The organism is Pseudomonas sp. 18173, assembly GCF_050432945.1.
Lineage (GTDB): Bacteria > Pseudomonadota > Gammaproteobacteria > Pseudomonadales > Pseudomonadaceae > Aquipseudomonas.
Genome location: NZ_JBKFTN010000014.1, coordinates 89,357 through 147,027, shown reverse-complemented (window position 1 = coordinate 147,027; position 57,671 = coordinate 89,357). Strand labels below are relative to the sequence as shown.

Genomic DNA, 57,671 nt, shown 5'->3' with positions numbered 1-57,671 from the left:
ACTCCTCCAAGTACGTGTCGGACCTGGCCAACGGCGACATCTGCGTGGCGTTCGGTTACTCGGGTGACGTGTTCCAGGCCGCCAACCGCGCCAAGGAAGCCAAGAACGGCGTGAACATCGCCTACGCCATTCCCAAGGAAGGCGCCAACCTGTGGTTCGACCTGCTGGCCATCCCCGCCGACGCCAGCAATCCGAAAGAAGCCCACGCCTTCATCAACTACCTGCTGGACCCGCAAGTGATCGCCAAGGTCAGCGCGTCGGTCGGTTATGCCAACCCGAATCCGGCCGCCAAGCAGTACATGGACCCTGAGCTGGTCAGCAATCCCGAGGTTTATCCGTCCCAGGCAGTCCTCGACAAACTCTACATCTCCACCACGCCGCCGCAGTCGATCATGCGCCTGATGACCCGCTCGTGGAGCAAAGTGAAGTCCAACAAATGAATCAGTACACCAAGGAACACACCCTCTCCTATTACGCAGCATCCGCCAAGGGCATGAGGCAGCGTCCCGCGCTGGCCTCGGACCTAGTGGCCGATGTCTGCGTGGTCGGCGCGGGTTTCACCGGTATCAACACCGCCATCGAACTGGCCCAGCGCGGGCTCTCGGTGGTCCTGCTGGAGGCCCGGCGGATTGGCTGGGGCGCCAGCGGGCGCAACGGCGGCCAGTTGATTCGCGGCATCGGTCATGACGTCAGCGGCTTTGCCCGGCATGTGGGCACCGAAGGGGTGCAGTACCTGGAACAGTCCGGGGTCGAATCGGTGCAGGTCGTGGCCAATCGCATCCGCGAGCACGGCATTGATTGCGACCTGCGCTGGGGCTTCTGCGAACTGGCCAACACCCCGGCGCACTTTGCCGGGTTGAAGGCCGAGCACGCCGAACTGCTGGAGTCCGGTTACGCCCATGAAACCCGCTTGATCGAACCCGGCCAGATCCGCGAGCACGTGGTGAACTCCAGCGTTTACGCCGGCGGCCTGGTGGACATGGGCTCGGGCCACCTGCATCCGCTGAACCTGGCTCTCGGCGAAGCGCAGGTCGCCGAGTCCCTTGGCGTGCAGATCTTCGAACAGAGCCCGGTGCTGGAGCTGATCCACGGCAGCACCGTGCAAGTGCGCTGCAAAGGCGGCACTGTGCGTGCGGGGACGCTGGTGCTGGCCTGCAATGCCCATCTGGAAGAGCTTGAACCGAAGCTCAGTGGCAAAGTGCTCCCGGCGGGCAGCTACATCATCGCCACCGAACCCCTGTCAGAAGACGCCGCCAGGCAACTGATCCCTCACAACGTCGCCTTGTGCGACCAGAAAGTCGGCCTGGACTACTACCGGCTCTCGGCTGACCGGCGTTTGTTGTTCGGCGGTGCCTGCCATTACTCCGGGCGCGACCCTTCGGACATCGCTGCCTACATGCGCCCGCACATGCTCAAGGTCTTCCCGCAGCTGGCCAATGTGCGCATCGATTATCAGTGGGGCGGCATGATTGGCATCTCGGCCAACCGCTTCCCGCAGGTCGGGCGCTTGAGCCAGCACCCCAACGTGTACTACGCCCAGGGTTACTCCGGCCATGGCCTGAACGTGACTCACTGGTGCGCCAGGCTGTTGGGCGAAGCGATCCATGCCGGCCACAGCAAAGGCTTCGACGTGTTCAGCGCCGTGCCGCACATGACCTTCCCCGGCGGCCGCGCCCTGCGCTCGCCACTGCTGGCCCTGGGCATGTTCTGGTATCGGATGCGGGAAATGCTTGGCTGACCACCGAACGCCTGAGGTGAGGAAAGGCCCTCGCCTCAGGCATCCCGGCAACGTCAAGAGACCGCAGCGACGCACCTATTGAGGCATCGGAATGGTAATGCCCTCTTTCTGCAAATCCTCCCGGACCGACTGGAACTTCTGATACTTGGACAATTCGATCGGCCCGTCATAGGTCATGCTTTGCATCTTGCGGGGCGGGTATTTGATGTAGGTCTGCATGAGCTTGTTGATTGCCTGACTGATCGGCACCATCGTCCAGGTACGCTCGGTGACGTTACTCATGAAGATGTCATAGCGTTCCTGTGGGTCTTGATACAAATCGAAGACCTGAGGCACCGTCGCCACGTACTTGGTGGCACCTTTCCAGCCCTGGTTGGTGTCCACGGCCAAGCCACCGGTTTGGGCACCATCGTCGCCACGCAGGTTGAACACGGCCTTGTAGTTGCCCACACGGACCGCCCCCGGCGACAACTCGTTTTCGGTGAAGTAGAACCACTCTTTTCGTGGGTCGGGACCCGTGCCGGTGATCACGGGGGTCATGTCGTAGCTGTCGAAGAGGATCGGCTGGCCTTCGCGATCCTTCTCCGGCAACTTGATACCCGCTACCGAAGCGAATGTCGCCATCAAGTCGAGGCCGCCGAGAATGTCGTGGTTCTTGGCGTTCGGCTTGATCTTTCCGGGCCAGGCCATGATCGCAGGGACCCGGTTACCACCTTCGCGTACGGTGCCCTTGGTGCCACGGAAAGGCGTGTAGCCGGCATCCGGGTAAACGTCCTGCCAGGCGCCATTGTCGGTGGTGTAGACCACCAGTGTGTTCTTATCCAGGCCCAGTGCCTTGAGCTTGTCCATGATATGACCGATTCGCGTATCCAGCTCCACCACCGAGTCGGCGTACTTGGACTTGGATATCGACTTGTGCACGAACTCCGGTGCCGGCAGGTTCGGTTGGTGCACCTTCATGAAGTTGACGTTGATGAAGAACGGCTTGTCTGATTTGGCGGCGGTGTCGAGGAACTCCAGCGCGGCTTTCTCGACATAGCTGTCGAAGAACGGAATCCCGACCACGCCAGGTTTGCCGTCGACAACGGGTGTATCGACATACTGGCCATTGATCTTGAACTCTTCGACCGCCTTCTCCCCGGCCTTGCCCGAGAGTGCACCCTTGGTGACCTGGGTAAACATCGCACGGGTTTCCGGGTCCATGTCGGGGAACCACGTCGGGTCTGCGTAGGTGTAGGCATTGAGGTGATAGAGGCCAACGTACTTCATCACGTCATAACCCTGGGCATTGGGCAGTGCATAGTCGGCTTCACCCAGATGCCACTTGCCGGTGAAGTAGGTCTCGTAACCACCGGTCTTGAGCACCGAAGCCAGTGTCCATTCCGCGGCTGGCAAACCGCCGCCCTGGCCCTGGAAGGCCACGGTGGTCATGCCGCTGCGATTCGGGATACGCCCGGTTTGCATGGCGGCGCGACCGGGCGTGCAACTCGGTTGCGCGTAGAACGAATAAAAGGTTGTGCCTTCAGCGGCCAGTTGGTCGATGCTGGGTGTCGGCATGCCACGGCCAACACCGCCACCATACGGGCCCAGATCACCGTAGCCGGTGTCATCGGACACGATGAACAGGATATTGGGCTTTTCTGATTGAGCAGCCTGGGCAAAACCGTTAAGCGCTATCAGCAATGAACAAGCAATGTAGAGCCTTGAGCGATGAGAAAATCGTTTCATGGCGACCATCCTTTTTCGGGACGGGTCCTTATGGCCGGCTACTTATTGCAAAGTAATCCACGACCGGACCTTGGTGAGTTGCCCCCAAAACCATGCCCCTTGCTTAGTTTCAGGAGTTCAACTGACCAGACAACAGCACTCCCGTCGCTACTCAAGGCACCCGAGACAGCCTAGTACGGTTATTTTCATTGCGCACAACGCAGGCGTGGAATTCAAAGTCGTTCGTCGCTTACTTCGCTTCATGAAGTACCGTGGATCGAATCACCCGCAAGGCTGCTGGTAGCGTCTGCGTTTCGACTTTCGATTTGCTCAATTGCAAGGCACTTCTATATTGAGGGGGTGCTCTGAATTTCCCGCCTTCTGTTGAGCCTGGCCCATGGCAACTACTGATCAACTGATCATCTGCGAGCACTGCGACAGCGTGTACCAGAAAGTAACGCTCGCAAAACATCAGAAAACCCTGTGTACGCGCTGCGGCGGCGTGCTTCAACGCTATAACGGCCTTACGGTCGAACAGCGTCTTGCGCTGACCTTCGCGGCATTGATGCTATGGCTGTTCACCAATTTCTATCCGGTGATGAGCATCAGCCTCAAAGGCATGAAAAACAGTGCAACCCTGTGGGACTCGGTGCTGGCCCTGAGCCTGGGGCCCATCACGTTCATCGCCATGGTGGCGGCGATCGCCATGATCATCGCGCCGATCTTCCAGTTGATGCTGCTGATCTGGGTGCTGGGCTTCGCCCTCGCCCGGCAACGCTCGCCCGGGTTCAAATTCTGCATGCGCTGGCTGGAAGCCTTGCGGCCCTGGAGCATGCTCGAAGTCTGCCTGCTGGGGGCCATGGTCGCCGTGATCAAACTCGCCGGACTGCTTGATGTGCTGCCGGGTATAGGGCTGTTTGCCCTGGCAGTGCTGAGCCTGATGATGATCCGCATCGCCGGGCGCGATATCCGCGACCTATGGGACATTGTATGAGCACGCCTCCGTACGCCGACGAACTCAACCTGTGCCTGTGCCACAGCTGTGGGCTGGCTTGTGACATGACTGGCGAGCCTCACGAATGCGAACGCTGCGGCGCACCTTTGCACCGACGCAAAACCAACTCGCTGGCCAGGACCTGGGCCTACATGATCGCCGCCCTGGTGTTTTACATCCCGGCCAATCTGCTGCCGGTGATGAACACCGAAATGGTCGGCAACGGGGCCGACAGCACAATCATGAGCGGCGTGCTGGAATTCTGGGAAGCCGGGGCCTGGGACATTGCCCTGATCATTTTCATTGCCAGTATCGCGGTGCCCGGCGTCAAGTTCGTCGCCATCACCTTGCTGCTGGTTACCGTACACCGCGACAGTGAGTGGGCACGTGTAGAGCGCTCGAAGCTGTACCGCTTCGTCGAAGTCATCGGCTACTGGTCGATGCTCGACGTGATCGTGGTCGCCCTGGTGGCCTCGCTGGTTAAATTCCAGGCCCTGGCCGACATCGAACCGCGGCCGGGCATTCTGTTTTTCGGGCTGGTCGTGGTGTTCACCATGCTCTCGGCCATGAGTTTCGATCCACGCATGATCTGGGATAAAGAACGGGAAAATCCACACAATGAGGAGGTCACGGATGAAGTCACAAGCCACTGACGGGCCGCACGCCCCCGGGCCGGCGCCGATCAAGACCCGCCGCTTCAGTGTTTCGCTGGTCTGGATCGTCCCGATCGTCGCGGTGCTGGTGGGTATTTCGCTGGTGGTACACAGCATGCTGCAGGAAGGCCCGACCATCGTTGTCACGTTCAAGACCGGGGACGGCCTGACCGCGAATAAAACCGAGGTCAAGTACCGTAACGTGGTGATCGGTCATGTCTCCGATGTGGAATTGAGCAATGACCAGAAGAGTGTCAACGCCACCATCAAACTGGCCAAGCAAGCCGAAAGCTTTACCCGCGAGGACTCACAGTTCTGGGTCGTGCGCCCGCGCATTGGCGCAGGCGGTGTATCGGGTATCGATACGCTGCTGTCGGGCGATTACATCGGTGCCGATATCGGCCAGGCCAACGGCCGCGCGAAAAACTTCAAGGGGCTGGAAAACCCGCCGCCCATCACTTACGGCGAGCCGGGCAAGCGTTTCACCCTGTTCACGCAGGACCTGGGGTCGCTGGATATCGGTTCTCCGGTTTACTACCGCAAGATCCCGGTGGGTCAGGTGGTGGCCTACGCCCTGGACCCGGACGGCAAGGGTGTGAACATCGAACTGTTCATCCATGCCCCCAATGACAAGTACGTCACCGAGAACACCCGCTTCTGGAACGCCAGCGGCATTGACGTGAACGTCGGTGCCAACGGATTCGCGGTCAAGACCGAATCGCTGTCGTCCTTGCTGGTGGGCGGCATTGCCTTCCGCGCGCCAGACTACAGCCCCAACGATAAACCGGCTGCGGCGGAATATGCCTACGAGCTGTTCGACGACCAACAGACCGCCCTCGCCCCGCCAAACGGCAAGCCGCAGTACCTGAGCATGCGATTCGACCAGGCACTGCGCGGACTCAAGGTCGATGCTCCGGTGGAGTTCCTCGGCGTGGAAATCGGCAAGGTGGTGGCGGTCAATCTGGATTACGACGAGAAAAAACGTTCCTTTCCGGTCAACGTCGGCATCGTGATCTACCCGCAACGCCTGGGCCAGGCCCACGTCAAGATGATCAAGGCGCTCAATCATGATCCCAATGACGAAGCCGGGGGGATACGCCTGATGGGCACCTTTATCGACAACGGCCTGCGGGCCCAGGCCCGCACCGGTAACTTCCTGACTGGCCAGTTGTACATCTCCCTGGATTTCTACCCCAAGGCAGAAAAAGTCGCTTTCGATGCAAACGCACGCCCGGTCGTCATCCCGACCATTCCGGGCAGCCTCGAGCAATTGCAGGAAAAACTCGAATCCATGGTCGACAAGATCAACAAACTGCCGATCGAGCGTATCGCCGGCAACCTCGATGGCAATCTCGTTGAACTGCGCAAAGGCATGATGCAATTCAACGGCAAAGTCTTGCCTGGCGTGCAAACGACCTTGTCGGACGTCAGCAAGACCCTGCAAACGGCCAATTCGACCCTGCAATCGGCCAGTTCGACCCTGGCCGAGGACTCGCCACAACGGGAAAAACTGGGGCAGACCCTGGATGAACTGGGACGCACGTCGAGATCCTTGCGTGATCTTGCCGATTACTTGGGACGGCATCCGGAATCGCTGGTCCGCGGCCGTCCGAACAATGCCGCACCCGTTGACCTGCAAGGGCCACCGCGCAATTGAACACAGGAGCATCACCCATGGCTTTTCCGCTGAAGTTAACCCTGGTCGCTGCGATGTTGCTGCTCGTCGCCTGCCGCAGTGACCCGATTCAGTTCCACACCCTGACCCCGGCCCAGTCAGGCGATCATTCGAGGACCAGCGTCGGGGTGATTCAGATCGAGACGCTCAGCGTGCCGCCCCAGGTCGATCGTGCGCAGATCGTCATCCGCCAGGGCAACAGTGGCCTGGCGATCCTGGAAACCCAATGGTGGGGCGCGAACCTCGTAGACGAATTGCGCAGTGCGCTGGCCGATCAATTGAGCAACAGTCCGGTACAAGGCAAGTATTCAGTGCGGGTCGATGTGCAGCGTTTTGACTCGGTTCCCGGTCAATACGCGTTGATGGACGTGAAATGGCGCCTGCGCAGCGCCGGCACAGGCGACACTGAACGGGTGATTTGCCGCAGCACCTTGCAAACGCCGTCTGGCGCGAGCATCGACGAGCTGGTGCTTGCCCAGCAAAACAACGTCAAACGCCTGGCCGCGCTGATCAGCCAGGCGGCCACCCGACCCCAGGCGAACTGCCCTTCGCCCTGATCGGCTTTCCCGCCTCCCGGACTAACGGCGACAGGTTCGCCGTTAGTTCCATCCCATACGTCCTCGCTGTTTCCCACTTTCATTCCACGCCAAAGCAATAGATAACAATTCCCAGTAACAAACTAATTGGCTGCTGGAATCCCCTCTGCAAATTTTTCACATTCCTTTCACCGTTTTGACAGCTGTGCAGCTTTAACGTGGGCTGCAGTTAATTCGCTGAACCTGGTCTCGGCGGTCATTTTTCGCGCTGTTTCAGGTTTTGTTTAACAGCACTTCCACGGCGCTCCAACTGGTGGACAAACTTGGTCAACTCCGTTTCGCGTAAAACAACTTCGCGCCTGTCCAAATCGGTCGTGGCCATGGGGGCACTGACCGTTGCCGTACTGGTTGCCGGTTTTGTCCTGTGGCCCAAGACACCGGCCAACCTGGCTCAGGAAGGCGCGCAAGCCCGGGCCCAATTGCAGCAACAATGGAACGCCGGCGAGATTGCGGTGCTGGTGCGTCATGCCGAGCGCTGCGACCGTTCCAGCAACCCTTGCCTGGGCCCGGCTGACGGCATTACCCGTATCGGCAGTGAAGCGGCCGCCGGAGTCGGCCAGGGCCTGGCGCACCTGGGCCTGGCGCAGACCGACATCCTGACCAGCCCGGTCACGCGCACCGTGCAGACCGCTCATTACATGTTCAACAGCGACCCACGGACCCAGGAGTGGCTCGCCACCTGCGGTACGACCCTGCGCAACGATGTCGTGGCGCACAAGGTGGCCCATCGCAATCTGGTGCTGGTGACCCACAGCGGTTGCATCGCCGACTTTGAAAAACAGACAGGCATGAGACATGCGGCGAAGGACGCCGAGTACACCAGTTCGTTGTTTGTCCATATCGATGGCACTGGCCAACTGCAAGTGCTCGGCATTGTGAATGCCGAGGACTGGAAGACCCTGCTGCAAGAAAAAAATTGAATCATCAGGTATCGAAAACTTTAGTAACAAGTTGATTCAATATGGACTGAATAAAACCTGAACAGAATAGCGAGAAGTGTGATTGAACTTCTCGCCGTTCAATATCATTCCGATTTTCTCTCTTGCAAGTTGCACATCACACTTCAAACAGCCATCTCAGCGCCAAGGTCGAGACATGACGTCAAATCAGCCATTGCCAGATTTCGCTGGCCATTCTTCCCGCCTGCACACTCCAACGGCGCCTGCCAATGAACGCTGGATGCTCCTCGCGCTGCTGTTGGCGTTCATTGCGTTCTACTTGCTGCCGCTGATGAGCCACAGCCTGTGGATTCCCGATGAAACCCGTTACGCCCAGGTCAGCCAGGAAATGCTGCAGGGCGGGAACTGGATCTCGCCGCACTTCATGGGCCTGCGTTATTTCGAGAAGCCGATTGCCGGGTACTGGATGATCGCCATCGGTCAGGCCGTGTTTGGCGACAACCTGTTCGGGGTGCGCATCGCTTCAGCGCTGAGTACCGGGCTGAGCGTGTGGCTGACCTGGTTGATTGCCCGCCGCTTCTGGGGCGATCCGCGCAAAAGCTTTGCCTGCGCACTGTTGTACATGAGCTTCGGGCTGATTGCCGGCCAGGCCGGGTACGCCAACCTCGACCCGCAGTTCACTCTCTGGGTCAACCTGAGCCTGGTTTCTCTGTGGTTTGCCATCGACAGCCGCACCCCTCGCGCCCGCCTGGGATCCTGGGCGGTGCTGGGTATCGCCTGCGGCATGGGCTTCATGACCAAGGGTTTCCTGGCCTGGCTGCTGCCGGCGGTGATCGCCCTGCCCTACATGCTCTGGCAGCGCCGCATCGGCGAGCTGTTGCGTTACGGGCCACTGGCTGTCGTGATCGCCGCGGCCGTCTGCTTGCCCTGGGCATTGGCCATTCACCATCAGGAACCGGATTTCTGGAATTTCTTCTTCTGGAACGAGCACGTACGCCGCTTCGCCGCCGACAATGCGCAGCACGCCCGTCCATGGTGGTTCTACCTGCCGATGCTGGTCGTGTCCGCCCTGCCCTGGGCCGCGCTGTTGCCGACAACGTTCATCCAGGCCTGGAACGACAAGCGTCAGCCGGTCAGCGGTTTTCTCCTGCTGTGGCTGTTGTTGCCACTGGCGATTTTCAGCATGAGCAGCGGCAAGTTGCCGACCTACATCATGCCGTGCCTGTTGCCGCTGGCGCTGCTGATGGGCCATGCGCTGACCGGCCTGCTGCAACAGGCACGGGGACGGACGATTCGCGTCAACGGCTGGCTCAACGTCGTCATCGCCACGGTGGCCCTGGTTGCCTTGCTGTACCTGCAACTGAGAAAAGAGATTTTCGAAAACACCGAGATGTTCAGCCTGTCCCTGGGGTTCATCGTACTGCTGGGCTGGATCATCGCCAACGCCTTGCAAATCCTGCGGCCATTGACCTTATGGGCGATGCCGGCCCTCGGCATCTGGCTGCTGGTGGCGCTGCTGCCTGCCGCCATGCCGGGCCGGATTGTCGACAGCAAGATGCCTGACCGGTTTATCGCCGAACACCTGGACAGCCTGAACCAGACCACCTCGCTGCTGAGCAACGACCTGGGTGCGGCCTCGGCCTTGTCGTGGCTGACCCGGCGACCGGAGGTGGCGCTCTACAATGTCGTCGGCGAGCTCAAGTACGGCCTCTCGGATCCGGCCGCAGCCTCGCGCAAAGTGACCAGCGAAGATGTCGGGCGATGGATGACCGAGGCACGTAAAAAAGGCTCGGTCGGGGTGGTGATGAGGGTCAACAGCGTCGATGAGATCCAGGAAGTCGAGGCGTTGCCCACCGACGGCAAGCGTTATCAGCGCGGCAACCTGCAGGTCCTGATCTTCCCGCAAACCCAGCCCTGATAGCCGAGACGAAAAAACCCGAGTGGCCAAACCGGCCTCTCGGGTTTTTTCGTTTGTGCCGGGTGCCCTCGAAGCGATTGACAATCGTGATCAGCGCCAACCATGACCTGAATCAGGCGCTACGCTTTGCCGATCAGGTATTGATCATCGCCAAAGGCACGACAAAATGCGGCCGGGAGCAGCGTCATATCCTGATCGACGACATCGTTTGATCGACGAGTCGAGCCACAGTGGGCCCAGTGCTGCTAATCTGAATGAAAATTACATGTATTAACGGTTTTTTTGACGTTATTTTCTCATTTGGATCTCTAGATTCCCTGCAACTCAAAATATGCAAATGATTCGCATTGGTTTACAGGCGATTCAATACCCATGATTTTTTCAAAAAATGCACCAGGAGCAGCCCGCAGAATGATTCCCAACATCCCTTCGTTCTTGAAAAAGGCCCTGCTGGCCACCGCTTTGTTGAGCGCCGGCCAGGTTTATGCAGCTGACTCCGTCGGCATCGTGGTGTACAACGCGCAACACGAAGGCCTGACCAAGGCCTGGGTCGAGGGTTTTACCCAAGAGACCGGTATTCCCGTCACCTTGCGCAACGGCGACGACACCGAGATGGGCAACCAGATCGTGCAGGAAGGCGCGGCCTCTCCGGCGGACGTGTTCCTGACCGAAAACTCCCCGGCCATGGTCCTGGTCGACAACGCCGGGCTGTTTACGCCGGTCGACAAAGGCACGCTGGAGCAGGTTGACTCCGCCTACCGTCCAGCCCACGGCAAATGGGTCGGGATTGCCGCGCGCTCCACGGTGTTTGTGTACAACCCGAGCAAACTGCCTGCAGCCAATCTGCCGAAATCGATCATGGACCTGGCCGATCCAAGCTGGAAAGGTCGCTGGGCCGCCTCGCCAGGCGGTGCCGACTTCCAGGCCATCGTCGCCGCCATCCTCGAACAAAAGGGTGAAGCCGCCACGCTGGACTGGCTCAAAGCGATGAAAACCAACTACGCCAACTACCGTGGCAACAGCTCCGTGCTCAAGGCGGTGAATGCCGGGCAGATCGACAGCGGCGTGATCTACCACTATTACAGCCTCGTGGATCAGTCCAAGACTGGCGAAAACAGCAAAAACACCGCCCTGCACTATTTCAAGCACAAAGATCCCGGCGCTTTTGTTAGCATCTCCGGCGGCGGCGTCCTCGCTTCCAGCAAACACAAAGAACAAGCCCAGGCGTTTCTCAAATACATTACCGGCAAGGATGGCCAGGCCGTGCTGAAAAACGGCAAGTCGTTCGAGTACGCCGTGGGCAAGAATGCTGAATCCAACCCTAAACTGGTGCCTTTGCAGCAACTCGATGCGCCGACTGTCGATGCTTCGAAACTCGACAGTAAAAAAGCCGTGGAGCTGATGACACAGGCCGGACTGCTCTAATTGATGCCTGAAACCCTGCCTGTGGGTGTCGCCGAGGCGACACCCACACCATTGCGTCGACGATCCCGCGGAGTCTTTGCGGGACGTGGCGGTGTATGGGTGATCGGTTTGTCGGTGCTGGTTTCCTTACTGGCACTGCTACCGATCGCTTACGTTATTGGCGTGTCCCTGCAGACAGGCTGGTCAACCGTGGTGACCCTGGTGTTCCGCCCCCGGGTGGGTGAACTGCTGGTCAACACCGTGTTGCTGGTGCTGCTGACGATTCCCTTGTGCGTGGCGCTGGGGGTGACACTGGCGTGGCTCACGGAGCGCACGAATTTGCCGGGACGGCGTTGGTGGTCGTTGCTGGCCACCGCACCGCTGGCGGTGCCTGCGTTCGTTCACAGCTATGCCTGGGTCAGCCTGGTGCCACCGATTCACGGCTTGTTTGCCGGTGTCCTGGTCTCGGTCATCGCCTACTTCCCGTTCCTGTATTTGCCGGTGGCGGCCACCTTGCGCCGACTGGATCCGGCCATCGAAGACGTCGCCGAGTCCATGGGGCTCAAACCCTGGAAAGTGTTTTTCCGCGTGGTGTTGCCGCAACTGCGCCTGGCCATCTGCGGCGGTGCCTTGCTGGTCGGTCTGCACCTGCTGGCCGAATATGGCCTGTATGCCATGATCCGCTTCGACACCTTTACCACCGCGATCTTCGATCAGTTCAAGTCGACCTTCAACGGCGCAGCGGCGCACATGCTGGCCAGCGTGCTGGCGCTGTGCTGCCTGGCAATGTTGACGGCCGAATCCGCCGCCCGGGGTTCCGCACGTTACGCGCGCGTCGGTTCGGGAAGCGCCCGGGAACAACGGGTAGTCGCCCTGAAACCGACTTCAACACTGCTGTCGTTGGCCCTGCAAATCGTCACCTGCGCCCTGGCCCTGGGTGTCCCACTGATCACCCTCGGCAAATGGCTCATCGCCGGCGGTGTGGAAGTCTGGGACATGGCCGAGTTGTTGCCCGCACTCGAGCAGACCCTGCTACTGGGCGTCGCCGGCGCGGCGCTGACCACCTGCGCGGCGATCCCGATTGCCTGGCTGTCGATCCGTTACCCGGGCCGAATGCAACGGGTACTGGAAAGCTGCAACTACATCACCAGTTCCTTGCCCGGAATTATCGTGGCGCTGGCGCTGGTGACGGTCACCATCCATTTTGCCCGGCCGATTTACCAGACCACCTTCACTGTGCTGCTGGCGTACCTGCTGATGTTCTTGCCCCGCGCCCTGGTGAGCCTGCGCGCAGGCATTGCCCAGGCCCCGGTGGAACTGGAAAACATCGCCCGCAGCCTTGGCCGCTCGCCGGCCCGGGCCCTGTGGCTGATCACCTTGCGCCTGGCCGCGCCGGGAGCCGCCGCCGGTGCGGCACTGGTATTCCTGGCCATCACCAACGAACTGACCGCCACCCTGCTGCTGGCCCCTAACGGCACGCGCACGCTGGCAACCGGATTCTGGGCCATGACCAGCGAAATCGATTATGCCGCTGCTGCGCCCTACGCCTTATTGATGGTTGTGCTGTCGCTTCCGCTGACCGGACTTCTTTATCACCAATCGAAAAAAACGGCTGGCCGATGAACACTCTTGAATTGAATGCCCTCTACAAGTCCTATGGCGCCCATTGCGCGCTGGACAACGTCAGCCTGTCGGTGCCCAGCGGCAGCCGTACGGTCATCGTCGGCCCCTCCGGCTCCGGCAAAACCACGTTGCTGCGCATGATTGCCGGCTTCGAATTCCCCGATTCCGGGCGTCTTTCGCTCAATGGCCAGACTCTGGTCGACGGTACTCACGAAGTGCCCGCCCATCAGCGCCTGATCGGCTACGTGCCGCAGGACGGCGCACTGTTCCCGCACATGACCGTGGCGGCGAACATCGGCTTCGGCTTGTCCACCAAGGGTACTGAAAAACACCAGCGAGTCGCTGAACTGATGGACAGCGTGGCGCTGGACGCGAAAATGGCCCAGCGCTGGCCTCACGAATTGTCCGGCGGCCAGCAACAGCGAGTGGCCCTGGCCCGGGCGTTGGCGCAGCAGCCGCGGCTGATGCTGCTGGACGAACCGTTCTCGGCGCTCGACACCGGATTGCGCGCAGCAATGCGCAAGATGGTTGCCAGGCTGCTGGAAGACGCGGGCGTCACCACCATTCTGGTCACCCATGACCAGAGCGAAGCCCTGTCGTTCGCCGACCAGTTGGCGGTGATGCGCCATGGCCGGCTGGTCCAGTCAGGCCATCCGCTGGACCTGTACCGCTATCCCGAAGACGAACAGACCGCCCTGTTCCTTGGCGATGCCGTGGTCATGCCCGCGCGCATCGAGGCCGGTTGGGCCCATTGCGACCTGGGGCGGATCCCGGTCAACAACCACCGCAACAACAAGTCCGCGCAAATCATGCTGCGCCCCGAACAACTGCAACTGGCCAGTATCCTTCCCAGTGACCCGGAAGCCGGTGGTTGCCGGGCCGTGGTCACCGATCGGGACTTCAGCGGCAACACCTGCACACTGACGGTGGAGCTCCAACCGTTGAGCAGCCGCGAGCAATCGGGTCGATCGCTGCTGGTGCGCAGCTCAGGCATGTATGCGCCACCCGCAGGCAGTTCGGTTCAGGTCTCGACCATTGGCCACGCCCATGTGCTGAGCGAGATGTGATCGATCACAGATCGAATCGGTCCACCGCCCGACGCCGCTCGTTGTCGTCGCGCACATCGTAGTTGGCCGTGGTCTGGATGTTGCTGTGGTGCGCCAGTTTCTGCGCGATCGACAGGTCATGCTCTTCGATCACCCGGGTGATGAACGAACGCCGGAAGTCGTGGGGCATGATTTTCACCCCGACTTGCGCGCCCCTTTGCCGGGCGATGTAGTAGATCGCATGCTTGGTGATGCGCTCACGGGTGATATGGCTGCCGCGGCGTATGCGGTTGAACAGGAACGGGTCGTCCGGCTCACCTTGCTTGAGCAACGAACGGCGCAGCTCAAGCCACGCCTCCAGCTTGGCGAAAGCCCAGGCCGGGGCGTACTTGATCAACTGCTTGTTGCCCTTGGCCGTCACCCGCAGGCTGCGCTCGGTGAAATCGACCTGGTCGAGCTCAAGGTTCACCGATTCGGACTTGCGCATCCCCGAACCGTAAAGAATCCCGATGATCGCGGCATCCCGCAGGCCCTGCGGCCGCGGATCGGCGGCGCAGACCGCCATCAGTTCCTGAATCAGCGTCCGCCTGAGGTTGCGCCCCTGGGACAGCCGGGTACCGGCCATGCCCTTCACCGTACGCATTTTCAACAGATGCTCCTGAGAGATCAGGCTCATGCGCCAGGCTTCATTCATCACCCCGCGCACCGCATTGACATACAGCGAGGACGTATTGGGCGCATAACCGTCGGCACGCAATGTGGCCACCAGTGCGATAACATCTTCGGGCTGCAAGTTGTACCAGGGTATCTCCTCGATATCGTGGTCTTCGAAGCCCAGGCGATCGGCGGCATCCTGCAGCACATAACGCATGGTCAGTTGGCTGGACGGCGCCAGGCGCGCCAGATAGAGGGTCAGCGGGTTGGTAAGGGGTTTGCGTGAATCAGGTACAGGTAAGTCAATCAAACGAAACGGCCTTGAATGAAAACAGTTCAATGAAACAACTAAGAAATGAAATAACGATGATGTAAAAGACTTTACTGCTGTAGGACTTTTCCAAAAAAACGCCATAAACGCTGAAAGTCTGAACAGTGGCTTAATAGCTTTCAGATAAACGATTCCCCAACCGTTTTTTCATGTTCCTTTCACAAAATCGGGCATAACCTTCCATAAAGTCGGCGCACCCCGGATGGATGTCCAACCTGCCGGCCACGACAGAAAAAGTCAACCGATGCAATTTTTTACCTCCATCCAGTAACTAGTTGATTTGATGCAGATTCTGATTTAGCGTCTATGCTGATTTCTGGATCCCTTTTAGCCTCAAAGGCTATTTACGTTTTCAGCCCCAGAGGTGCCCATGAGTCAGGCGTTTCTCCCTTTCTCTCGTCCCAGTATCGGCGACGAAGAAATCGCTGCCGTAGAGCAAGTATTACGCTCCGGGTGGATCACTACCGGGCCGAAGAACCAGGCACTGGAAGAACACTTCGCCAACTACGTCGGTTGTCGACATGCCGTGGCACTTTCCTCGGCCACTGGCGGGATGCATATCACCCTGCTGGCTCTGGGCGTCGGTCCGGGCGACGAAGTCATTACACCGTCGCAGACCTGGGTTTCCACCGCCAACATGATCACCCTGCTGGGTGCCACGCCGGTGTTCGTCGACGTCGACCGCGACACGCTGATGACCGACGTGGCCAGCATTGAAGCCGCGATCACGCCGCGCACCAAAGCCATCATCCCGGTGCATTACGCCGGCGCGGCATTCGATCTCGATCCGCTCTACGCCCTGGCCGACAAACACGGCATTGCCGTGATCGAAGACGCCGCCCACGCCGCCGGCACTCGCTACAAAGGCCGTCACGTCGGCGCCAAAGGCACGGCGATCTTCTCGTTCCACGCGATCAAGAACATGACCTGCGCCGAGGGCGCGATGTTCGTCAGCGACGATGAAGCCCTGGCCTCCCGGGTCCGCATGCTCAAGTTTCACGGGCTGGGGGTTGATGCCTATGACCGCCTGACCCACGGCCGCAAGCCCCAGGCCCAGGTGGTCGAACCCGGCTTCAAGTACAACCTGGCCGACATCAACGCGGCCATCGCCCTGGTGCAACTGGAGCGCCTGGACGAGATCAACGCCAAGCGCACTCAACTGGCCCAGGCCTATTTGCAGCGCCTGGAAGGTCTGCCGGTGCAACCGCTGAGCGCCCCCACCCATTCGCAACAACACGCCTGGCACCTGTTCATCCTGCGTATCGACGCCGAGCGTTGCGGGCTCGATCGCGAAGCGTTCATGAAGGCCCTCCAGGAACAGAATATCGGTACCGGTATTCACTTCATTGCAACTCACCTGCACACTTACTACCGACAACGATATCCCAACCTGTATTTGCCCAACACCGAATGGAATTCGGCGCGGCTGTGTTCGATCCCGTTGTTCCCCGACATGACCACCGATGATGTCGAGCGCGTCGTCGGTGCCATCGAAAACTGTATGGACAGAAGCCTTTGAGACCTTACCCAATCAATTTCGTTTCGATCGTCATTCCGGTCTACAACGAACAGGAAAGCCTGCCTGAGCTGCTTCGGCGCACCGAAGCGGCTTGCGAGCAGTTGCACCATGCCTATGAAATCGTGCTGGTCGACGACGGCAGCCGCGATGACTCCGCGCAGATCCTGGAAGACGCCGCCTCCCGCGAAGGCAGCCCGGTGGTGGCGGTGATCCTCAACCGCAACTACGGCCAGCACGCGGCGATCATGGCCGGTTTCGAACAGTGCAAGGGCGATGTCGTCATCACCCTCGATGCCGACCTGCAAAACCCGCCCGAAGAAATCCCGCGGCTGGTAGCACAGGCCGAGCTCGGCTATGACGTCGTCGCGACGGTGCGCAACAATCGCCAGGACTCGGCCTTGCGCCGCTGGCCATCGAAGCTGATCAACCTCGCCGTGCAACGTTCCACCGGCGTGGCCATGAGCGACTACGGCTGCATGCTGCGCGCCTACCGCCGCACCATTGTCGACGCCATGCTCGCCTGCCGTGAACGCAGCACCTTCATTCCGATCCTCGCCAACAGCTTCGCCCGCCACACCACGGAAATCCTCGTGACCCACGCCGAGCGTGAACACGGCGACTCCAAGTACAGCCCGATGCGCCTGATCAACCTGATGTTCGACCTGGTCACCTGCATGACCACCACGCCGCTGCGACTGTTGAGCATCGTCGGCGTCGGCATGGCGGCCCTGGGCGTGCTGTTCGCCATGGTGCTGATCCTGTTGCGCCTGGTGTTCGGCGCCGGCTGGGCCGGTGGCGGCACCTTCGTACTGTTCGCCGTGCTGTTCGTCTTCACCGGTGGTCAATTCATCGGCATGGGCCTGTTGGGTGAATACCTGGGCCGCATGTACAGCGACGTGCGCGCACGTCCGCGCTTCTTCATTGAAAAGGTGCTGCGTAGCCAGCCCGAATCCCCTGCTTCCGTTGTTACCGTCGACGGCCTTACTTCCACTTCTTCAGATCAGGTTCCTTCATGAGTGCAAAAGCTGTTGTCTTCGCCTATCACGATATTGGCTGTGCCGGCATCGAATCCCTGCTCTCCTCCGGTTTCGAGATCGCTGCGGTGTTCACTCACGCCGACGATCCGAAGGAGAACGCGTTCTACGGCTCCGTCGCACAGCTGTGCGCCCGCCACGGCATCGCCGTGCATGCACCGGAAGACGCCAACCATCCATTGTGGATCGAGCGTATCGCCAAGCTCGACCCCGACTACATTTTCTCCTTCTACTACCGCAACCTGCTGAGCGAAGCGCTGCTGGCCACGGCCCGTAAAGGCGCGTTCAACCTGCACGGCTCCCTGCTGCCACTCTACCGTGGTCGTGCACCGGCCAACTGGGTGCTGGTCAACGGCGAAACGGAAACCGGCGTGACCCTGCACCGCATGGTCAAGCGTGCCGATGCTGGCGCCATCGTTGCCCAGCAAAAGGTTGCGATCGAGCGCAGCGACACTGCGCTGAGCCTGCACGGCAAACTGCGCGCAGCCGCCTCCGACCTGCTGCGTGACACCTTGCCGGCGCTGCTGCAGGGCAAGGCCAGTGAAACACCGCAGGACGAATCCAAAGCCACGGTGTTCGGCCGTCGCACCCCGGCTGACGGCAAACTGGTCTGGGCCAAACCGGCCGAAGAGCTGTTCAACCTGGTCCGCGCCGTGACCCAGCCGTACCCGGGCGCCTTCTGCGCGGTGGGCGAGCACAAGCTGATTGTCTGGAGCGCCGAAGTCGCCAAGGGCAACGATGGCCTGGCGCCAGGCCGCGTCATCAGCGTAGACCCGCTGCGTATTGCCTGCGGTGAAGACTCGCTGATCATCAACGCCGGCCAGCGCAACGACAACGGCCTGTACCTGAGCGGCCCGCAACTGGCCAACGAGCTGGGCCTGGTGGACGGTTCCGTGCTGCGCGGTGCCGAATCCGGTCGTGCCCCGCGTCGCACCCGCGTGCTGATCCTCGGCGTCAACGGCTTCATCGGCAACCACTTGTCCGAGCGCCTGCTGCGCGACGACCGTTACGAAGTCTACGGCCTGGATATCGGTTCGGACGCCATCGAGCGCCTGCGCAGCCACCCGAACTTCCACTTCGTCGAAGGTGACATCAGCATCCACTCCGAATGGATCGAGTACCACATCAAGAAGTGCGACGTGGTACTGCCGCTGGTGGCCATCGCGACGCCAATCGAATACACCCGTAACCCGCTGCGCGTATTCGAACTCGACTTCGAAGAGAACCTGAAACTGGTTCGCTACTGCGTCAAGTACAACAAGCGCGTGATCTTCCCGTCGACGTCGGAAGTCTATGGCATGTGCCAGGACCCGAACTTCGACGAAGACAGCTCCAACCTGGTGGTCGGTCCGATCAACAAACAGCGCTGGATCTACTCGGTCTCCAAGCAGCTGCTGGACCGCGTGATCTGGGCTTATGGCCAGAAGGGCCTGAACTTCACCCTGTTCCGTCCGTTCAACTGGATGGGCCCACGCCTGGACCGCCTGGACTCTGCCCGTATCGGCAGCTCCCGCGCGATTACCCAGTTGATCCTGAACCTGGTGGAAGGTACGCCGATTCGCCTGTTCGACGGTGGCGAGCAAAAACGTTGCTTCACCGACATCGCCGACGGCGTGGAAGCTCTGGCACGGATCATCGACAACGACAACGACGTCTGCAACGGCCAGATCATCAACATCGGCAACCCGGAGAACGAGGCCAGCATCCGTCAGCTGGGCGAAGAGCTGCTGCGTCAGTTCGAAGCTCACCCGCTGCGCGCCAACTTCCCTCCGTTCGCCGGTTTCCGCGACATCGAAAGCAAGGCGTTCTACGGTACCGGTTACCAGGACGTGTCGCACCGCAAGCCAAGCATCGCCAACGCCAAGCGCCTGCTGGACTGGACACCAACCGTAGAGATGAGCGAAACCATCGGCAACACCCTGGATTTCTTCCTGCGTGAAGCCATGCTCGAAATCGCGGACAAGCGTTGATGCAGGCGGGACTGCGGATTGATGTCGACACCTACCGAGGCACCCGTGAAGGGGTGCCCCGGCTACTGGAAATCCTTGATGAAGCTCAGGTCAAGGCGACGTTCTTCTTCAGTGTCGGGCCGGACAACATGGGGCGCCACTTGTGGCGCCTCATCCGTCCACAGTTTCTCTGGAAAATGCTTCGCTCCAACGCAGCCGGCCTGTATGGCTGGGACATTCTGCTGGCCGGCACCGCATGGCCCGGAAAACCGATCGGCCGCGACCTGGGGCACTTGATGCGCCAGGCCCGGGATGCCGGGCATGAGGTTGGCCTGCACGCCTGGGATCACCATGGCTGGCAAGCCAATGCCGGACGCTGGAGCGACGCCCAACTGGTGGAACAGATACGCCGTGGCGTGGACACCCTCAGCGACATCCTCGGGGAAAAGATCACCTGCTCGGCATCCGCCGGCTGGCGTGCCGACGAGCGCGTGATCGAAGCCAAGCAGGGTTTCGGCTTTCGCTACAACAGCGATTGTCGCGGCCTGGGCCTGTTCCAGCCGCGATTGGCCGATGGTCGCCTGGGTGCTCCGCAAATCCCGGTCGACCTGCCGACCTTCGACGAAGTGGTCGGGCCGACCGTTGCCGCCAAGGATTTCAACACGTTCATCCTGGACCGGTTCACCCCGGAAAAACTCAATGTCTACACGATCCATGCCGAGGTAGAAGGGATTCTGATGGCCAATGATTTCCGTCAACTGCTGAGCGATGCACATCAGCGGGACATCCGTTTTCAACCCTTGGGCGACTTGTTGCCCGAGGCCCCTGACAGTTTGCCGATCGGCCGCGTGGTACGCGGAGCGCTCGAAGGTCGCGAAGGCTGGCTGGGAGTGCAAGGCGCATGAGCAAACGCTGGGCTTTGCCGATATTGCTGGTCATGGTGGCGCTGGCCTACCTGCTGCCACTGGGCAGTCATGGCCTATGGATACCTGACGAAACCCGCTACGCCCAGATCAGCCAGGGCATGCTCCTGAGCGGCAACTGGGTGTCGCCGCATTTCATGGACGTGCGCTATTTCGAAAAACCCGCGGCCGGCTACTGGATGATTGCCATCGGCCAGGCGCTGTTCGGCCAGAACCTCTTCGGGGTGCGTTTCGCTTCGGCGCTGAGCACCGGCTTGAGCGTGTTGCTGTGCTACCTGGTCGCCCGCCGGATGTGGAACGAACCGCGCAAGAGCTTCGCCTGCGCGCTGCTGTACATGAGCTTCTCGGTCATTGCCGCTTCAGCGGGATATGCCAACCTCGATCCGCAATTCACCTTCTGGGTCAACCTGAGCCTGGTGGCCTTGTGGTTTGCACTGGACAGCGCCGGCCGCAGCCAACGCCTGATCGCGTGGGCGGTGCTGGGCCTGGCCTGCGGCATGGGCTTCCTGACCAAGGGCTTCCTGGCCTGGTTGCTGCCGGTATTGATCGCCCTGCCCTGGATGATCTGGCAAAAGCGCTGGCGTGAACTGCTGGTCTACGGACCGGTGGCGGTCGTGGTCGCCATCGCCGTCAGCCTGCCATGGGCGCTGGCGGTGCATGCCCAGGAGCCTGACTACTGGCGGTTTTTCTTCTGGCACGAACATATCCGCCGTTTTGCCGGGGACGATGCCCAGCATGACGCGCCATGGTGGTACTACCTGCCGCTGCTGGTGGCTTTCAGCATGCCGTGGGTCGCATTGCTGCCGCCAGCGCTGAAGCAAGCCTGGCAGACCCGACGCCAGTCCGATATCGCGTTCCTGCTGCTGTGGCTGTGGATGCCGTTGTTCTTCTTCAGCCTGAGCAAGGGCAAACTGCCTGCCTACATCCTGCCGTGCCTGTTGCCCCTGGCATTGTTGCTCGGCCATACACTGGCTGACCGGTTGAAGCTGGAGCAAGGTCGCGTGCTGGGCATCAACGGTCTGTTGAACCTGGTGGTGGGTGTGGTCACTCTGCTGGCCCTGGTTTATCTGCAACTGAAAAAGCCGATTTACGATCACGAACTGCACAACCTGGTGTTGGTGTTCATCGGCTTGATCGGCTGGATCATGGCCAACCTGCTGCAGGCCTTCCGGCCATTGCAATGCTGGGCAGCCCCGGCGTTTGGCAGCCTGGTGCTCATCGGCTTGCTGCCTGCCGGACTGCCCAATTCCGTCGTCGCCAACAAGACGCCTGACCAATTCATCCTCGATCACGCCCAGGAACTCGGCCAGGCCGCGAAGTTGTTGAGCAATGACCTGGGGGCCGCGTCGGCATTGTCCTGGCGGGTGAAACGCCCGGAAGTGGCTTTTTTCAACACGATAGGCGAACTGAAATACGGCCTTGACTATCCTGACTCGCTCGAGCAGCGCGTCGGCCCCGACCAGATACAACAGTGGATGCACGACGCCCGCCAGCAAGGCTCGGTCGGCGTGGTCATGCGGGTCAAGGGCGAGGAAGAGTTGCGCGAACTCGATCAGTTGCCCAAGGAAGGCAAGCGGTATGAGCAAGGCAACCTGGTGATCTTGATCATCCCTCAGGCGACACTATGAGCCTGCTATTGCTACTGGTCGCCTGCCTGTTGACCTGCCTTGGCCAGATCGCCCAGAAATATGCGGTGGAAAGCTGGCGCGGCCAACCTGCCGGGTGGCTGGAAAAACTGCGCTCGCCCTGGCTGTGGCTGGCCCTGGCCTCTTTGGGGCTGGGCCTGCTGGTGTGGCTGCTGGTGCTGCAACGCCTGGAAGTCGGGGTTGCCTACCCGATGCTCAGCCTGAACTTTGTGCTGATCACCCTGGTTGCGCGTTTCGTGTTCCACGAAACCATCGACCGCCGCCACTGGCTCGGTGTGGCGCTGGTGATCGGCGGCGTGGCATTGCTGGGGCAACACGCATGAACCTGAGTCGCGGAATTTCCTTCGCCCTGGGCAGCGTGTTGCTGGTCAGCGCCGCCCAACTGGGCATGCGCTGGAGCATGAGTCACCTGCCACAACCCGAACAGTGGCTTAGCGCTCACATCGACCTGACAGCCATTGCCATTGTGCTCGTGGCCATCTGCGCCTACGCCTTGTCGATGCTCTGCTGGCTCGCCGCCCTGCGGGACCTGCCCCTGGGTCGCGCCTATTCATTGCTGAGTATCAGCTACGCACTGGTGTACCTGCTGGCCGCCAGCCTGCCGCTATTCAACGAAACGTTCAGCCTTACAAAAAGCCTTGGCGTGGCATTGGTCATCCTCGGCGTCATTACCATCAATTCTCGACCTGCTCGTGCGCCTGATTTAAGGAGTGCCCCATGAAAATAAGTGTATTTGGTAGCGGTTATGTTGGCCTGGTTCAGGCTGCGGTACTGGCGGAAGTTGGCCACGACGTGGTCTGCATGGACGTTGACGAGAAAAAAGTCGAACTGCTCAAGCAGGGCCACGTGAGTATTTTCGAACCCGGGCTGGCCAGCCTGGTGCGCGAAGGCCTTGACGGCAAGCGGTTGCAGTTCACCAGCGACGAAAAGTTCGCGGTCCAGCACGGCCAGGTACTGTTCATCGCGGTCGGTACGCCGTCCCGGGAAGACGGTTCAGCGGATCTGCGCTATGTGATGTCGGTGGGCGAAGCCGTGGCGCGTCATCGCGAGCAACCGGCGATCCTGGTGGAAAAATCCACTGTCCCGGTCGGCACCGGCGATGCCTTGCGTGCACACATCGACAAATGCCTGCTCAATGCCGGACGGCAATTGCAGTTCGATATCGTCTCCAACCCGGAATTCCTCAAAGAAGGTTCGGCCGTCAACGACTGCCGACGCCCGGACCGTATCGTCGTCGGCTGTGAACGCGATGAAGTGCGTGACGTGATGCGTGACCTGTACTCGCCTTTCAACCGCAACCATGAACGCATCATGTTCATGGACCTGCGCAGTGCCGAACTGACCAAGTACGCCGCCAACTGCATGCTGGCAACCAAGATCAGCTTCATCAACCAGATCGCCGAACTGGCCGAGCACCTGGGTGCCGACATCGAATCGGTACGCCTGGGCATCGGCGCCGACTCGCGGATCGGCTACCACTTCATCTACCCCGGTTGCGGCTACGGTGGCTCATGCTTCCCCAAGGACATGCGCGCCCTGATCCACAGCGCCGAAGAGGCCCATTGCTCCAGCGACCTGCTGCAAGCGGTGGAAGCCATCAACGAGCGGCAGAAACACAAGCTGTTCGAACGCATCAACGCGTTCTACAAGGGCGACTTGCGTGGCAGGACCTTTGCCTTGTGGGGCCTGGCGTTCAAGCCGAACACCGACGACATGCGCGACGCGCCGAGCCGGGTGTTGCTGGAATCGTTGTGGGCCGCCGGGGCGAATGTCCGTGCGTTCGATCCGGAAGCCATGCAGGAAACCCAGAAGCTGTATCCCGATGAATCGAAACTGATGCTCATGGGTACGCCTGAGTCGGTCCTGTCCGGTGCCGATGCACTGGTCATCTGCACCGAATGGCAACAGTTCAAGGCGCCGGACTTCGAGCTGATCCAGCAGCGGCTCAATGCACCGGTGATCTTCGACGGCCGCAACCTGTACGACGCAGACCGCCTGGCACGCATCGGTTTCACCTACTTCCCGATCGGCCGGGGCGAATCGCGCAAATTGCCGATGCCTTACCAGCAATGGTCAACCGAACCAGTGGTCGCCTGAACCTCATGATCCCACACATCCGCCAACAGTCCCTCGCGCTGGGTCTGTTGGCGCTGTTGTTGTTCTGCGCCGGGATGTATCAGCAGGCCGCCATCGGTTTCGATTCGCGCTTCGTGCTGTTCGCCCAGGAGATGCTGCGCAATGGGCCGTCGTTTTTTCCGACGACCTATGGCCAGCCCTATGCAGACTATTCGGGACTGTCCACGATATTCATCTGGCTGCTTTCGCTGCCGTTCGGTCAGGTCACCAGCCTGACCGCGTGGCTGCCGAGCGCCATCGCCGCAGCGGTCATCGTCACCTTGATGTACCGCCTGCTGGCGCCCTATTCCACGCGCTGGGCATTGTTGAGCATCGCCTTGATGCTGTTGACCAACACCTTCATCACGGAGACCCGCGCCGTTTCCCTCGACCTGATGCTGGCAGCCGTCTCGTTCAGCGTGTTCTACCTGGGCTATGCCGCCGATCACTTCGCAGCGCCGCGGCGCCGGATTCTGATCTTTGCCTTGCTGATGCTCGGCTTCTGGATTCGCGGGCCGATCGGCCTGGTCATTCCGACAGGCATGCTCTGCAGCTATTTCCTGCTCAATCACCAATGGCGACGGCTGATTGTCTTCGGTTTGCTGGCATCGCTAATGCTGGCAGGGTGTGTCGGCTTGTTGCTGTGGCTGGCCGATGTCAGTGGCGGACCGGCGTTCCTGCAAGACGTGATTCGCATGCAGTTCATGGGGCGCATGGACGGCACCGAGGGTTCCAACGACTTGCTGTATTACTTCACCAGTTCGATCGGTAATTACGCATTGGCGTGGCCCCTGGCGGTGCTGGCGCTATTGGCGGTCGCGGGCTCCGGCCGCCGGGAAACCGGCCCGGCATTGCGCCTGTTGCAATACTGCGTCGCCGCCGGACTGATCGTGATGATCGGTCTCTCGATCCCCCAGGCGAAAAAAGCCCGCTACCTGCTACCGATGCTGCCCATGGCGGCAATCGTGGCGGCCTATCCGTTCTACGCCACGCAGGGTCGATTGTTTGCCTGGCTGCGGGGGTTGATGCAGGCGCTGTGGCTGCTGATCCCGGGGTTGCTGATCGTGACCTTGCTGGTGGTACGACAAAAATTTCCCGATGAAGTGGCTCACCTCACGGTGTTGTTCATTATTCTCGGTGTGCTGCAAGCGGTCGCAGTGGCTGCGCTGAAGCAGCCGCGCTGGCGAACGGAGGCACTGGCCCTTTGCGCTGTCCTGGCACTGTGGTCGTTCTACATCCTGCAATTCGAGCCTGTTCAACGACAGCTCTACGATACCCGCACCTTCAGCCACGAGGCGTTTGAACAGGTGCAGGAAGACCCGGCACCGCTGGTGATGCATGGAATGGGCAAGGACGCGAAGGCCATCAAGTTCATGGTCAACATCCCGCAGGAACTGCACCCGGTGTTCACCGACTCACCTGCGGAACTTCAAGCCCTGAAGGGCCCGGCATGGCTGATGATGGACCTGACCGCGTACAAGAATTTGCAAGGCACGGCGGTTGGTGCATTGCCGCCCGTTCTGAGCGGGCGTTTCGACAAGAATGATTTCGTGCTGCTGCACCTCAAGTAGATCCCGTGGCAACAATCGAATCGTCCGGCTGCTAGAGTAGCGCTCAGGATCGGGCTGATGCCGGCCCGATCGAATAAGGACATTCACGCCGTGACCACCTACTCCCCCCTCATCCGCCGCCTGCTGGTCTGCTCGCTGACCATCGTCGTCAGCCGCGCCATCACCAGCCCTTTGCTCACGTTGTTCGTCAGTGACAAGCTTGGCCTCAACCAACAGGACGTTGGCTTGCTGCTCGGCATCGCGGTGTTCGTCGCCACCCTGCTCTCGCTCTACGGCGGCTACATCATCGATCGCTTCGAAAAACGCCGATTGCTTGTGCTCTCGATGGCGTCCAGCGCTATCGGCCTGGTGTTGCTGACCTTTGCTGAAAATCTGTACCTGACGACCATCACCCTGATCGTCACCGAAACCGCCTCATCGCTGTTCCTGATCGGTTCGAAAGCGATCCTCAGCGACAACCTTGAGGTCGGCCAGCGCGCCAAGGCGTTTTCCCTGAGCTATACGCTGACCAACATTGGCTACGCGGTCGGGCCGATGCTCGGTGTGCTGATCGCCGGCGCCTTTGCGAGCGCGCCGTTCCTGGTGGCGGCGGCCATCGCGTTTTTCAGCATGTTCCTGATGACCGGCATTCCCGGGAACCCGCCCGGTGTTTCCCTGACCGGCCAGGCGCAGAGTTTTCTCAAGACCCTGGTCACCCTGAAAAACGACCGCACCCTGATCATGTTCACCGCCGGTTGCCTGCTCAGCACGGTGGTGCACGGGCGATTTACCTTTTACCTGTCGCAATACCTGCTGGTGACCAGCAATCCCCGACACACCATGGAAATCATGGCCGCCCTGCTCGCCTGCAACGCCATCAGCGTGATCCTTCTGCAATACCAGGTCGGGCGTTTTCTCAAGCGCGAGCAACTGCGCGAATGGATCGTTGCCGGCACCGGCCTGTTCATCCTCGGGCTGATCGGCTTCAGCCTGGCAGACAGCCTGGTGAGCTGGTGCGTGGCGATGTTTATCTTCACCCTCGGTGAAATCATCATTTACCCGGCCGAGTTTCTCTTCGTCGATACCCTGGCTCCGGAAGAACTGCGCGGCAGCTATTACGGCGCGCAAAACCTCGCTGCGCTTGGCGGCGCGTTGAGCCCGATGATTTGCGGCTTCATGTTGATGCACACCCCGGCACCGACGATGTTTTATGCCTTGAGCACACTCGCTGCCGTGGGCGGCTTGCTGTGCTATGTAAGCGGCCGACGTCGTAATTTAAATCAAAATTAGTGCACTGAAAGCTCATTAATATGAATTTGTCAGTAGCAGGATAGAACGGCACACTGTGCGCGTTCCTCCCCCAACAGTTGGAACACCTTCAAGGGCTTTCTGGGTTTCCCAGCCAAGCCCTTTTTTTGTCTCGACTTTTTCCTGCCGGAGTTTTTCTCGAAATGCTTGCTCGCTGGTTGCCTGCCGCCATCAACACCCGCCCCACCGAGTGGAGCCGCGCCGCCATCGGCATGGCCCTGGGGACGCTGCTCAGCGTGTGGCTCTGCGCCCAGGTGTTCGGCATTGAGGTGGCCCAGCACCTGATCGGCCCGCTGGGGGCGTCGGCGGTGCTGTTGTTTGCCGTGTCTTCGGGCGCGCTCGCCCAACCCTGGTCGATTCTGGGCGGCTACCTGAGCGCGGGGGTAATGGCGTTGCTGGTGGCCCATGTGCTGGGCCGAACCCTGGGCAGCGCTTGCCTGGCCGCGGGCATGGCGGTGATCCTGATGTGCTGGTTGCGTTGCCTGCACCCACCGGCCGGCGCCTTGGCGCTGACCCTGGTACTGGCCGACCCGGCCACCATTGCCATGGGCTGGAAAGCCATTGAGCCAATAATGCTGAGCGCGGCGACGATGGTGCTCTGCGCCCTGGCCTACAACAACCTGACCCGTATTCGTTACCCCAAGGGCGCCAGCGAACCGGTGGTCATGATCCCCGCCGATCACCTGCCGGTCGACGGTCAGGCCATCAACGCCGAAGACCTGAAACTGGCGTTGGCCGACATGGAAGCGTTCTATGACGTCACACCCGAGGACCTCGAACAGCTGATCCAGGCCAGCCAACTGCACGCCAAGCGCCGCAGCGTTGGCGAGGTGCTCGCGCCACGCCTGTAAGGTACTGTTCTGGAGGTTCTTTTACCGTGGCCGGGCGGTTCTGGCATCCTGCGCCTCCATTTTCCGACCCGGCCCGCCTTCTGGCACGCAAACCACCATGACCGCCTCCGAAAAAGCCCCAGCTCCACGCCACAGCGACCTGATTTACGGCCTCGATGACCGCCCGCACCTGACCGCCACCGTCTTCGCCGCCCTGCAACATGTGCTGGCGAGTTTCGTCGGCATCATCACCCCGACGCTGATCATGGGCAGCGCCCTGGGTTTGCAAAGCGAAATCCCTTACCTGATCAGCATGGCGCTGTTCGTCTCCGGCCTGGGCACCTTCGTGCAAGCGCGACGCTTTGGCCCGGTGGGCTCCGGCCTGTTGTGCCTGCAAGGCACCAGTTTCTCGTTCATCAGCGTGATTCTCAGTGCCGGCTTCATGGTCAAGGCCCGGGGCGGCGGTACCGACGAGATTCTCTCGACCATCTTCGGCGTGTGTTTTTTCGCCGCTTTCATCGAGGTGGTGTTGAGCCAGTTCATCGGCAAACTGCGCATGCTGATCACCCCGGTGGTGACCGGAACGATCATCACGCTGATGGGGCTGTCGCTGATCAAGGTGGCCATGACCGACATCGCCGGAGGCTTCGGCGCCCCTGACCTGGGGGCTGCCGGTCACCTGGCCCTGGCGGCGCTGGTGCTGGGAACCATCGTGGTGTTGAACCGGGTGGACGTGCCGTTTCTGCGCCTGGGCGCGATTGTCATCGGCCTGACCCTGGGCTACGTGGTGGCCTGGCTGATGGGGCAAGTGGACTTCACCAGCTTGCCCGAAGTCCCGCTGGTGAGTGTGCCGGTACCGTTCAAGTACGGGTTCGCCTTCGATTGGGTGGCGTTCATTCCGGTGGCAGTGATTTTCCTTGTTTCGCCGCTGGAGGCCGCCGGTGACCTCACGGCCAACTCGATGATCTCCCGGCAACCGGTCAAAGGCCCGTTGTACATTCGAAGGATCAAGTCCGGCCTGCTCGCCGACGGCCTCAACTCGGCCATGGCGGCGGTGTTCAACAGCATGCCGATGGTCACCTTCGCGCAGAACAACGGGGTCATCCAGCTCACAGGCGTGGCCAGTCGCTACGTGGCGTTTTTCATTGCCGGCCTGCTGGTGGTGCTCGGTCTGTTCCCGATGATCGGCGCCGTGCTGCAGCTGATGCCCAAGCCAGTGCTGGGTGGCGCGGAGCTGGTGATGTTCGGCACCGTCGCCGTGGCCGGGATCAAGATTCTCGCCGAGGCCGGCCTGCATCGACGCAACATGCTGATCGTGGCGATTTCACTCGGCATGGGCCTGGGTGTGGCCGCCGTGCCGGAAGTCTTGCGTGAACTGCCCAAGGCCCTGCACAACATTTTCGAATCGCCCATCACCGTCGGCGCGCTGTGCGCTATCGTTCTTAATATCTTCCTGCCCGAGGAGTTCATCGAGCTGGAGGAAGATGAATTCGATCCGGAGGCCTCCGTGCTTCAGGTGATGCAGAACCCCGATGTGACCACCAGGGATGAACCCGCAACGGCTGCGGTGGTCGCACAGTCAAACCGCTAGACGGGCTCGAGGGCTGAGCCGCTGGCGGTTCAGCCCTTTTCAGATGAGAGCACGTCCATGCGCAGCGTCCACGCGGTCCTGATTTCCCTCCTGCTCTGCCTGAGCGCCTGTACCTCGCTGCCCTATAGGGACCCGGTGAAAGTCAACGTGGTGGGCATCGAACCCCTGCAAGGTGAAGGCATGGAAGTGCGTTTTACCGTAAAAATCCGCGTGCAGAACCCCAATGACATCAACCTTACTTATAGCGGCGTCGCCCTGGACCTGGACATCAACGGCCAGGCATTCGCCTCTGGCGTCACCGATGAGCGTGGCGAGATCGGGCGTTTTTCCGACACCGTCGTGAGCGTGCCGGTCAGCGTTTCGGCGTTTTCGGTGATCCGCCAGACCTATGGCATCAGCCAGATGAAAACACTCAACAACATGCCTTATATCCTGCACGGCAAGCTCTCGGGCGGCGTGTTCAACACGACGCGCTTCGTCGACAGTGGCACGATCAATCTGCCAGGGGCGATCACGGGCAGCCGTTGAAAGGCGGCGCTTGATCCGCACCGGTGCCGCTCAACTCGTCAGCGGGCTCACTCGACGTCATTGAGAATCAGGCTGCGGTAATGCCCCGGATTTGACCCCGACCACTTGCGAAACGCCTTGTAGAACGAACTGACGTCGGCGAACCCGAGCCGCGTGGCGATTTCACTGAAGCTGATCGCCGGCTCGGCCAGCCAGACAATCGCCAGTTCCTTGCGCACGCTGTCCTTGAGGCCTTGATAGGTCTGCCCTTCCTCGGCCAGTCGGCGGCGCAAGGTTGAAGCCGACATGCACAGGCTTTGCGCCAGGGCCTCGGTTTCCGGCCAGTGTTCGGCTGGCAGGTGGCGCAGGTCGTGTTTGATACGGCTGGCCAGGCTCTGCGGGTCGCGGTACTTCACCAGAATGTTTGCCGGCGCATGGGCCAGGAATCGCTTGAGCTCCTCGGCACTGCGCTTGATCGGCAAATCCAGGCAATCGGCGGAGAAAATCATCCGCGTGCGCGGACGGTCGAAACGCAGGTTCTCGGAAAACATCACCTGATAGTCATCGCAGAAGTCCGGTTTCGAACAGCGCAGTTCGATGGCCAGAATCGGAATCCGCCGTCCTGCCAGCCAGCAGGCAACACCGTGCACGATCATCCAGTAGGTGAAATAGGTGAACGCCCGGCGCGGGTCTTTGTCGTCTTCCAGCAGGACGATTTCCGCCAGGCTTTGCTGACGCACCAACTGTGCCGGCAGGTGTTCGAGGATCAACGACAGAAACGCCAGGCCGCTGGCCAGCCCCGTCGCCACGTTGGGCTGGAGCATGGCGCTGCGGCACAGGAACGCAAAGCTGCCGGATTTCAGTTTGCGTGGGTCCATGCCAAAGAACTCGTCATCCTCGCGCCGTGCCAGCAATCGCCACAGGCGCGCATAGGCTGCGGCCGGGACACGGGCGTTGGCGTTACTCAGCAGTTGTGGGTCGATGCCGACCTTGATCAGCGCTTCGTCCATGGCGATGCCTGGCGCGCAGCTTTGCAACAGTGCTTCACGCACCAGCTGGATGGAGATGGTGTCTTTTTCCGACATGGATCGCGGCAAGCCCTGTTCTTGTTCGAGTGGGGGGCATATTAGCCGAAACCGCCCACTCGACGCAGATCCCCTTGTAGGAGCGAGCCTGCTCGCGATGGTCGTCAACGATGACGCTGGCAGCCTGACACCCCGCGGTGTTCTGCCGTTTATCGCGAGCAAGCTCGCTCCTACAGAGGGGGTGTGCTGATCTTCAGGTTCGTTCAGCTTGGGTTCAGGTAATTGTTAATCAATGCCATATGGTAATACGTATCATTATGTTACAACTTAGCACCCTATCTAAATTCGAGACGCCACTGAATGCTTGTTCCCTTTCTGATCATGCTGCGCGAAGGTGTCGAGGCCGCGTTAATCGTTGGCATCATCGCCAGTTACCTCAAACAGACCGGTCGCGGCCAATGGTTGCCGGCGATGTGGATCGGGGTGTTTCTTGCCATCACCCTCGCCCTGCTGGTGGGCGGAGGCCTGGAACTGGTCAGTGCCGAGTTCCCGCAGAAACAACAGGAGCTGTTTGAAGGCATCGTCGGACTGGTGGCCGTCGGCATTCTCAGCTCCATGGTGTTCTGGATGCGCAAGGTCGCGCGCTCAATCAAGCATTCGCTGCACGAGTCCCTCGACCACGCATTGGCCGGCTCCAGGCACCAGGTGATCGCACTGATCGCCATGGTGTTTTTCGCCGTGGCCCGCGAAGGCCTGGAAACGGTGTTCTTCCTGCTCGCGGTATTCCAGCAAAGCCAGGGCCCGGCGGCACCGATTGGCGCCCTGCTCGGCCTGGTCCTGGCCATCGTCATCGGTTTCCTGATCTACGGCGGCAGCATGCGTCTGAACCTCGCGGCGTTTTTCCGCTGGACCGGCCTGTTCATCCTGGTGGTGGCCGCCGGCATCCTCGCCAACTCGGTGCAGGCGCTGCATGAAGCCGGGCTCTGGAACCACCTGCAAACCGTGCTGTTCGACTTCAGCGCAACACTGCCGATGGACGGCCCGCTGGGCTCGGTGCTGGCTGGCATGTTCGGTTACCAGGACGCTCCGACCGTCAGCACCCTGGGTGCGTATCTGATCTATCTGCTGGTGGCGCTGGTGATGTTCTTCTCCCCGGCCGGCGTACCCGCCCGGCAATCCTCTACCGTTTCCAGCCAGTAAGGGCTCCCATGCCAAATCAAGCCCCACCCCAGGCTTCCCCTCCCCGCGCCTTGCGCTGGGCGGTGGCCGGCTCGGTGATTGTCATGATCGCCGCCGGCGGCCTGTTCTATTACGCCGCGCAGTTGGCGGCAGCCAAGCGCCAGGCCAACCACGATGAAGTGCTGGTGACCATCCACCCGCACAGCTGCGAACCCAATGCCCTCACTGTCCCGGCCGGGCGCGCCAGTTTCCGCATCGTCAACCGCTCCGACCGTGCTGTGGAATGGGAGATCCTCGACGGCGTGCTGGTGATCGAAGAACGGGAAAACATCGCACCCGGTTTGAGCCAGGTCATCAACGCCAACCTGCTGCCCGGCGACTACAGCATCACTTGCGGACTGCTGAGCAACCCGCGTGGCACCTTGCACGTCACACCGACAGCGGCCTCCGACGCCGCCGCCAAAGCCAGGCCGTCGATGGTCGCCTTTGTCGGGCCGCTGTCGGAATTTCGCGTGTACCTCAACAGCCAGGGCACCGCGCTGATCAACGCCGTCACCGCCCTCCAGCAAGCCATCGAATCCGCTGACCTGAGCCAGGCGCAAGCCTTGTATGGGCCGGCGCGCGCGGCGTATCAGCGTTTGGCGCCTGCCGCTCAACGCCTGTCCGAGCTGGACAACGCCATCAATGCCCGCGCCGACTATTTCGAAAAACGCGAGCAGGACCCAGGCTTCACCGGATTCCACCGCATCGAATACGCGCTGTTCCAACAACGCACCCTCGCGGACCTGGCGCCCACTGCCCAGCGCCTGCTGACCGATGTCACCGCCCTCAAACAACAGTTGCTGGCCCAGTCACTGCCGCCGGAGCAGTTGGTGAGCATCATGGTGCGCAATCTCAACGGCATCGCCGACGTACGCGCCAGCAGCGGCGAAGAAGAACGCTACAGCCACAGCGACCTGAACGGCTTCGCCGCCAACCTCGACGCCACGCGCAAAGTCGTCGACCTGTTGCGTCCGTTGCTGAGCAAGTCCGCGGCCGGATTGCTGCCGACAATCGACAGCGCCCTCAATGCCTTCGACGCCGACCTCGATGGCTTCAAGGTGGGCGGCGGTTACGCCAGTTACGACAGCGTCAGTGCCGAACAGCGTAAACAGATCGCCGACAAGGCCAAGGCACTGGCCACCGCACTCGATGAAATCGACCCCGCCCTTGGCCTTTCCGGCCTGTAAGCAGAAGACGAAAACCGATGAACGATCCAGAGCAATTCAACCTCCAGCGCCGTCGCGTACTGCTGGGCATGGGCGCCGCCGGTGTCGCCCTTGCCGGCTCGGCGCTCAGTTGCCCGGCCATGGCCGCCAGCCCCGCGCAAGTCACGCAAGCGCCGAGCAGCGACAAAACCGCTGACCGCCACGAGTTCCATGGCCAGCACCAGACCGGCATTGTCACGCCGCGCCCGGCGGCCGGCATGCTGGTGTCCTTCGATGTGCTGGCCAGCGACCGTGAAGACCTTGAGCGGCTGTTTCGTACCCTGAACCAGCGTATTGCGTTCCTGATGAAGGGCGGCCCGGTGGCCCAGGTCGATCCGAAGCTGCCACCGGTGGATTCGGGCATCCTCGGTCCGGTCGTCACCCCGGATAACCTGACCATTACCGTGTCGGTGGGCGAATCGCTGTTCGATGAACGTTTCGGCCTGGCCGACGCCAAGCCCAAGCGGCTGATACGCATGGTCGGCTTCCCCAACGACGCGCTGGAAGCCGATGGCTGCCATGGCGACTTGAGCCTCCAGTTCTGCGCCAACACCACCGACACCAACATCCACGCCCTGCGTGACATCGTGAAAAACCTGCCGGACTTGCTGCTGGTACGCTGGAAACAGGAAGGCAGCGTGCCGCCCCAGGCCCCGGCGAAACCCGGCTTGCCTGCACAGAGCGCGCGCAATTTCCTCGGTTTCCGCGACGGTTCGGCCAACCCCGATTCCAACGACGCCAAGGCCATGGACAGCATCGTCTGGGTGCAGCCCGGCAGCGATGAACCTGCATGGGCAGCCAACGGCAGCTACCAGGCCGTGCGAATCATCCGCAACTTCGTCGAACGCTGGGACCGCACGCCGTTGCAGGAGCAGGAAAGCATTCTCGGCCGGATCAAGAGCACCGGTGCGCCCATGGGCGGTGCCCACGAATCCGAGGTTCCGGACTACAGCAAGGATCCCGAAGGCAAACTGACCCGGCTCGACGCGCACATTCGCCTGGCCAACCCGCGCACTGCCGCGACCCGGGCCAACCTGATCCTGCGCCGGCCGTTCAACTACTCCAACGGCGTGAACAAGAACGGCCAGCTCGACATGGGCCTGCTGTTCATCTGCTACCAGTCCGACCTGGAGAAAGGCTTCATCACCGTGCAAACCCGGCTCAACGGCGAACCGCTGGAGGAATATCTCAAGCCGGTCGGCGGCGGCTATTTCTTCACCTTGCCCGGTGTCAGCGGCGACCACGATTTCATCGGTCGTTCGCTGCTTGACGCGACACAGCCCGCTCATCAACCAAAAACAACCGCCTGACCACAACAACCCTTACGGAACCGTCCCATGAAGAAGTCACCCCTTGCATTGATGCTGACCCTTGGCTTGCTCAACACTTCGCTTTCGGCATTCGCGGCGACAGCGCCGATGGACCTGGTGGGGCCGGTCTCGGACTACAAGATCTACGTGACCGGGCAACTGGATGAACTGGCCAGCCACACCCGACAATTCACTGACGCCGTGAAAAAAGGCGACCTGGCCACCGCGAAAAAACTCTACGCGCCGACTCGCGTCTACTACGAGTCGATCGAGCCGATTGCCGAGCTGTTCAGCGACCTGGATGCGTCCATCGACTCCCGCGTCGACGATCACGAAAAAGGCGTCAAAGCCGAAGACTTCACCGGTTTCCACCGACTCGAATATTCGCTGTTCTCGCAACAGAGCACTAAAGACCTGGGCGAGCTGGCTGACGGCCTGAACAAAGACGTGAAAGACCTGCAAACCCGCGTGGCGAGCCTGACCTTCCCGCCCGAGAAAGTCGTGGGCGGTGCCGCTGCGCTGCTCGAAGAAGTCGCGGCGACCAAGATCTCCGGTGAAGAAGACCGCTACAGCCACACTGACCTCTATGACTTCCAGGGCAACATCGACGGCGCGAAGAAAATCGTCGACCTGTTCCGTCCGCAAATCGAGAAGCAGGATGCGGCGTTCGTGGCCAAGGTCGACAAGAACTTCGCCACCGTGGACAAGATCCTGGCCAGGTACAAGACCAGCGACGGCGGTTTCGAGACCTACGACAAAGTGAAGGACGCCGACCGCAAAGCGCTGGTCGGGCCGGTTAACACCTTGGCTGAAGACCTGTCAACGCTGCGTGGGAAACTGGGGCTGAACTGAGTTTTGTAACGGCAGCCTCGCCCTCTTCGCGGGCAAGTCGGATCGCCGCACCGCCGCTCCCACAGGTTTGTGAGTCGAAGCACAATTGCGTGATCGACATAAAACCTTGTGGGAGCGGGCTTGCCCGCGAAGGCGTCAGCGGCCGCGCTGCAGTTTTTAAAGAATGCGGTAAAGCAAGCGCTCGATCCGCACGCGACTCACACGCTTGAGGAACTTGGCGACGCCCATCGGGTACTCGGCGAGGGTTTCCAGGTTCTGGAAATGCTCGATGCGACGGGTGTGCTGGAAGATCTCTGCCAGCTCGTTGCGACGCGGCTCCAGCAGCTCGCCATGGGGATCATCGATCAACAGGGCGTTTTCCAGGTCGAGTCGAAACGCCCGCGGGTTGAGGTTGTTGCCGGTCAGCAAGGTATAACGCTGGTCGATCCACATGCCCTTGAGGTGATAGGTATTGTCGCCATCACGCCACAGGTGCAGGTTCAACTGACCGCTGTCGATGTTGCGCTGATGGCGCTTGGCAAACCGGCGCAAGCTGATTTCGTACAAATACGGTAGCGCCGAAATGACCCGGAACGGTTCGCTCGGTGGAATGTAGAAGTCGTTGGCAGTCTTGTCGCCGACCACAATGTCGATCTTCACTCCACGGGCCAACGCACGGTTGATCTCGCGGATGATCGCCAGCGGCAGGTTGAAGTACGGTGTGCAAATGGTCAGTTGCTGCTGGGCGCTGGCGATCAGTTCGCAGATCACCCGGTTCAGCGGATTGTTCTTGCCGACGCCGAGCAACGGGCTGACTGACAGGCCCGCCCTGTCGGTGGTGCCCCGCGTGGTGTCGTACGCCGCGTGCTTGAGACGGCTGCGCAGGTCGCCGATGTCATTGCGCAGGCTGCGGGTGGTCGGCAGGTTCGGCAGGTCGAGGCGGTGCACCGCCTTTGAGGCCACCAGGCCGTGCTGCACCAGGTGCTGCATCGAATCGGCCAGTTCGCGATTGTGCAGCAGGTGATAACGGTCGTAGCGGTACTTGTCGAACTTGTGCAGATAGACGTTGTTCAGGCTCGCGCCGCTGTAGATCACGCAGTCATCGATCACGAAGCCCTTGAGGTGCAACACACCGAACAGTTCGCGGGTTTGCACCGGGACGCCGTAGATGGGCACTTCGCTGGCATGGGTGCGGGTCATCTCCTGATACCAGGCGGAGTTGCCCGGTTGCTTGCCGGCACCGATCAGGCCGCGCTGGGCGCGCAGCCAGTCGACGACCACCACTACGTCCAGTTCCGGACGCGCCAGTTTGGCCGCGTGCAAGGCATCGAGGATTTCCTGGCCGGCTTCATCCTGTTGCAGGTACAGCGCAACGATGTAAATGCGCCGGGTCGCGCTGGCGATTTGCTCCAGCAGGCAACGACGGAATTCGGCAGCGCCGCTGAGGATGCCGACGGCATCGGCCGTCAGCGGGAAACTGCGCAGTTTGGGCAGCAGGGAGCGTTTGAAAAGCAACGGCATAGGGCTCGCAAAGGGTCGAATCCGAAGAACCCGAGAGCTTACACCATCGCTAGCCTCGGGTCTTGTTACTGTCTGTTAAGGCCCCTTCGCGAGCAAGCCCGCTCCCACATTGAAATGCATTCCTCTGTGGGAGCGGGCTTGCTCGCGAAGACCATTTGTCAAACGCCACAAAAAACCGATTGACCAAGGAGAACGATCGTTCTACTGTTAGCCACATGAACGAAATCACTAGCAACGACACACGCGACATCATTCTGGATGTCACCGAAAAGTTGATCTACAAAAGTGGCATAGGCGCCACTGGCATGGATCTCCTGGTGAAAACCGCCGGCGTCTCCAGAAAGAGCATTTACCGCTACTTCGCCAACAAGGACGAACTGGTCGTGGCCGCCCTGCAACGCCGCGACCAGCGCTGGATGCATTGGTACCGCGAGGAGGTCGGCCAGGCACAAACCCCGGCCGGGCGACTGCTCAACCTGTTTACCGTACTCAAGTCGTGGTTCGCCAGCGAAGGCTTTCGCGGCTGCGCCTTCATCAACACCAGTGGCGAAACCGGCGACCCGCAAGACCCGGTGCGCCTGGTGGCCAAAGAACATAAACAGAAGCTGCTCGACTACGTGTGCGAGCTGTGTACCGAACATGGTGCCGAGGATCCGCAGAGGCTGGCCAGACAGCTGCTGATCCTGATCGACGGTGCCATTACCGTGGCGCTTGTAATGGGTGATCACAGTGCCGCCGATAATGCGCAATGCATGGCGCGAAAGTTATTGGACCTGTAGCAACTTAATCAAGCTCGACTGTTGTTTTAACTTTAACTTGATACGGAGACTTGAAATGTCTAATGCCGAAGTTCGTCCGCCATTACCCCCTTTCACCCGTGAATCGGCCATTGAAAAAGTTCGCCTGGCTGAAGACGGCTGGAATTCCCGCGACCCCGAGCGCGTGTCCCTGGCCTACACCCTGGACACCCAATGGCGCAATCGCGCCGAGTTCGCCCACAACCGCGAAGAAGCCAAAGCCTTCCTGACCCGCAAATGGGCCAAGGAACTGGATTATCGACTGATCAAGGAACTCTGGGCCTTTACCGACAACCGCATCGCCGTGCGTTATGCCTATGAATGGCACGACGACTCGGGCAACTGGTTCCGTTCCTATGGCAACGAAAACTGGGAGTTCAACGAGAATGGCCTGATGGCCCACCGCTTCGCCAGCATCAACGACATGCCGATCAAGGAAAGCGAGCGCAAATACCACTGGCCGCTGGGGCGCCGTCCTGACGATCACCCGGGCCTGTCGGACCTGGGTCTGTAAATTCACCGATATCAATTGTGGGAGCGGCGGTGCGGCGATCCGACTTGCTCGCGAAAGCGGTGTGTCAGCCAACATTTATGCTGGATCTGACTTCCTCTTCGCGAGCAAGCCCGCTCCCACAATGGTTTTGTGTTGTGCAGGTGGTTAAGATGCTGCCCTTCCCTGCAGCCTCTTTCTGCACCCGCCGAATAAGCCGATCCCATGCCTTTCGAACTCAGCGTTGACCTCTCCACCCTGGCCATCCTGGCCCTTGTCGCTTTTGTTGCCGGTTTCATCGATGCCATCGCCGGTGGCGGCGGCCTGTTGACCACCCCTGCCCTGTTGACTGCCGGCCTGCCGCCGCATCTGGTGCTGGGCACCAACAAGCTCAGTTCGACCTTCGGTTCGGCGATTGCCAGTTTCACCTTCTACCGCCGCAAGCTGTTCCACCCCGCGCAATGGGTGCACGCCATCGTCGGTACCCTGGTCGGCGCACTGACCGGTGCCGTGGTCGCGCACTACCTGCCAGCAGAATGGCTGAACAAGATGCTGCCGGTGATCGTCTTCGCTTGCGGCGTCTACCTGTTGTTCGGCGGCACACCGAAAGCACCAACGGACAGCGACGCCCCGATCAGGAAAAAATGGCAGTCGACCCAAGGCTTCAGCCTCGGCTTCTATGACGGCGTGGCCGGTCCCGGCACGGGTGCGTTCTGGACCGTGAGCAGCCTCTTGCTGTACCCCATCGACCTGGTGAAGGCCAGCGGAGTGGCGCGCAGCATGAACTTCGTCAGCAACGCGGCGGCGCTGTCGATCTTCATCTTTTCCGGTCAGGTGGACTGGATCATCGGCCTGTGCATGGGCTCGTCGTTGATGGTCGGCGCATTCTTCGGCGCCCGCACCGCCATCAGCGGCGGTGCGAAATTCATTCGTCCGGTGTTCATCACCGTGGTGCTGGGCCTGACCGTGCGCCTAGCCTGGCAACACTGGTTCAGCGTGGCCTAGACGCCGCGCCACATAGACGTCGATCAGGTAACGGGCAATCGAGCGTGACGCCGGCAACGGCGGCAGCTCGTGCACATTGAACCACTGGGCATCCTCGATCTCGTCTTCCTGGCAGACGATCTCGCCACTGGCGTATTCGGCATGAAAGCCGAGCATCATCGAATGCGGGAACGGCCAGCACTGGCTGCCCAGGTACTGGATATTCTTCACCTCGATGCTCACCTCTTCGCGAACCTCGCGAATCAGGCAGTCCTCGGCCGATTCGCCCGGCTCGGCGAACCCGGCCAGGGTGCTGTAGACACCCGGCACGAAACGCGGCGAACGTCCCAGCAGAATCTCGTCGCCACGGGTCACCAGCACGATCATGCTCGGTGAAATGCGCGGGTAATAGCGCAAGTCACACGGCTCGCAGTACATCGCCCGCTCGCGCAGCACCTGATGGGTCGCCTGCCCGCAATTGCCGCAAAAGCGGTGCTCGCGGGCCCAGGTACCGATCTGTGCGGCGTAACCGAGCACCTTGTAGACCGTGTGGTCGCCTTCGAGCATGAACGCCCGCAGGCCTTTCCAGTTGCAGCCCGGCACCTCGCTCTGACTGCGCAGCTCCAGCAGATAGACCGGCTCGCCATCGAGATGACCGATGCCATGCTCGGCAAGAATCGACAGATCCTGGCGCTTGAGCCATTCGCGGGGAAACAACGCGCCGTTGTCATCGAACAGAAAGCCTTCGGGGCTGCGCGCAACGGCCCAGCCGCCAGGTTGATCGGTGTCCAGTACTGCCGTGGTCCAGCGAGGAATCATGGTTAATCAATCCAGAAATTCGGGTTTCTGTTTGCTCATATGGGCGGCCATGGCCACGCGCAGATCGGTGGATTGCAGCATGGCGGCGTTCCAGGTAGCGATGTATTCGAGGCCGTCATCGATGCGATGGTCACGCATGTAGCTGATCATTTCCTTGGTGCCGGTGACGGCGATCGGCGACTTGCCGGCGATTTCGCGGGCGATGCCCATGACGCCGTCGAGCAGGCTGGCGTTGTCGCCGTAGACGCGATTGACCAGGCCCATGTCCCGCGCTTCATCGGCACCAAAGGTGCGACCAGTGTAAGCCAGTTCACGCAGCATGCCGTCACCGATGATTCGCGGCAAGCGTTGCAAGGTGCCGACGTCGGCGGCCATGCCGATATCGATTTCCTTGATCGAAAACTGTGCGTCCGCAGCGGCATAACGCATGTCGCACGCGGCAATCAGGTCGATGGCGCCACCCAGGCAGTAACCCTGTATGGCCGCAAGCACCGGTTTGCGGCAGTTATCGACCGCATTGAACGAAGCTTGCAGGGTGAGAATCTTGCGTCGCAACAGGCGCGCATTGCGCCCGACGTCCTTGCCCAGTTCATTGGCCACGCCGGCCAGCATCATCAGGTCGATACCCGAGGAAAAATGTTTGCCCGCCCCGCTGAGGACCACCACGCGCACTTCATCGGTTTCGTCGATCCACTGGAAGATCTCGACGATCTCGCTCCAGAACGCAGCGTTCATCGAGTTGATCTTCTCCGGGCGGTTGATCTGCACATGGGCGATTTTATCGACCAGTTCGACGTTGAACGCGGTGTATTGAGACATGCCAGTGATCCTTTTGCGGGCAAAAACGAGGCCCGAACTATAACAAGTCATCAAGGCGGGCTGTAAGGCAGTGGTTCGGCCAAATGCGGGACTCACTGCGCGCACCACAACAGTGCGCAGCCGCTCGATCACGTCGCACATTTATGTGACTGCCCCGTGACTTTTTGCGGCAAAAACGCAAAAAAACATGCACTTCGTCGGGGCGTTTGCACCTCGATCAGGCACGTCCGTACCGCTACAAACCGATTGTCGAACAATTTTGCCATCTGCCCTTTACCGCTCTAAGTTCTGGCCTAGACTCATTTTCTCGAGACGAAACCGCTCGGTCACAAAGTGGAAAAAAAGTCGAAACTTTTTCCAATTCCGATCGGTCCTCTGACAGGAAGGTGCGTTGCGACTGGTGCAATCTTTGCAACGGCTCATTCACCCCTTTTGCTTCGACGCATCGGGCAGCGCTTGCTCACTGATGCGTAGCGCGATTGCGCCCGGCCAGCAGCCTTGGCCATGAAACACCGTTTGCCAGACCTAAGAATTAGATCAACAACACGGGAGATTCATATGATCAGTACGGCTTTGGAAATACAGGGAGAGCGTGCTCATCAGGTCGGCGATTCGAGCGCCGTAGCTGCCGCAAACACCCAACACATCAGCGTTCCCGGCACCAGGACACTGACCCCGGCGGCCAACCAGAATCCGAACCGTAAAAAAGTGTTGTTCGTCACCTCGGAAATTGCCGACCTGGTGAAAACCGGTGGCCTGGGCGACGTTTCCGCGGCGCTGCCACGGGCCATGGCCCACCTGCACGATGTGCGGGTGCTGATCCCGGGTTACCCGCAGGTGCTGCACAGCGAAAACCCCATTCATATCATCGGTGAGCTGGGCGGACATGCTGCGTTGCCGCCGTGCAAGATAGGGCGAATGGACATGCCCGATGGTCTGGTCATTTACGTGTTGATCTGCCCCGAACTCTACGAGCGCGAGGGTTCGCCCTACGGTGCCAACAACGGCCGCGACTGGCCGGACAACCATATCCGTTTCGCCCGCCTGGGCCTGGCGGCGGCGGATATTGCCGCCAACCTCGCACAAATCCACTGGTGTCCGGACCTGGTGCACGCCCACGACTGGCCCGCCGGCCTGGCCCCGGCCTATATGCACTGGCGTGGACAGCGCACGCCGACGCTGTTCACCATTCACAACCTGGCCTACCAAGGCGTGACCAGCCTGGGCTCGTGCCCCGAACTGGGTATTCCCCATCACGCGCTGCAACAGGAAGGCATGGAGTTCTACGGCAAGATGTCGTTCCTCAAGGCCGGCATGGCCTATTCGAGCCACATCACCACGGTCAGCGCGACCTACGCCCAGGAAATCACCACCCCGGATTTCGGCTGCGGCCTCGACGGTTTTCTCGCCGCCAAGACCCAGCAAGGCCTGCTCAGCGGGATCCCCAACGGCATCGATGAAAGCTGGGATGCGGCCACCGATCCACACCTGTTCTGCCCGTTCAACATCGGCGACTGGGATGGCAAGGCCGTGAACGCCGCCCATGTCCGCGAGCTGTTCGGCCTGCAGGACTCCGAAGGGCCGCTGTTCGCCGTGGTTTCGCGCCTGGTCTACCAGAAAGGCCTGGACCTGACCGAAGCGGTCTCCGAATACATCGTCAAATCCGGCGGCCAGATCGCGATCATCGGCCGTGGCGAGCCGGAAGAAGAACAGTCGATGCGCGAACTGGCCCTGCGTTTCCCCGGACAGATCGGCGTGCGTATCGGCTTTAACGAAACCGATGCCCGACGCATGTTCGCCGGCAGCGATTTCCTGCTGATGCCTTCACGTTACGAACCCTGCGGCCTGAGCCAGATGTACGCCCAGCGCTTCGGCTCGTTGCCGGTGGCACGCAATACCGGCGGCCTGGCCGACACCATCGAAAACGGCGTGACCGGGTTCCTGTTCGATGAATCCACGGTGCAGAGTTATCAGGAAGCCCTGAGCCGGGCGTTCAAGGTGTTCGCCTTCCCCGACCTGCTGCACGCCATGCGCTGCCGGGCCATGGCAGCGCCGTTCAACTGGTGCAAGGCGGTCGAACCCTACGCCGAGCTTTACGAACAGCTTGTGGCGAAAGCGTTGGGGAAATCGAACAAACAGTAGAGGCTTTCAAGATGCCGTTACGGACCCTTGAGACCTGGCCCCACGGCGCAATCATGCTGGACGCAGAGCACACGCGATTCGCGTTGTGGGCGCCAGATGCGTTTTACGTCAGTGTCGAACTGGAAAATGGACAGTCCTTGCCGTTGCTGCCCCAGGCCGACGGCTGGTTCGTGAGCAACACCCGATGCCCGGCGGGTACGCGTTATCGCTACAGCATCGACGGTGAGCTGGAGGTGCCCGACCCGGCTTCCCGTGCCCAGGCCGGCGATATCGACCGACACAGCGTGGTGGTCGATCCGCTGGCCTATGCGTGGCAGCACAGTACCTGGTTGGGACGACCGTGGAACGAAGCAGTGATCTACGAATTGCATGTCGGTGCGCTCGGCGGCTTCAGTGCCGTCGAGCAGCATCTGGCACGCCTGGTCGAGCTGGGTATCACCGCGATCGAACTGATGCCCATCGCGCAGTTTCCCGGCGAGCGCAATTGGGGGTATGACGGTGTCCTGCCCTACGCGCCACAGGCGTCATACGGTTCCCCCGAGCAGCTCAAACATTTGATCGACACCGCCCATGGCCACGGCCTGTCGGTGATCCTCGACGTGGTCTACAACCACTTCGGTCCGCACGGCAATTACCTGCACCATTACGCCAGGGACTTTTTTCGCGAAGACAAACATACGCCGTGGGGCGCAGCCATCGATTTGCGCCGTCGCGAAGTACGGGACTTCTTCATCGAAAATGCCTTGATGTGGCTGCTGGAGTACCGTTTCGACGGTTTGCGCCTGGACGCGGTGCACGCCATCGAAGACCCGGACTTCCTCCAGGAACTGGCTCAACGAGTTCGCCAGCAGACCGGGCCGGCGCGGCATGTCTGGCTGATAGTCGAGAACGAACACAACCAGGCCAGCCTGCTCGAACAGGGTTACGACGCCCAATGGAATGACGACGGCCACAATGCCCTGCATGTGTTGCTGACCGGCGAAATCGATGCCTATTACGCCGATTTTGCACAAAACCCCAGCGAACAACTGGCGCGTTGCCTGAGCCAGGGTTTCGCGTTCCAGGGCGAACTCAACCGCCATGGCGTGGCGCGTGGCGAACCCAGCGGGCATTTACCGCCCGGCGCATTCATCCTGTTCCTGCAGAACCATGACCAGATCGGCAACCGCGCCTTCGGCGAACGCCTGCATCAACTCGCCCACCCGCAGGCGCTGCGGGCGGCCACGGTGTTGCTGCTGTTGTCGCCGATGATTCCGCTGCTGTTCATGGGCGACGAGTTTGCCGTCGAACAACCCTTCCTGTTTTTCACCAGCCATCATGGCGAACTGGCAAAGCAGGTGCGCGACGGCCGACGTAACGAGTTCGCTGCGTTCAGCGCGTTTGCCGACCCGATGCAACGCGAACACATTCCGGACCCGAATGATCCGCAGACCTTTGCAGCGTCGCGCCCGGTCCTGCCAGCCACGGGCCAGTCAGAGATGCACGACCTGTATTGCCGACTGTTGCAGATCCGCCATCGGCACATCATCCCGCGCCTGCCGGGCGCCCAGGCCCTGGGCAGCGACGTGCTGGGCGAAGGCGCGGTGAGTGCGTCCTGGCGTTTGGGCGATGGCAGCCAATTGCGCATTGACTTGAACCTCAGCGACAGGCCCGTAGACCACACTTCACAGACCGGTGCCATGTGGTTGTTCGAGTACCCGCCACAGAGCGCCGGCCTGCTGGACCAGGGCACCCTTGCTCCGTATAGCGCGCTCGTCAGCCTTGCTGCCACAGCCCCCTTTGCTACCCCGTATGGAGAGCGTCCATGAGTGATGCGCAACTGGAAATCCTCGCCAGCCGTGCCGGCCTCGCGGTCGACTGGATCGACGCCAACGGTCGCCCGCAAAAAGTCGCGCCGTCGGTGTTGCGCAACGTGCTGACCGGCCTTGGCCACCCGGCCGGCAGCGCCCAGGAAATCGACGCCAGCCTGCTTGAGCTCCTGGCGGCGCAACAGACGCACCGCTTGCCGCCATTGATGACCGCCGATGTCGGCGCGGGGCTGGACCTGGCGCGCTATTTCGAACCTCAAACCCCTTGCGAAATCCACCTTGAGGACGGTTCGCGGCTCAACCTGAAACTGGACGCCAAAGCGATGCTGCCAGGGTTGATACCGGTCGGCTATCAACAGGTCTACATCGACGGGCAAACCTTCACCCTCGCTGTGGCTCCGGAGCGTTGCTACAGCGTGGCCGATGCCGTGGATAACCCGATTCCGCGTGCCTGGGGCCTGGGCGTGCAATTGTATGGTTTGCGCCGCCCCGGCGATGGCGGGTTTGGTGACACCCAGGCGCTGGAGGACCTCGCCCGGGTCGCCGGTGAACGGGGCGCCGAGGCACTGGCGATCAGCCCGTTGCATGCGATGTTTTCCAGTGATACCCGACGCTACAGCCCGTATTCACCGTCCAGCCGATTGTTTCTCAACAGCCTTTACTGCGCCCCCGGCACCATTCTCGGCGAACGCGCCCTGCGTACCGCCATCGATGCAACCGGGCTGGCCATTGAACTCAAAGCGCTGGAAGAACGTCCGCTGATTGACTGGCCGGCCGCCGCCCAAGCCAAGCATCGATTGTTGCAGGCACTGTATGAAGGCTTCATCCAGGGTGAACACCCGTTGCACGAAGACTTCAGCAGCTTTCGTCACGCCGGCGGCGAAGCGCTGGAAAACCATTGCCGCTTCGAAGCCATCCAGGAAGCTCGCGCCGCCCGCGGTGAGCACCTCGACTGGCGACTGTGGCCCGAACCCTGGCGCAACCCGCGCAGCGCCGAACTGGCGGCGTTTGCCGAGGAGAATGCCGGGCGCATCGGTTTCTTCGCTTTTTGTCAGTGGCTGATCGCTCGTTGCCTGGAGCGCGCGCAAGCCGCCGCCCGCGCCAGTGGCATGAGCATTGGCCTGATCGCCGATCTGGCCGTCGGTGCCGACGGTGGCGGCAGCCAGGCCTGGAGCCGCCAGGACGAACTGCTCGCCGCCCTGACCGTCGGTGCGCCACCGGACATTCTCAACCGCAGTGGCCAGGGCTGGGGGATTTCCGCGTTCTCCCCTGAAGGCCTGGTCCGCAATGGTTTCCGTGCCTTCATCGAAATGCTGCGGGCCAATTTCGCCCATTGCGGCGGCTTGCGTATCGATCACGTCATGGGGCTGCAGCGCTTGTGGGTGATCCCCAACGGCTCGCCACCGGCCGACGGCGCCTACCTGTACTACCCGGTGGACGACCTGCTGCGTTTGTTGACCCTCGAGTCCCATCGCCATCAAGCCATCGTCCTTGGCGAAGACCTCGGCACCGTGCCGGACGGCCTGCGGGAAAAACTCATCGCCCGCTCGATGCTCGGCATGCGGGTGTTGCTGTTCGAGCAGGACAACACTCACTTCAAGCCGATCCTCGACTGGCCGGACAACGCCCTGGCGACCACCAGCACCCATGACCTGCCCACCCTCAACGGCTGGTGGCATGGTCGGGACATCGACTGGAACGCCCGGCTCGGCATGGTCGATGCCAGCGGTGAAATCGAATGGCGCCAGCACCGCGAGCGCGAGCGTGAGGGACTGCGCCGGGCGTTGAGCCAGGACCCGCAGAACTTTCGCGAAGAGTCCCACGAAACCGACCAGGTACTCGATGCCAGCGTGCGTTTTCTCGGCCATACCCGCGCGCCGTTGGTGCTGCTGCCGCTGGAAGATGCCCTTGGCGTGGAACAACAGGCCAATCTGCCCGGCACCATCGACACCCACCCGAACTGGTCGCGGCGCTTGCCCGGTTACAGCGAAGCCTTGCTCGATGGGGTGGATGCCGCACGGCGCCTGGAACTGCTCGCCTGTGCGCGACTGCAGGCGGCCGAGCGTGATCGATGACTCAAGTGCCGACCCGACCGCTGCGCGCCACATTGCGCCTGCAATTTCATAAAGGCTTCACCCTGGAAGATGCCGTGCCGCTGGTGCCGTATTTCGCCCGCCTCGGCATCAGCCATATCTATGCCTCCCCGCTGCTCCGCGCTCGTGCCGGGTCCCTGCATGGCTATGACGTGGTGGACCCGACCCGGGTCAATCCGGAGCTGGGCGGCGAAGCAGCGCTGCGCAGCCTGGTCAGTGCCTTGCACGGGCATGACATGGGCTTGATCCTCGACATCGTCTCCAACCACATGGCGGTTGGCGGCAGTGATAATCCCTGGTGGCTGGATTTGCTGGAATGGGGGCGCCTGAGCCCCTACGGCGAGTTTTTCGATATCCAGTGGCACTCGCCCGATCCGTTGATGGAAGGCCAGTTGCTCCTGCCGTTTCTGGGCAGCGATTACGGTGTCGCGTTGCAGGAGGGCACCCTGCCCTTGCGCTTCGATGCCTGGCACGGCAGCTTCCATGTCGAGCACCATGAACACCGCTTTCCCGTCTGCCCCTGCGATTACGGCGAACTGCTCAGGACCGATGCACTGGTGGATGCGCAGCAGGCCGAACAGCTCAAATCCCTGGCCGATCGCTTCAGCACCCTGAGCTACCAGAGCGACGCTCACAGCCTGGCCATGCCGCTGAAAGCAGAACTGCGCGATCTGGTCAGCGATCCGGCCATTGCCCAGGCCATCGAGCAACACCTCAAGCACTACGACTCACTGTCCAGCGAAGGCTTCCAGCGCCTGCACAGCCTGCTGGAACGCCAGAGCTATCGCCTCGCCAGCTGGCGCACGGCGGCCGATGACATCAACTGGCGGCGTTTCTTTGATATCAATGAACTCGGTGGACTGCGCGTCGAGCGGCCCGCCGTGTTCGAAGCCACCCACGCGAAGATCTTCCAACTGGTGGCTGAAGGGCTGATCGACGGGTTGCGCATCGACCACATCGACGGCCTTGCCGACCCGCGAGGCTACTGCCGGAAGCTGCGGCGCCGGGTCGACCGTCTGTCCGGGGGGCGTCACCTGCCCATCCATGTCGAAAAGATCCTCGGCGCGGGCGAAACCCTGCCTGGCGACTGGTCAGTGGATGGCACCACCGGCTACGAATTCATGAACCAGTTGTCACTGCTGCAACATGATCCGCAGGGCGCGCAAACGCTGGCCGAGCTCTGGCAGCGTCACAGCGAGCGGCCGGCCGATTTCGACCGGGAAGCTCAGCTGGCCCGCCAGCAAATCCTCAGCGGTTCCCTGGCCGGGGATTTCGAGAGCGTCGCCCAGGCCCTGCTGCAAGTGGCCCGGGACAATCTCATGACCCGCGACCTGACCCTCGGCGCCATTCGCCGGGCGTTGCAGGCGCTGATCGTGCATTTTCCGGTGTACCGCACCTATATCAGCCCACTCGGCCGGTCAGTTGAGGACGAGGTGTTTTTCCGGCAGGCCATGGAAGGCGCCCGCCAATCCCTGGGCGAGGCAGACTGGCCGGTGCTCGACTGCCTGGCCGGCTGGCTCGGTGGTGAGCCTTGGCGGCTGCGCCCGGCCGGGCGTCAGCGCAAGCGCCTAAAGCACGCCTGCGTGCGTTTCCAGCAACTGACCTCGCCGGCCGCGGCGAAAGCGGTGGAAGACACCGCGTTCTATCGTTCCGCCGTCCTGCTCTCGCGCAATGACGTGGGGTTCACCACCGGGCAGTTCAGTGCGCCGGTTGCCGACTTTCATCAGGCCTGCATCGAGCGTCTCGACAGCTTCCCGGACAATCTGTTGGCCAGCGCCACCCACGACCACAAGCGGGGCGAAGATTCACGCGCGCGGCTGGCGGTGTTGAGCGAACGCAGCCACTGGTACGCCGGGCAGATCGGCCTGTGGCGCACCCTCGCCCGGCCATTGCGCAATGACGACCAGGTGCCATCGGCGGGCGATGAACTGATCCTGTACCAAACGATCCTTGGCAGTTGGCCGCTGGACCTCGATATCGATCATTGGCCAGCACTCGAGGACTACGCAAAACGCCTCTGGCAATGGCAACGCAAGGCCCTGCGCGAAGCCAAACTGCAAAGCAGCTGGAGCGCGCCCAATGACGCTTACGAGCAAGCGACCGAGGACTTCATCCAGCGCTTGTTGCTCAGTGCCGAAGGTGAACTGTTGCGCGCGTCCCTCGCCAAGGCCGCCCGCTCGATTGCCATCCCCGGGGCGCTCAACGGTTTGGCGCAAACCTTGCTGCGCATGACCGTGCCCGGCGTGCCGGACCTTTATCAGGGCAATGATTTCTGGGACTTCAGCCTGGTCGATCCGGACAACCGGCGAGCGGTGGATTACACCCGCCGCCAGCAGCCGATGCAGTCATCGGTTGATCCGACTGACCTGCTGGCGAACTGGCGTGACGGGCGCATCAAGCAGGCCTTGATTGCGCGCACCCTGGGCCTGCGGGCCGAGCATGCCGAGCTGTTTCGGCGTGGCACCTACCAGGCCCTGGAAGTGGTGGGCAGCGAGGCCCATCGAGTACTGGGCTTTGTCCGTGAACGGGAGGGAAAACGCGCCATCGTGATTGTGCCGATACGCTGTGCCGAACTGCTGGAAAACGGTGCCGAACCACAGGTCCACGCGCCGCTGTGGGGCGACACCCGGGTCAAATTGCCGTTCACCGCCGCTGACGAACATCTGAAGGGATTTTTTTCCGGCATCACAGTCACAAAACACAGGGAGCTGCTGATCAGCGCCGCGCTGGGGGATTTCCCGGTCAATCTCATTATTCAAACTACCCACACTTGAGTTCAGTTCAGGAGCATTGCGATGAGTACCGACGAAAAACGCATCCGCGAATTCGCCTATCAGATCTGGGAATCGGAAGGAAAACCGGAAGGTCAGGAAGCCCGCCACTGGGAGATGGCGCGCAAACTGGCGGAAGCCGAAGCCCTGGCGCCCAGCAAACCACCGAAGGTCGCCGCCAGCAAAGCCGTGCCGAAAAAAACCGGCGACGCAAAACTCAGCCCCGACAAGACACTCAACGGCAAGACCGCCGCACCGAAAACCAAGGCCAAACCGGCGGCGGCTTCAAAGGTGATCCCGCCAGGAGAAAAGGCCATCGAGAAAAAACCCCGGGCGCCGCGAAAACCACCGGCGGTCTGATCAGGCCCAATACATACCTGTGGGAGCGGGCTTGCTCGCGAATGCGGTCTGGCATTCAACATTTGTGTTGTCTGACACGCCGCTTTCGCGAGCAAGCCCGCTCCCACAGGATGCAGTGCTGATCCAGCGAGTTTTTTTTGTACCCAGGAGCATTCATGACCAGTCCGAAGAAAGCCGCCGCGCCGCCCCCTCGTGCCGAAGCCACGCGAATCCGTGAGGGCCTGCCCTTCCCGCTGGGTGCCACCTGGGACGGACTGGGCGTCAACTTCGCGCTGTTTTCCGCCCACGCCACCAAGGTTGAACTGTGCCTGTTCGACGACACCGGCGAGGTGGAACTCGAACGCATCGAACTGCCCGAATACACCGACGAGATCTATCACGGCTACTTGCCCGACGCTCATCCCGGACTGATTTATGGCTACCGCGTGTACGGTCCGTACGACCCGGCCAACGGCCATCGCTTCAACCCCAACAAACTGCTGATCGACCCCTACGCCAAACAACTGGTCGGCAAGCTCAAATGGTCCGAAGCGCTGTTCGGCTACACCATTGGCCACCCCGACGCCGACCTCAGCTTCGATGAACGGGACAGCGCGCCCTTCGTGCCCAAATGCAAGGTCATCGACCCCGCGCACACCTGGGGCCACGACCACCGCGTCAGCGTGCCATGGGACAAGACGATCATTTATGAAACCCATGTGCGCGGCTTCAGCATGCGTCATCCCTCGGTTCCGGAGAACGTGCGCGGTACCTTTGCCGGGTTGATGGTCGATGACGTGGTGGAGCACATCCGCAAGCTCGGCGTGTCGAGCGTGGAGTTGCTGCCGATCCACGCGTTCGTCAACGACCAGCATTTGTTGCACAAGGGCATGACCAACTATTGGGGCTACAACAGCATTGCGTTCTTCGCCCCCGACCCGCGTTACCTGGCCAGTGGCAAGATTGCCGAATTCAAGGAAATGGTCGCGCACCTGCACGAAGCCAACCTGGAGGTGATCCTCGACGTGGTCTACAACCACACGGCCGAAGGCAACGAACAAGGCCCGACCCTGTCCATGCGCGGCATCGACAACGCCTCCTACTATCGCCTGAAGCCGGATGACAAACGCTTCTACATCAACGATTCCGGCACCGGCAACACCCTGGACCTGAGCCACCCGTGCGTGCTGCAAATGGTCACCGACTCCCTGCGCTACTGGGCTTCGGAAATGCACGTGGACGGTTTCCGCTTCGACCTGGCGACCATTCTCGGGCGTTATCACGACGGCTTCGACGAGCGCCACAGTTTCCTGGTGGCCTGCCGCCAGGACCCGGTACTGCGCCAGGTCAAACTGATTGCCGAACCCTGGGACTGCGGCCCCGGCGGTTATCAGGTCGGCAACTTTCCGCCGGGCTGGGTCGAGTGGAACGACAAATTCCGCGACACCGTGCGCGCCTTCTGGAAAGGCGACGACGGGCAACTGGCGGACTTTGCCAGCCGCCTGACCGCTTCGGGCGAGATGTTCAATCAGCGCGGTCGCCGTCCCTACTCGTCGGTGAACTTCGTCACCGCCCATGACGGCTTCACCCTCAACGACCTGGTGTCGTACAACGACAAGCACAACGAAGCCAACGACGAGAACAATCAGGACGGCAGCAACAACAACCTGTCCTGGAACCACGGCGTCGAAGGCCCTACCGACGACCCCGAGATCAATGCGCTGCGCCATCGGCAGATGCGCAATTTCTTCGCCACCCTGCTGCTGGCCCAGGGCACGCCGATGCTGGTGGCTGGCGACGAGTTCGCCCGTACCCAGGACGGCAACAACAATGCGTACTGCCAGGACAGCGAGATCGGTTGGGTCAACTGGGACCTCAGCGAAGACGGCAAGGCCCTGCTCAAGTTCGTCAAGCGCCTGGTCAAGTTGCGCCTGACGTACCCGATCCTGCGCCGTGGGCGTTTTCTGGTGGGCAATTACAACGAGGACATCGGCGTCAAGGACGTGACCTGGCTGGCGCCGGACGGCAAGGAAATGACCACCGAGCATTGGCACGATGCGCACAATCGCTGCCTGGGCATGCTGCTCGATGGCCGCGCCCAGGAAACCGGCATTCGCCGCAAAGGCGCCGACGCGACCTTGATGCTGGTGGTCAACGCCCATCACGACATCGTCAATTTCCGGCTGCCGGAGGTGCCTGACGGGGGGTTCTGGACCTGCATGATCGACACCAACCAGCCGTCGATCCGCGGCCAGGAGCGCTTCGAGTTTGGCCACGAGTACTCGGTCACCGGCCGCTCGTTGCTGCTGTTCGAATTGCAGCATGAGGAAGAAGAGTAACGACGACGCTCAGGAAATCACGGCGGAACTGCCGTAGAGCGGAAAAGTCATATTGGTTGAGTTCGCGATGCGACGAATAGCGTTACATGAGCAATACTCGATGCGCGGCAATCCAGGGTTTGGCTTGTCACACATTGCTATCAACGAGCCCTCACGGGTCTGCCGGGCCTGGATCGCGCATGACTGAAGGCGAAGCAGAACAAGGACGTAATACCCATGAAATCCGTTTCCGCCAGCGAAGCCGACCTGCCATCACAGATCTGGAACAGTGCCCCGCAACTGGACAACATTCCGGTCATCAGTACCCAATCCCTCATGCCCGCTGGCGCACGCGCGGTACTCATCGCCCCGCACCCCGGCGATGAAGTCGTGACCTGCGGCGGCCTGCTGCAATTGCTCAGCAACCTGGGCCACCCGCTGCAATTGATCTCGATCACCGACGGCAGCGCCAGCCATCCCGGCTCCCGACAGTGGTCGGAAAAACGCCTGAGCATATTTCGTCCCCAGGAAAGCGTCGAAGCCATACGCCGTCTCGGCTTGCCAATGCACAGCCTCAAGTGGATACGTGGCGGGTTTACCGACAATGCCCTGGTGGAGCACGAGGAACAGATCACCCGATTCATCACGCGTTACCTGCGCCCCGGCGATGTGGTGTTCAGCACCTGGAGCGAGGACGGCAACGCCGATCACGACACCGTTGGCCGCGCCAGCGCCAGGGCGGCGGCCAGCGTTGGGGCAACCTATAACGATGTACCGTTCTGGGCCTGGCACTGGCCGGCACGGGACCGCGAGCTGATTCCCTGGCATCGTGCACGCAAGGTGCGCCTCGATACCTGGACCGTGGCCCGCAAGAGCCACGCCATCCACGCCTACGCCAGCCAACTCGACGGCGAACCGGCCATCGGCCTCGCACCGTCGCTGCCGCGCACGCTGCTCGAGCGCGTCCGTTTGCCCTATGAAATCGTGCTGGTTTGAAAGCGCAGGCCGTCAGAATGAACTGCCTGTCGTCGCATCAGTCGCATACATGAGCAGCCCTGAATCAGAGGAGTGCATGTGGCCAGTCATTCAAAACGCCAGGAAGCCGAGTCGATGCCATTGAACACGCCCCCGGCCATTCATCAGCTTCGCGTGCTGACGGTCAACACCCACAAGGGATTTACCGCACTCAATCGGCGCTTCATCCTCCCCGAGCTGCGTGAAGCGGTGCGCAGCACCTCGGCAGACCTGGTGTTTCTGCAAGAGGTCGTCGGCGAGCACGACCGCCACTCCTCGCGCTACAACGATTGGCCACAAACCTCGCAATATGAGTTCCTTGCCGACAGCATGTGGAGCGACTTCGCCTATGGGCGCAACGCCGTCTATCCCGACGGCCATCACGGCAATGCCCTGCTGTCGAAATACCCGATCCGCGAGTACCGCAACCTCGATGTTTCCATCACCGGCCCGGAACGTCGCGGCTTGCTGCACTGCGTACTGGACGTGCCGGGGCATAACGAAGTGCATGCCATCTGCGTGCACCTCAGCCTGCTGGAAAGCCATCGCAAGTTGCAATTGCGGTTGCTCTGTCAGCTGCTTGAGTCCCTGCCCGAGCAGGCGCCGGTGATCATAGCCGGCGACTTCAACGACTGGCAGATGCAAGGCAATGCCGCCCTGGCCCGGCGCGATGACTTGCACGAAGCGTTCGAACGCCACCATGGGCGTCCGGCCAAGACCTACCCCGCGCGGTTTCCCTTGTTGCGACTTGATCGTGTCTACCTGCGCAATGCCAGCAGCCATGAGCCGAAAATACTCGGGCACAAGCCGTGGACACACCTGTCGGACCACTTGCCGTTGGCAGTGGAAGTGCACCTCTGAATCGCGGCCAATCCATACGAAGTACCGAAAAATCGTCCCCCACCTGTTATTTCTGACAGTAGCCACGTTGAATCAATGACTGCTACGTTGGTGATGCCCTGCCGGCTGTCTGCAGGGGCTTGCACCACATACGTAGCGCCTTGGTTGCTGAAGCTATACGCGGGTCGCTGTTTTTCCCGATGCTGTCTTGCAACGCGCGCTGCCGAATACATCGGATTCCTGGCCACTCATGACGGCCCAGGGAACGGAAGTTGATCCCATCGCGGAGGCAACATGGAGTTTTCGACAGACCTGTCCAGGTACCGTCATGGTGCGTGCCTGTTTTCGATCTGGTTGTGTGCGAACTGGTCCCCGCCCGCCCACGCAGCCTGCACACTCATCCCCACCGCCGGCAACGACAACTTTGTCTGCGACAGCGCGACAAGCGGGCCGCTGAGCGACTTATCGGGCAACAACACCCTGACCTTCCCCGCCAACGGCACTGGCAGGGTCAACGGCAACGTCACCTTCGGTGCCGGCGCCGACACCGTGAACATGGCTTCCGGCATCGTGGCCGGTACCGTGGATCAGGGCGACGGGGAGGACAGTTTTACGATCAGCGCCGGGCAAGTCACCGGGGCGCTCAGCCAGGGCAATGACATCGATCACTTCGTCATGTCTGGCGGGACTCTTCAGTCGCTGGCCCAAGGCGACGGTCACGACACCTTCCTGATGACCGCAGGCACCATCGTCGGCGCCTTCGAAGATGGCGACGTCGCCAGGATGACCGGCGGCACCATTGGCCGCGTCGACATGAAACTCGATAACAATATTTTCGACATGTCCGGTGGGCAGATCCTCGGCAATCTGGTGACGGGCCTGGGTACCGACACCATCATCGTTTCCGGTGGCCGTATCGGCGGCAATATCAGTGTCAGCAACGGCAACGACAGCATCACGGTCACAGGCGGGGAGATCGTTGGCGAGATCCGCGCCGGCAACGGCGCTGACACGGTGGTCTGGGACGGCGGCGGAATCATCCGCTCGCCAGTCCTGCTGGAGGCGGGCAACGACCGCGCCACCTTGCGCAACCTGGCCGAAAGCAGCCTCGCACTGACCCCGGGCATCAATGGCGGCATCGGCAATGACCTGCTGACCTTCGATCACACCACTTCATCGGGCGCCGCCCGGTACATCAACTGGGAAACCGTCAACCTGAACAACGGCTCGCGCTTCGATCTGGATGGCAACTTTCGACTGGGAGACAGTACCAGCGGCACCGGCGTATTCAATATCGACGCCAGCAGCATGCTGACCTCGGTGCAAGGCAGCATCACGCCATTGGCCGCAGGCCGGCTCGCCACCTTGAACAACGGCGGGATCATCGACCTGACCCGTGATAACTCGCGCACCAATGACACCCTGACTGTCGAGGGTAACTACGTGGGTAACGGCGGTCAGCTGCTGTTGCAAAGCACAGTGGCTGATGACAGTTCCCCCAGCGACAAACTGGTGGTGAACAATGGCACGCTGACCGGCAATACCTTGATTACGGTCAGCAACCTGGGTGGCGCGGGCGCGCTGACGCAGCAGAACGGCATCCAGCTGGTTCAGGCCCAGGGCACGGCCGTCAGCGACAACACCGCGTTCGCCCTCAAGACCCCGGTGTCGGTCGGTGCCTTCGACTACCGCCTGTTCAAAGGCGGTATCACACCGGGCAGCGAAAACAGCTGGTACTTGCGCTCCTCGGTTGTGGCACCGCCATTGGTCGCCGTCGCCAACCCTGATCCCGCCTTGCCGCCGACGCTGGTGCCTTTAGTGGCAGTACCGGTGGCCGCCCCGGTTGTTACGGTTTCCGGGGCTCCGGGGGCTCCCGAAGTTCCCGGGATTGTGACAGTCGAAGCCCCGGTGTTACCCGCCGCTGTACCAGGCGCGGCACCGATCCCGCTGTACCGCGAAGCGGTTCCCACCTGGTCGGTGGTGCCTCCCGCTGCCGCACAATTGAGCCGGACAGCATTAGGCACATTCCATGATCGTCAGGGCGATCAGCGCCTGCTGACAGAAACCGGAGCCTTGGGCGCGGGTTGGGGCCGGGTCTACGGCAAGAATCTCGAGCAGACCTGGGCCGGTACTGTCACGCCAAGACTGGATGGCTCGCTCAATGGCTTCCAGGTCGGCCATGACCTGTTCGGTTCGCAACTGGCGAGTGGACAAACCCAGCGCAGTGGTTTTTTGTCGGCCACAGCCGCCTGCAGGGTGATGTCGATGGTTTCAACGAGGGCTTCGAAGGCAAACGCTCCGGCAAGGTGGAACTGAATGGCGACAGCCTTGGCGTTTACTGGACCCTGACCGACCCTGCCGGTGCCTACCTGGATACCGTGGCCATGTACACCTGGCTCAACGGTGACAACCATTCGCAAAGCGGTCTGAAAATCGACAATGATGGTCACGTCACGACCTTATCGGCAGAAGTCGGATACCCGATCGCACTGACCGGGAACTGGGTGGTCGAACCCCAGGTCCAGGCGATTTACCAGAAGGTCAGGCTCGACAGCCAGGACGACGGCATCTCCCATGTCTCGTTCGATTCCGACAGTGCCTGGACCGGTCGCGTCGGCGCTCGCCTCAAGGGTCGCTACGAAGTCGGCGGCCGGCCACTGGAGCCGTACCTGCGGGCCAATATCTGGCATACCTTCAGCGGTACCGACACCGTCACCTTTGATCATGTCGATCAGGTCGAGACTCAACAACGAACCTCATCCGCCGACCTCGGTATCGGGATGGTGCTGAGCGTCTCGGCATCCGTCAGCGTGTATGCCGGCGTCGACTACAGCAGCAATATCGACAGCAACCAGCAACGGGGAACATTCGGTAACGTGGGGGTCCGGGTGAAGTGGTGAGCGTTGAAACGGCTGTGACCCGAGGTTTTTTTGACGATCCGTCGAACAAACAAGGACTTGGAGAGCGCCATAAATCAGTCACTTAAACCGTTACCACTTATCGGCCATCTTCTTGACGCGACCGTTTCGGTCTTCTTGACTTCAGGTTACTACCCCCGCAATTACCATCAGGACCTGCCACGGGCTCCCGTAAAAACGGGCAGCCCGTGGCGAG

The 57,671-nt window shown here is 61.1% G+C and carries 45 protein-coding genes and 2 pseudogenes (1 of these 47 cut by a window edge); 41 read left to right on the top strand and 6 right to left on the bottom strand.

Annotation, left to right across the window (positions count from 1 at the left end; translation table 11 throughout):
- Both ACLD1X_RS17210 and ACLD1X_RS17205 read left to right on the top strand, forming a co-directional pair.
- Nucleotides 1-440: the 3' portion of a polyamine ABC transporter substrate-binding protein gene (locus ACLD1X_RS17210; RefSeq protein WP_429369642.1), read on the top strand. The gene continues 649 nt to the left of window position 1, outside the view; 440 of the gene's 1,089 nt are visible here — the last part of the coding sequence; its start codon lies beyond the left edge, outside the window; it ends in the stop codon at nucleotides 438-440.
- On the top strand, nucleotides 437-1,738 hold the full coding sequence (locus ACLD1X_RS17205) for an NAD(P)/FAD-dependent oxidoreductase (protein WP_429369640.1): 1,302 nt from the start codon (nucleotides 437-439) through the stop codon (nucleotides 1,736-1,738). Before ACLD1X_RS17210 ends, ACLD1X_RS17205 begins: the two co-directional genes overlap by 4 nt.
- A 75-nt stretch (nucleotides 1,739-1,813) precedes the next feature.
- On the opposite strand, the gene ACLD1X_RS17200 is transcribed toward ACLD1X_RS17205, so the two are convergent.
- Complete coding sequence (locus ACLD1X_RS17200) at nucleotides 1,814-3,466, bottom strand: arylsulfatase (protein ID WP_429369638.1); 1,653 nt, start codon at nucleotides 3,464-3,466, stop codon at nucleotides 1,814-1,816.
- Nucleotides 3,467-3,842: 376 nt separating this feature from the next.
- On the opposite strand from ACLD1X_RS17200, the gene ACLD1X_RS17195 reads away from it, so the two are divergent.
- The 10 genes and pseudogenes from ACLD1X_RS17195 (at nucleotide 3,843) to ACLD1X_RS17150 (ending at nucleotide 14,274) form a co-directional block, all read left to right on the top strand.
- Entirely contained in the window at nucleotides 3,843-4,439 is a 597-nt protein-coding gene (locus ACLD1X_RS17195) for a paraquat-inducible protein A (protein ID WP_429369636.1), read from the top strand.
- Nucleotides 4,436-5,092: a paraquat-inducible protein A gene (locus ACLD1X_RS17190; protein ID WP_429369634.1), complete on the top strand. Its 657-nt coding sequence runs from the start codon at nucleotides 4,436-4,438 to the stop codon at nucleotides 5,090-5,092. Before ACLD1X_RS17195 ends, ACLD1X_RS17190 begins: the two co-directional genes overlap by 4 nt.
- On the top strand, nucleotides 5,073-6,749 hold the full coding sequence (locus tag ACLD1X_RS17185; protein WP_429369632.1) for an intermembrane transport protein PqiB: 1,677 nt from the start codon (nucleotides 5,073-5,075) through the stop codon (nucleotides 6,747-6,749). Before ACLD1X_RS17190 ends, ACLD1X_RS17185 begins: the two co-directional genes overlap by 20 nt.
- A gap of 17 nt (nucleotides 6,750-6,766) precedes the next feature.
- On the top strand, nucleotides 6,767-7,324 hold the full coding sequence (locus ACLD1X_RS17180) for a PqiC family protein (RefSeq protein ID WP_429369630.1): 558 nt from the start codon (nucleotides 6,767-6,769) through the stop codon (nucleotides 7,322-7,324).
- Between the two features lie 302 nt (nucleotides 7,325-7,626).
- Entirely contained in the window at nucleotides 7,627-8,283 is a 657-nt protein-coding gene (locus ACLD1X_RS17175) for a histidine phosphatase family protein (RefSeq protein WP_429369628.1), read from the top strand.
- A 175-nt stretch (nucleotides 8,284-8,458) separates the two neighbouring features.
- Nucleotides 8,459-10,180, top strand: coding sequence for a lipid IV(A) 4-amino-4-deoxy-L-arabinosyltransferase (arnT, locus tag ACLD1X_RS17170; RefSeq protein ID WP_429369626.1), 1,722 nt, complete (start codon nucleotides 8,459-8,461; stop codon nucleotides 10,178-10,180).
- 71 nt (nucleotides 10,181-10,251) lie between these two features.
- Nucleotides 10,252-10,392, top strand: a pseudogene (locus ACLD1X_RS17165) (ABC transporter ATP-binding protein); the annotation flags it as partial.
- 199 nt (nucleotides 10,393-10,591) lie between these two features.
- Entirely contained in the window at nucleotides 10,592-11,605 is a 1,014-nt protein-coding gene (locus ACLD1X_RS17160) for an iron ABC transporter substrate-binding protein (protein WP_429369624.1), read from the top strand.
- 3 nt (nucleotides 11,606-11,608) lie between these two features.
- Nucleotides 11,609-13,207, top strand: coding sequence for an ABC transporter permease (locus ACLD1X_RS17155; RefSeq protein ID WP_429369622.1), 1,599 nt, complete (start codon nucleotides 11,609-11,611; stop codon nucleotides 13,205-13,207).
- The gene (locus ACLD1X_RS17150) at nucleotides 13,204-14,274 is read left to right on the top strand and encodes an ABC transporter ATP-binding protein (protein WP_429369620.1); all 1,071 of its coding nucleotides are present in this window, start codon (nucleotides 13,204-13,206) and stop codon (nucleotides 14,272-14,274) included. Before ACLD1X_RS17155 ends, ACLD1X_RS17150 begins: the two co-directional genes overlap by 4 nt.
- A gap of 4 nt (nucleotides 14,275-14,278) precedes the next feature.
- Here the strand turns inward: ACLD1X_RS17150 and ACLD1X_RS17145 are convergent, their stop codons facing one another.
- Nucleotides 14,279-15,217 (bottom strand): site-specific integrase, encoded by a 939-nt coding sequence (locus ACLD1X_RS17145; protein ID WP_429369618.1) that lies wholly within the window; start codon nucleotides 15,215-15,217, stop codon nucleotides 14,279-14,281.
- Nucleotides 15,218-15,608: 391 nt separating this feature from the next.
- Here ACLD1X_RS17145 and arnB point away from each other — a divergent pair, with 391 nt between their 5' ends.
- The 13 genes from arnB to ACLD1X_RS17080 all read left to right on the top strand — a co-directional run bounded on the left by arnB (nucleotide 15,609) and on the right by ACLD1X_RS17080 (nucleotide 30,231).
- Nucleotides 15,609-16,757, top strand: coding sequence for a UDP-4-amino-4-deoxy-L-arabinose aminotransferase (arnB, locus tag ACLD1X_RS17140; RefSeq protein WP_429369616.1), 1,149 nt, complete (start codon nucleotides 15,609-15,611; stop codon nucleotides 16,755-16,757).
- Nucleotides 16,754-17,773, top strand: a complete 1,020-nt coding sequence (gene arnC / locus ACLD1X_RS17135) for an undecaprenyl-phosphate 4-deoxy-4-formamido-L-arabinose transferase (RefSeq protein ID WP_429369614.1) — start codon at nucleotides 16,754-16,756, stop codon at nucleotides 17,771-17,773. The genes arnB and arnC overlap by 4 nt, the downstream gene beginning before the upstream one ends.
- Nucleotides 17,770-19,761, top strand: coding sequence for a bifunctional UDP-4-amino-4-deoxy-L-arabinose formyltransferase/UDP-glucuronic acid oxidase ArnA (gene arnA, locus ACLD1X_RS17130; protein WP_429369612.1), 1,992 nt, complete (start codon nucleotides 17,770-17,772; stop codon nucleotides 19,759-19,761). The genes arnC and arnA overlap by 4 nt, the downstream gene beginning before the upstream one ends.
- Nucleotides 19,761-20,645, top strand: a complete 885-nt coding sequence (gene arnD, locus ACLD1X_RS17125; RefSeq protein ID WP_008021608.1) for a 4-deoxy-4-formamido-L-arabinose-phosphoundecaprenol deformylase — start codon at nucleotides 19,761-19,763, stop codon at nucleotides 20,643-20,645. The genes arnA and arnD overlap by 1 nt, the downstream gene beginning before the upstream one ends.
- Nucleotides 20,642-22,291 carry a lipid IV(A) 4-amino-4-deoxy-L-arabinosyltransferase gene (gene arnT / locus ACLD1X_RS17120; RefSeq protein ID WP_429369610.1) on the top strand — a complete coding sequence of 550 codons (1,650 nt, stop codon included), beginning with the start codon at nucleotides 20,642-20,644 and terminating at the stop codon, nucleotides 22,289-22,291. The genes arnD and arnT (ACLD1X_RS17120) overlap by 4 nt, the downstream gene beginning before the upstream one ends.
- Nucleotides 22,288-22,632, top strand: a complete 345-nt coding sequence (arnE, locus tag ACLD1X_RS17115) for a 4-amino-4-deoxy-L-arabinose-phosphoundecaprenol flippase subunit ArnE (protein ID WP_429369608.1) — start codon at nucleotides 22,288-22,290, stop codon at nucleotides 22,630-22,632. Before arnT (ACLD1X_RS17120) ends, arnE begins: the two co-directional genes overlap by 4 nt.
- On the top strand, nucleotides 22,629-23,030 hold the full coding sequence (gene arnF, locus ACLD1X_RS17110) for a 4-amino-4-deoxy-L-arabinose-phosphoundecaprenol flippase subunit ArnF (RefSeq protein WP_429369606.1): 402 nt from the start codon (nucleotides 22,629-22,631) through the stop codon (nucleotides 23,028-23,030). The genes arnE and arnF overlap by 4 nt, the downstream gene beginning before the upstream one ends.
- Complete coding sequence (locus ACLD1X_RS17105) at nucleotides 23,027-24,406, top strand: UDP-glucose dehydrogenase family protein (RefSeq protein ID WP_429369604.1); 1,380 nt, start codon at nucleotides 23,027-23,029, stop codon at nucleotides 24,404-24,406. Before arnF ends, ACLD1X_RS17105 begins: the two co-directional genes overlap by 4 nt.
- A gap of 5 nt (nucleotides 24,407-24,411) precedes the next feature.
- On the top strand, nucleotides 24,412-25,995 hold the full coding sequence (locus tag ACLD1X_RS17100) for an ArnT family glycosyltransferase (protein ID WP_429369602.1): 1,584 nt from the start codon (nucleotides 24,412-24,414) through the stop codon (nucleotides 25,993-25,995).
- Nucleotides 25,996-26,085: 90 nt separating this feature from the next.
- Nucleotides 26,086-27,264: an MFS transporter gene (locus ACLD1X_RS17095; RefSeq protein WP_429369700.1), complete on the top strand. Its 1,179-nt coding sequence runs from the start codon at nucleotides 26,086-26,088 to the stop codon at nucleotides 27,262-27,264.
- A gap of 161 nt (nucleotides 27,265-27,425) precedes the next feature.
- Nucleotides 27,426-28,133 carry an HPP family protein gene (locus ACLD1X_RS17090; protein WP_429369599.1) on the top strand — a complete coding sequence of 236 codons (708 nt, stop codon included), beginning with the start codon at nucleotides 27,426-27,428 and terminating at the stop codon, nucleotides 28,131-28,133.
- 97 nt (nucleotides 28,134-28,230) lie between these two features.
- On the top strand, nucleotides 28,231-29,703 hold the full coding sequence (locus tag ACLD1X_RS17085) for a nucleobase:cation symporter-2 family protein (protein WP_429369597.1): 1,473 nt from the start codon (nucleotides 28,231-28,233) through the stop codon (nucleotides 29,701-29,703).
- A gap of 57 nt (nucleotides 29,704-29,760) precedes the next feature.
- Complete coding sequence (locus ACLD1X_RS17080; RefSeq protein ID WP_429369595.1) at nucleotides 29,761-30,231, top strand: LEA type 2 family protein; 471 nt, start codon at nucleotides 29,761-29,763, stop codon at nucleotides 30,229-30,231.
- A gap of 47 nt (nucleotides 30,232-30,278) precedes the next feature.
- Here the strand turns inward: ACLD1X_RS17080 and ACLD1X_RS17075 are convergent, their stop codons facing one another.
- The gene (locus tag ACLD1X_RS17075; RefSeq protein ID WP_429369698.1) at nucleotides 30,279-31,295 is read right to left on the bottom strand and encodes an AraC family transcriptional regulator; all 1,017 of its coding nucleotides are present in this window, start codon (nucleotides 31,293-31,295) and stop codon (nucleotides 30,279-30,281) included.
- A 300-nt stretch (nucleotides 31,296-31,595) separates the two neighbouring features.
- On the opposite strand from ACLD1X_RS17075, the gene efeU reads away from it, so the two are divergent.
- From efeU to efeO (ACLD1X_RS17055), 4 genes are read left to right on the top strand one after another with little or no spacing between them, the layout of a single operon-like run.
- Nucleotides 31,596-32,435, top strand: coding sequence for an iron uptake transporter permease EfeU (gene efeU, locus ACLD1X_RS17070; protein WP_429369593.1), 840 nt, complete (start codon nucleotides 31,596-31,598; stop codon nucleotides 32,433-32,435).
- An 8-nt stretch (nucleotides 32,436-32,443) separates the two neighbouring features.
- Nucleotides 32,444-33,643, top strand: a complete 1,200-nt coding sequence (efeO, locus tag ACLD1X_RS17065) for an iron uptake system protein EfeO (protein WP_429369591.1) — start codon at nucleotides 32,444-32,446, stop codon at nucleotides 33,641-33,643.
- A gap of 17 nt (nucleotides 33,644-33,660) precedes the next feature.
- Nucleotides 33,661-34,971, top strand: coding sequence for an iron uptake transporter deferrochelatase/peroxidase subunit (gene efeB, locus ACLD1X_RS17060; protein ID WP_429369589.1), 1,311 nt, complete (start codon nucleotides 33,661-33,663; stop codon nucleotides 34,969-34,971).
- A 27-nt stretch (nucleotides 34,972-34,998) separates the two neighbouring features.
- Nucleotides 34,999-35,823, top strand: a complete 825-nt coding sequence (gene efeO, locus ACLD1X_RS17055) for an iron uptake system protein EfeO (protein ID WP_429369587.1) — start codon at nucleotides 34,999-35,001, stop codon at nucleotides 35,821-35,823.
- A gap of 156 nt (nucleotides 35,824-35,979) precedes the next feature.
- On the opposite strand, the gene pssA is transcribed toward efeO (ACLD1X_RS17055), so the two are convergent.
- On the bottom strand, nucleotides 35,980-37,323 hold the full coding sequence (pssA, locus tag ACLD1X_RS17050) for a CDP-diacylglycerol--serine O-phosphatidyltransferase (protein WP_429369585.1): 1,344 nt from the start codon (nucleotides 37,321-37,323) through the stop codon (nucleotides 35,980-35,982).
- Nucleotides 37,324-37,538: 215 nt separating this feature from the next.
- Between pssA and ACLD1X_RS17045 the strand changes: the two genes are divergently transcribed.
- The 3 genes from ACLD1X_RS17045 (at nucleotide 37,539) to ACLD1X_RS17035 (ending at nucleotide 39,615) form a co-directional block, all read left to right on the top strand.
- Nucleotides 37,539-38,102 carry a TetR/AcrR family transcriptional regulator gene (locus ACLD1X_RS17045; protein ID WP_429369583.1) on the top strand — a complete coding sequence of 188 codons (564 nt, stop codon included), beginning with the start codon at nucleotides 37,539-37,541 and terminating at the stop codon, nucleotides 38,100-38,102.
- Between the two features lie 55 nt (nucleotides 38,103-38,157).
- On the top strand, nucleotides 38,158-38,634 hold the full coding sequence (locus ACLD1X_RS17040) for a DUF1348 family protein (RefSeq protein WP_429369581.1): 477 nt from the start codon (nucleotides 38,158-38,160) through the stop codon (nucleotides 38,632-38,634).
- Between the two features lie 201 nt (nucleotides 38,635-38,835).
- Entirely contained in the window at nucleotides 38,836-39,615 is a 780-nt protein-coding gene (locus ACLD1X_RS17035; protein WP_429369579.1) for a TSUP family transporter, read from the top strand.
- On the opposite strand, the gene nudC is transcribed toward ACLD1X_RS17035, so the two are convergent.
- Nucleotides 39,583-40,413, bottom strand: a complete 831-nt coding sequence (gene nudC, locus ACLD1X_RS17030; protein WP_429369577.1) for an NAD(+) diphosphatase — start codon at nucleotides 40,411-40,413, stop codon at nucleotides 39,583-39,585. The genes ACLD1X_RS17035 and nudC overlap by 33 nt on opposite strands.
- A gap of 6 nt (nucleotides 40,414-40,419) precedes the next feature.
- Complete coding sequence (locus tag ACLD1X_RS17025; RefSeq protein ID WP_429369575.1) at nucleotides 40,420-41,232, bottom strand: crotonase/enoyl-CoA hydratase family protein; 813 nt, start codon at nucleotides 41,230-41,232, stop codon at nucleotides 40,420-40,422.
- 558 nt (nucleotides 41,233-41,790) lie between these two features.
- On the opposite strand from ACLD1X_RS17025, the gene glgA reads away from it, so the two are divergent.
- The 9 genes and pseudogenes from glgA (at nucleotide 41,791) to ACLD1X_RS16980 (ending at nucleotide 57,457) form a co-directional block, all read left to right on the top strand.
- On the top strand, nucleotides 41,791-43,374 hold the full coding sequence (glgA, locus tag ACLD1X_RS17020) for a glycogen synthase GlgA (RefSeq protein ID WP_429369573.1): 1,584 nt from the start codon (nucleotides 41,791-41,793) through the stop codon (nucleotides 43,372-43,374).
- Between the two features lie 11 nt (nucleotides 43,375-43,385).
- Nucleotides 43,386-45,182 carry a malto-oligosyltrehalose trehalohydrolase gene (gene treZ / locus ACLD1X_RS17015; RefSeq protein WP_429369571.1) on the top strand — a complete coding sequence of 599 codons (1,797 nt, stop codon included), beginning with the start codon at nucleotides 43,386-43,388 and terminating at the stop codon, nucleotides 45,180-45,182.
- Complete coding sequence (gene malQ / locus ACLD1X_RS17010) at nucleotides 45,179-47,257, top strand: 4-alpha-glucanotransferase (protein WP_429369569.1); 2,079 nt, start codon at nucleotides 45,179-45,181, stop codon at nucleotides 47,255-47,257. The genes treZ and malQ overlap by 4 nt, the downstream gene beginning before the upstream one ends.
- The gene (locus tag ACLD1X_RS17005) at nucleotides 47,254-50,049 is read left to right on the top strand and encodes a malto-oligosyltrehalose synthase (RefSeq protein ID WP_429369567.1); all 2,796 of its coding nucleotides are present in this window, start codon (nucleotides 47,254-47,256) and stop codon (nucleotides 50,047-50,049) included. The genes malQ and ACLD1X_RS17005 overlap by 4 nt, the downstream gene beginning before the upstream one ends.
- A gap of 21 nt (nucleotides 50,050-50,070) precedes the next feature.
- Nucleotides 50,071-50,406 carry a DUF2934 domain-containing protein gene (locus tag ACLD1X_RS17000; RefSeq protein WP_429369565.1) on the top strand — a complete coding sequence of 112 codons (336 nt, stop codon included), beginning with the start codon at nucleotides 50,071-50,073 and terminating at the stop codon, nucleotides 50,404-50,406.
- Nucleotides 50,407-50,561: 155 nt separating this feature from the next.
- A complete protein-coding gene (gene glgX / locus ACLD1X_RS16995) occupies nucleotides 50,562-52,724 on the top strand; it encodes a glycogen debranching protein GlgX (RefSeq protein ID WP_429369563.1) in 2,163 nt (720 codons plus the stop codon).
- Between the two features lie 216 nt (nucleotides 52,725-52,940).
- Nucleotides 52,941-53,699: a PIG-L deacetylase family protein gene (locus ACLD1X_RS16990; RefSeq protein WP_429369561.1), complete on the top strand. Its 759-nt coding sequence runs from the start codon at nucleotides 52,941-52,943 to the stop codon at nucleotides 53,697-53,699.
- A gap of 114 nt (nucleotides 53,700-53,813) precedes the next feature.
- The gene (locus ACLD1X_RS16985) at nucleotides 53,814-54,578 is read left to right on the top strand and encodes an endonuclease/exonuclease/phosphatase family protein (RefSeq protein WP_429369696.1); all 765 of its coding nucleotides are present in this window, start codon (nucleotides 53,814-53,816) and stop codon (nucleotides 54,576-54,578) included.
- Nucleotides 54,579-54,851: 273 nt separating this feature from the next.
- A pseudogene (locus tag ACLD1X_RS16980) lies at nucleotides 54,852-57,457 on the top strand (autotransporter outer membrane beta-barrel domain-containing protein).
- Nucleotides 57,458-57,671 lie beyond the last annotated feature (214 nt).

Excerpts from the sequence above, each read along its gene's own strand:
- ACLD1X_RS17205 (WP_429369640.1), top strand. The coding sequence starts at position 437 with ATGAATCAGTACACCAAGGAACACACCCTCTCCTATTACGCAGCATCC.
- ACLD1X_RS17200 (WP_429369638.1), bottom strand. The coding sequence starts at position 3,466 with ATGAAACGATTTTCTCATCGCTCAAGGCTCTACATTGCTTGTTCATTG.
- ACLD1X_RS17195 (WP_429369636.1), top strand. The coding sequence starts at position 3,843 with ATGGCAACTACTGATCAACTGATCATCTGCGAGCACTGCGACAGCGTG.
- ACLD1X_RS17190 (WP_429369634.1), top strand. The coding sequence starts at position 4,436 with ATGAGCACGCCTCCGTACGCCGACGAACTCAACCTGTGCCTGTGCCAC.
- ACLD1X_RS17185 (WP_429369632.1), top strand. The coding sequence starts at position 5,073 with ATGAAGTCACAAGCCACTGACGGGCCGCACGCCCCCGGGCCGGCGCCG.
- ACLD1X_RS17180 (WP_429369630.1), top strand. The coding sequence starts at position 6,767 with ATGGCTTTTCCGCTGAAGTTAACCCTGGTCGCTGCGATGTTGCTGCTC.
- arnT (WP_429369626.1), top strand. The coding sequence starts at position 8,459 with ATGACGTCAAATCAGCCATTGCCAGATTTCGCTGGCCATTCTTCCCGC.
- ACLD1X_RS17160 (WP_429369624.1), top strand. The coding sequence starts at position 10,592 with ATGATTCCCAACATCCCTTCGTTCTTGAAAAAGGCCCTGCTGGCCACC.
- ACLD1X_RS17155 (WP_429369622.1), top strand. The coding sequence starts at position 11,609 with ATGCCTGAAACCCTGCCTGTGGGTGTCGCCGAGGCGACACCCACACCA.
- ACLD1X_RS17150 (WP_429369620.1), top strand. The coding sequence starts at position 13,204 with ATGAACACTCTTGAATTGAATGCCCTCTACAAGTCCTATGGCGCCCAT.
- arnB (WP_429369616.1), top strand. The coding sequence starts at position 15,609 with ATGAGTCAGGCGTTTCTCCCTTTCTCTCGTCCCAGTATCGGCGACGAA.
- arnA (WP_429369612.1), top strand. The coding sequence starts at position 17,770 with ATGAGTGCAAAAGCTGTTGTCTTCGCCTATCACGATATTGGCTGTGCC.
- arnD (WP_008021608.1), top strand. The coding sequence starts at position 19,761 with ATGCAGGCGGGACTGCGGATTGATGTCGACACCTACCGAGGCACCCGT.
- arnT (WP_429369610.1), top strand. The coding sequence starts at position 20,642 with ATGAGCAAACGCTGGGCTTTGCCGATATTGCTGGTCATGGTGGCGCTG.
- arnE (WP_429369608.1), top strand. The coding sequence starts at position 22,288 with ATGAGCCTGCTATTGCTACTGGTCGCCTGCCTGTTGACCTGCCTTGGC.
- arnF (WP_429369606.1), top strand. The coding sequence starts at position 22,629 with ATGAACCTGAGTCGCGGAATTTCCTTCGCCCTGGGCAGCGTGTTGCTG.
- ACLD1X_RS17105 (WP_429369604.1), top strand. The coding sequence starts at position 23,027 with ATGAAAATAAGTGTATTTGGTAGCGGTTATGTTGGCCTGGTTCAGGCT.
- ACLD1X_RS17100 (WP_429369602.1), top strand. The coding sequence starts at position 24,412 with ATGATCCCACACATCCGCCAACAGTCCCTCGCGCTGGGTCTGTTGGCG.
- ACLD1X_RS17090 (WP_429369599.1), top strand. The coding sequence starts at position 27,426 with ATGCTTGCTCGCTGGTTGCCTGCCGCCATCAACACCCGCCCCACCGAG.
- ACLD1X_RS17085 (WP_429369597.1), top strand. The coding sequence starts at position 28,231 with ATGACCGCCTCCGAAAAAGCCCCAGCTCCACGCCACAGCGACCTGATT.
- ACLD1X_RS17080 (WP_429369595.1), top strand. The coding sequence starts at position 29,761 with ATGCGCAGCGTCCACGCGGTCCTGATTTCCCTCCTGCTCTGCCTGAGC.
- ACLD1X_RS17075 (WP_429369698.1), bottom strand. The coding sequence starts at position 31,295 with ATGTCGGAAAAAGACACCATCTCCATCCAGCTGGTGCGTGAAGCACTG.
- efeU (WP_429369593.1), top strand. The coding sequence starts at position 31,596 with ATGCTTGTTCCCTTTCTGATCATGCTGCGCGAAGGTGTCGAGGCCGCG.
- efeO (WP_429369591.1), top strand. The coding sequence starts at position 32,444 with ATGCCAAATCAAGCCCCACCCCAGGCTTCCCCTCCCCGCGCCTTGCGC.
- efeB (WP_429369589.1), top strand. The coding sequence starts at position 33,661 with ATGAACGATCCAGAGCAATTCAACCTCCAGCGCCGTCGCGTACTGCTG.
- efeO (WP_429369587.1), top strand. The coding sequence starts at position 34,999 with ATGAAGAAGTCACCCCTTGCATTGATGCTGACCCTTGGCTTGCTCAAC.
- pssA (WP_429369585.1), bottom strand. The coding sequence starts at position 37,323 with ATGCCGTTGCTTTTCAAACGCTCCCTGCTGCCCAAACTGCGCAGTTTC.
- ACLD1X_RS17045 (WP_429369583.1), top strand. The coding sequence starts at position 37,539 with ATGAACGAAATCACTAGCAACGACACACGCGACATCATTCTGGATGTC.
- ACLD1X_RS17040 (WP_429369581.1), top strand. The coding sequence starts at position 38,158 with ATGTCTAATGCCGAAGTTCGTCCGCCATTACCCCCTTTCACCCGTGAA.
- ACLD1X_RS17035 (WP_429369579.1), top strand. The coding sequence starts at position 38,836 with ATGCCTTTCGAACTCAGCGTTGACCTCTCCACCCTGGCCATCCTGGCC.
- nudC (WP_429369577.1), bottom strand. The coding sequence starts at position 40,413 with ATGATTCCTCGCTGGACCACGGCAGTACTGGACACCGATCAACCTGGC.
- ACLD1X_RS17025 (WP_429369575.1), bottom strand. The coding sequence starts at position 41,232 with ATGTCTCAATACACCGCGTTCAACGTCGAACTGGTCGATAAAATCGCC.
- glgA (WP_429369573.1), top strand. The coding sequence starts at position 41,791 with ATGATCAGTACGGCTTTGGAAATACAGGGAGAGCGTGCTCATCAGGTC.
- treZ (WP_429369571.1), top strand. The coding sequence starts at position 43,386 with ATGCCGTTACGGACCCTTGAGACCTGGCCCCACGGCGCAATCATGCTG.
- malQ (WP_429369569.1), top strand. The coding sequence starts at position 45,179 with ATGAGTGATGCGCAACTGGAAATCCTCGCCAGCCGTGCCGGCCTCGCG.
- ACLD1X_RS17005 (WP_429369567.1), top strand. The coding sequence starts at position 47,254 with ATGACTCAAGTGCCGACCCGACCGCTGCGCGCCACATTGCGCCTGCAA.
- ACLD1X_RS17000 (WP_429369565.1), top strand. The coding sequence starts at position 50,071 with ATGAGTACCGACGAAAAACGCATCCGCGAATTCGCCTATCAGATCTGG.
- glgX (WP_429369563.1), top strand. The coding sequence starts at position 50,562 with ATGACCAGTCCGAAGAAAGCCGCCGCGCCGCCCCCTCGTGCCGAAGCC.
- ACLD1X_RS16990 (WP_429369561.1), top strand. The coding sequence starts at position 52,941 with ATGAAATCCGTTTCCGCCAGCGAAGCCGACCTGCCATCACAGATCTGG.
- ACLD1X_RS16985 (WP_429369696.1), top strand. The coding sequence starts at position 53,814 with ATGCCATTGAACACGCCCCCGGCCATTCATCAGCTTCGCGTGCTGACG.